The 57,671-nt window shown below is 40.7% G+C and carries 45 protein-coding genes (1 of these 45 running past the window's edge); 21 read left to right on the top strand and 24 right to left on the bottom strand.

The features are described 5' to 3' along the window. Both HDC92_RS05200 and HDC92_RS05195 read left to right on the top strand, forming a co-directional pair. Positions 1 to 1,111, top strand: partial view of a S9 family peptidase gene (locus tag HDC92_RS05200; RefSeq protein ID WP_183872792.1) — the 3' portion only. The gene continues 1,067 nt to the left of window position 1, outside the view; the window shows 1,111 of its 2,178 coding nt (coding positions 1,068-2,178); its start codon lies off the left edge, out of view; it ends in the stop codon at positions 1,109 to 1,111. 37 nt (positions 1,112 to 1,148) lie between these two features. Further along, positions 1,149 to 2,018 carry an aldose 1-epimerase family protein gene (locus HDC92_RS05195; protein WP_183872790.1) on the top strand — a complete coding sequence of 290 codons (870 nt, stop codon included), beginning with the start codon at positions 1,149 to 1,151 and terminating at the stop codon, positions 2,016 to 2,018. Here the strand turns inward: HDC92_RS05195 and HDC92_RS05190 are convergent. From HDC92_RS05190 to HDC92_RS05180, 3 genes are all read right to left on the bottom strand, one after another. Beyond that, positions 2,015 to 3,211 carry a GAF domain-containing sensor histidine kinase gene (locus HDC92_RS05190; protein WP_183872788.1) on the bottom strand — a complete coding sequence of 399 codons (1,197 nt, stop codon included), beginning with the start codon at positions 3,209 to 3,211 and terminating at the stop codon, positions 2,015 to 2,017. The two genes, HDC92_RS05195 and HDC92_RS05190, sit on opposite strands and share 4 nt — an antisense overlap. An 80-nt stretch (positions 3,212 to 3,291) precedes the next feature. Beyond that, positions 3,292 to 4,074 carry a DUF4249 domain-containing protein gene (locus HDC92_RS05185; protein WP_015808368.1) on the bottom strand — a complete coding sequence of 261 codons (783 nt, stop codon included), beginning with the start codon at positions 4,072 to 4,074 and terminating at the stop codon, positions 3,292 to 3,294. A 4-nt stretch (positions 4,075 to 4,078) separates the two neighbouring features. After that, the gene (locus HDC92_RS05180; protein ID WP_183872786.1) at positions 4,079 to 6,406 is read right to left on the bottom strand and encodes a TonB-dependent receptor; all 2,328 of its coding nucleotides are present in this window, start codon (positions 6,404 to 6,406) and stop codon (positions 4,079 to 4,081) included. 277 nt (positions 6,407 to 6,683) lie between these two features. Between HDC92_RS05180 and HDC92_RS05175 the strand changes: the two genes are divergently transcribed. Further along, on the top strand, positions 6,684 to 7,148 hold the full coding sequence (locus tag HDC92_RS05175) for an Lrp/AsnC family transcriptional regulator (RefSeq protein WP_015808370.1): 465 nt from the start codon (positions 6,684 to 6,686) through the stop codon (positions 7,146 to 7,148). A gap of 21 nt (positions 7,149 to 7,169) precedes the next feature. Here HDC92_RS05175 and HDC92_RS05170 read toward each other — a convergent pair whose 3' ends face one another. The 6 genes from HDC92_RS05170 to HDC92_RS05145 all read right to left on the bottom strand — a co-directional run bounded on the left by HDC92_RS05170 (position 7,170) and on the right by HDC92_RS05145 (position 19,068). Continuing rightward, the gene (locus HDC92_RS05170; protein WP_183872784.1) at positions 7,170 to 10,334 is read right to left on the bottom strand and encodes a glycosyl hydrolase; all 3,165 of its coding nucleotides are present in this window, start codon (positions 10,332 to 10,334) and stop codon (positions 7,170 to 7,172) included. A gap of 42 nt (positions 10,335 to 10,376) precedes the next feature. Then, a complete protein-coding gene (locus tag HDC92_RS05165; protein ID WP_221270922.1) occupies positions 10,377 to 11,318 on the bottom strand; it encodes a glycoside hydrolase family 43 protein in 942 nt (313 codons plus the stop codon). Between the two features lie 269 nt (positions 11,319 to 11,587). Further along, positions 11,588 to 12,715 (bottom strand): DUF4998 domain-containing protein, encoded by a 1,128-nt coding sequence (locus HDC92_RS05160; protein ID WP_183872782.1) that lies wholly within the window; start codon positions 12,713 to 12,715, stop codon positions 11,588 to 11,590. Positions 12,716 to 12,743: 28 nt separating this feature from the next. Next, a complete protein-coding gene (locus HDC92_RS05155; protein WP_255484454.1) occupies positions 12,744 to 13,940 on the bottom strand; it encodes a DUF5000 domain-containing lipoprotein in 1,197 nt (398 codons plus the stop codon). 43 nt (positions 13,941 to 13,983) lie between these two features. After that, positions 13,984 to 15,873 carry a RagB/SusD family nutrient uptake outer membrane protein gene (locus HDC92_RS05150; RefSeq protein ID WP_183872778.1) on the bottom strand — a complete coding sequence of 630 codons (1,890 nt, stop codon included), beginning with the start codon at positions 15,871 to 15,873 and terminating at the stop codon, positions 13,984 to 13,986. Between the two features lie 6 nt (positions 15,874 to 15,879). After that, on the bottom strand, positions 15,880 to 19,068 hold the full coding sequence (locus tag HDC92_RS05145; RefSeq protein WP_183872776.1) for a SusC/RagA family TonB-linked outer membrane protein: 3,189 nt from the start codon (positions 19,066 to 19,068) through the stop codon (positions 15,880 to 15,882). A gap of 430 nt (positions 19,069 to 19,498) precedes the next feature. On the opposite strand from HDC92_RS05145, the gene HDC92_RS05140 reads away from it, so the two are divergent. Genes HDC92_RS05140 through pdeM form a run of 4 tightly spaced genes read left to right on the top strand, consistent with a single transcriptional unit; the run spans position 19,499 to position 25,269 of the window. Next, positions 19,499 to 20,497: a ligase-associated DNA damage response exonuclease gene (locus HDC92_RS05140; protein ID WP_183872774.1), complete on the top strand. Its 999-nt coding sequence runs from the start codon at positions 19,499 to 19,501 to the stop codon at positions 20,495 to 20,497. Then, positions 20,481 to 22,088: an ATP-dependent DNA ligase gene (locus HDC92_RS05135; RefSeq protein WP_183872772.1), complete on the top strand. Its 1,608-nt coding sequence runs from the start codon at positions 20,481 to 20,483 to the stop codon at positions 22,086 to 22,088. The genes HDC92_RS05140 and HDC92_RS05135 overlap by 17 nt, the downstream gene beginning before the upstream one ends. A 33-nt stretch (positions 22,089 to 22,121) precedes the next feature. Continuing rightward, positions 22,122 to 24,644 carry a ligase-associated DNA damage response DEXH box helicase gene (locus HDC92_RS05130; protein ID WP_183872770.1) on the top strand — a complete coding sequence of 841 codons (2,523 nt, stop codon included), beginning with the start codon at positions 22,122 to 22,124 and terminating at the stop codon, positions 24,642 to 24,644. Beyond that, positions 24,634 to 25,269 (top strand): ligase-associated DNA damage response endonuclease PdeM, encoded by a 636-nt coding sequence (gene pdeM / locus HDC92_RS05125; protein ID WP_015808380.1) that lies wholly within the window; start codon positions 24,634 to 24,636, stop codon positions 25,267 to 25,269. Before HDC92_RS05130 ends, pdeM begins: the two co-directional genes overlap by 11 nt. Positions 25,270 to 25,271: 2 nt before the next feature. Here pdeM and HDC92_RS05120 read toward each other — a convergent pair whose 3' ends face one another. Genes HDC92_RS05120 through HDC92_RS05105 form a run of 4 tightly spaced genes read right to left on the bottom strand, consistent with a single transcriptional unit; the run spans position 25,272 to position 28,585 of the window. Beyond that, the gene (locus HDC92_RS05120; protein ID WP_183872768.1) at positions 25,272 to 25,883 is read right to left on the bottom strand and encodes a hypothetical protein; all 612 of its coding nucleotides are present in this window, start codon (positions 25,881 to 25,883) and stop codon (positions 25,272 to 25,274) included. A gap of 19 nt (positions 25,884 to 25,902) precedes the next feature. Continuing rightward, positions 25,903 to 27,171 carry an adenosylmethionine--8-amino-7-oxononanoate transaminase gene (gene bioA / locus HDC92_RS05115; protein ID WP_183872766.1) on the bottom strand — a complete coding sequence of 423 codons (1,269 nt, stop codon included), beginning with the start codon at positions 27,169 to 27,171 and terminating at the stop codon, positions 25,903 to 25,905. Continuing rightward, the gene (locus HDC92_RS05110) at positions 27,168 to 27,608 is read right to left on the bottom strand and encodes an NUDIX domain-containing protein (protein WP_183872764.1); all 441 of its coding nucleotides are present in this window, start codon (positions 27,606 to 27,608) and stop codon (positions 27,168 to 27,170) included. The genes bioA and HDC92_RS05110 overlap by 4 nt, the downstream gene beginning before the upstream one ends. Next, a complete protein-coding gene (locus HDC92_RS05105; RefSeq protein ID WP_036674598.1) occupies positions 27,608 to 28,585 on the bottom strand; it encodes a cation diffusion facilitator family transporter in 978 nt (325 codons plus the stop codon). Before HDC92_RS05105 ends, HDC92_RS05110 begins: the two co-directional genes overlap by 1 nt. Before the next feature lie 134 nt (positions 28,586 to 28,719). Between HDC92_RS05105 and HDC92_RS05100 the strand changes: the two genes are divergently transcribed. Next, positions 28,720 to 29,913 (top strand): pyridoxal phosphate-dependent aminotransferase, encoded by a 1,194-nt coding sequence (locus HDC92_RS05100; protein ID WP_183872762.1) that lies wholly within the window; start codon positions 28,720 to 28,722, stop codon positions 29,911 to 29,913. Positions 29,914 to 30,162: 249 nt separating this feature from the next. On the opposite strand, the gene HDC92_RS05095 is transcribed toward HDC92_RS05100, so the two are convergent. After that, a complete protein-coding gene (locus tag HDC92_RS05095) occupies positions 30,163 to 31,404 on the bottom strand; it encodes an ABC transporter permease (RefSeq protein WP_015808386.1) in 1,242 nt (413 codons plus the stop codon). Positions 31,405 to 31,494: 90 nt separating this feature from the next. Then, positions 31,495 to 32,193 (bottom strand): hypothetical protein, encoded by a 699-nt coding sequence (locus HDC92_RS05090; RefSeq protein WP_183872760.1) that lies wholly within the window; start codon positions 32,191 to 32,193, stop codon positions 31,495 to 31,497. 183 nt (positions 32,194 to 32,376) lie between these two features. On the opposite strand from HDC92_RS05090, the gene queA reads away from it, so the two are divergent. Next, positions 32,377 to 33,426 (top strand): tRNA preQ1(34) S-adenosylmethionine ribosyltransferase-isomerase QueA, encoded by a 1,050-nt coding sequence (gene queA, locus HDC92_RS05085; protein WP_015808388.1) that lies wholly within the window; start codon positions 32,377 to 32,379, stop codon positions 33,424 to 33,426. Positions 33,427 to 33,516: 90 nt separating this feature from the next. Continuing rightward, positions 33,517 to 34,194 (top strand): 2-C-methyl-D-erythritol 4-phosphate cytidylyltransferase, encoded by a 678-nt coding sequence (locus tag HDC92_RS05080; protein WP_183872758.1) that lies wholly within the window; start codon positions 33,517 to 33,519, stop codon positions 34,192 to 34,194. Between the two features lie 47 nt (positions 34,195 to 34,241). On the opposite strand, the gene HDC92_RS05075 is transcribed toward HDC92_RS05080, so the two are convergent. The 6 genes from HDC92_RS05075 to HDC92_RS05050 form a co-directional block, all read right to left on the bottom strand. After that, a complete protein-coding gene (locus tag HDC92_RS05075; protein WP_015808390.1) occupies positions 34,242 to 34,403 on the bottom strand; it encodes a lmo0937 family membrane protein in 162 nt (53 codons plus the stop codon). Positions 34,404 to 34,563: 160 nt separating this feature from the next. Then, complete coding sequence (locus HDC92_RS05070; RefSeq protein WP_008240955.1) at positions 34,564 to 34,785, bottom strand: DUF2795 domain-containing protein; 222 nt, start codon at positions 34,783 to 34,785, stop codon at positions 34,564 to 34,566. Between the two features lie 157 nt (positions 34,786 to 34,942). After that, positions 34,943 to 35,491 carry a cob(I)yrinic acid a,c-diamide adenosyltransferase gene (locus HDC92_RS05065; protein WP_183872756.1) on the bottom strand — a complete coding sequence of 183 codons (549 nt, stop codon included), beginning with the start codon at positions 35,489 to 35,491 and terminating at the stop codon, positions 34,943 to 34,945. A 17-nt stretch (positions 35,492 to 35,508) separates the two neighbouring features. Beyond that, positions 35,509 to 36,291 carry an ABC transporter ATP-binding protein gene (locus tag HDC92_RS05060; RefSeq protein WP_015808392.1) on the bottom strand — a complete coding sequence of 261 codons (783 nt, stop codon included), beginning with the start codon at positions 36,289 to 36,291 and terminating at the stop codon, positions 35,509 to 35,511. A 49-nt stretch (positions 36,292 to 36,340) separates the two neighbouring features. Further along, the gene (gene gatC / locus HDC92_RS05055) at positions 36,341 to 36,631 is read right to left on the bottom strand and encodes an Asp-tRNA(Asn)/Glu-tRNA(Gln) amidotransferase subunit GatC (RefSeq protein WP_183872754.1); all 291 of its coding nucleotides are present in this window, start codon (positions 36,629 to 36,631) and stop codon (positions 36,341 to 36,343) included. After that, positions 36,628 to 37,368: a lysophospholipid acyltransferase family protein gene (locus HDC92_RS05050; RefSeq protein WP_317618084.1), complete on the bottom strand. Its 741-nt coding sequence runs from the start codon at positions 37,366 to 37,368 to the stop codon at positions 36,628 to 36,630. Before HDC92_RS05050 ends, gatC begins: the two co-directional genes overlap by 4 nt. Positions 37,369 to 37,499: 131 nt before the next feature. Here HDC92_RS05050 and trpS point away from each other — a divergent pair, with 131 nt between their 5' ends. The 11 genes from trpS (at position 37,500) to HDC92_RS04995 (ending at position 53,567) form a co-directional block, all read left to right on the top strand. Next, entirely contained in the window at positions 37,500 to 38,498 is a 999-nt protein-coding gene (trpS, locus tag HDC92_RS05045; protein WP_015808395.1) for a tryptophan--tRNA ligase, read from the top strand. Positions 38,499 to 38,545: 47 nt separating this feature from the next. Beyond that, positions 38,546 to 39,160: a deoxynucleoside kinase gene (locus HDC92_RS05040; RefSeq protein ID WP_015808396.1), complete on the top strand. Its 615-nt coding sequence runs from the start codon at positions 38,546 to 38,548 to the stop codon at positions 39,158 to 39,160. A gap of 1 nt (position 39,161) precedes the next feature. Beyond that, the gene (gene kdsB, locus HDC92_RS05035) at positions 39,162 to 39,890 is read left to right on the top strand and encodes a 3-deoxy-manno-octulosonate cytidylyltransferase (protein ID WP_183872752.1); all 729 of its coding nucleotides are present in this window, start codon (positions 39,162 to 39,164) and stop codon (positions 39,888 to 39,890) included. A gap of 28 nt (positions 39,891 to 39,918) precedes the next feature. Next, positions 39,919 to 40,458, top strand: a complete 540-nt coding sequence (locus HDC92_RS05030; RefSeq protein ID WP_183872750.1) for a hypothetical protein — start codon at positions 39,919 to 39,921, stop codon at positions 40,456 to 40,458. Between the two features lie 546 nt (positions 40,459 to 41,004). Further along, positions 41,005 to 43,785 (top strand): outer membrane beta-barrel protein, encoded by a 2,781-nt coding sequence (locus HDC92_RS05025; protein WP_183872748.1) that lies wholly within the window; start codon positions 41,005 to 41,007, stop codon positions 43,783 to 43,785. A gap of 3 nt (positions 43,786 to 43,788) precedes the next feature. Next, on the top strand, positions 43,789 to 44,553 hold the full coding sequence (locus HDC92_RS05020) for a GLPGLI family protein (RefSeq protein ID WP_183872746.1): 765 nt from the start codon (positions 43,789 to 43,791) through the stop codon (positions 44,551 to 44,553). Positions 44,554 to 44,709: 156 nt separating this feature from the next. Beyond that, positions 44,710 to 46,326: a CTP synthase gene (locus tag HDC92_RS05015; RefSeq protein ID WP_015808401.1), complete on the top strand. Its 1,617-nt coding sequence runs from the start codon at positions 44,710 to 44,712 to the stop codon at positions 46,324 to 46,326. 20 nt (positions 46,327 to 46,346) lie between these two features. Beyond that, the gene (gene yidC / locus HDC92_RS05010; protein WP_183872744.1) at positions 46,347 to 48,149 is read left to right on the top strand and encodes a membrane protein insertase YidC; all 1,803 of its coding nucleotides are present in this window, start codon (positions 46,347 to 46,349) and stop codon (positions 48,147 to 48,149) included. Between the two features lie 157 nt (positions 48,150 to 48,306). Continuing rightward, positions 48,307 to 51,102 (top strand): alpha/beta hydrolase family protein, encoded by a 2,796-nt coding sequence (locus HDC92_RS05005; protein WP_183872742.1) that lies wholly within the window; start codon positions 48,307 to 48,309, stop codon positions 51,100 to 51,102. Beyond that, a complete protein-coding gene (locus HDC92_RS05000) occupies positions 51,089 to 52,267 on the top strand; it encodes a M14 family zinc carboxypeptidase (protein ID WP_183872740.1) in 1,179 nt (392 codons plus the stop codon). The genes HDC92_RS05005 and HDC92_RS05000 overlap by 14 nt, the downstream gene beginning before the upstream one ends. Positions 52,268 to 52,295: 28 nt before the next feature. Further along, complete coding sequence (locus HDC92_RS04995; protein WP_183872738.1) at positions 52,296 to 53,567, top strand: nucleoside recognition domain-containing protein; 1,272 nt, start codon at positions 52,296 to 52,298, stop codon at positions 53,565 to 53,567. A gap of 68 nt (positions 53,568 to 53,635) precedes the next feature. Here the strand turns inward: HDC92_RS04995 and HDC92_RS04990 are convergent, their stop codons facing one another. From HDC92_RS04990 to HDC92_RS04980, 3 genes are all read right to left on the bottom strand, one after another. After that, the gene (locus tag HDC92_RS04990) at positions 53,636 to 54,463 is read right to left on the bottom strand and encodes an energy transducer TonB (RefSeq protein WP_015808406.1); all 828 of its coding nucleotides are present in this window, start codon (positions 54,461 to 54,463) and stop codon (positions 53,636 to 53,638) included. 86 nt (positions 54,464 to 54,549) lie between these two features. Then, the gene (locus HDC92_RS04985; RefSeq protein ID WP_183872736.1) at positions 54,550 to 55,545 is read right to left on the bottom strand and encodes a type IX secretion system membrane protein PorP/SprF; all 996 of its coding nucleotides are present in this window, start codon (positions 55,543 to 55,545) and stop codon (positions 54,550 to 54,552) included. 14 nt (positions 55,546 to 55,559) lie between these two features. After that, on the bottom strand, positions 55,560 to 57,671 hold a 2,112-nt coding region (locus tag HDC92_RS04980), incomplete at its 5' end, for a gliding motility-associated C-terminal domain-containing protein (RefSeq protein WP_183872734.1).

Here is a 57,671-nt window from a genome sequence, read left to right as displayed (position 1 = left end):
AGGTGATTTCGATGTTATTGAAAAATCATTGGTTGACGAGAAAAACAACTCCCTTTATTATATGGCATCTCCGGGTAATGCCACACAAAAATACCTGTACAAAACAAAATTAAGCGGTGGGTCAAAGCCGGAAATGGTCACCCCTTCTATCCTGCCGGGCACCCATAATTACGACATCTCTCCAAATGGCATTTATGCCCGTCATACCTATACCACTGCCTCAGTGCCCTTAATTACCGAATGGATGAAGCTGACTACCTTAAATCCACTAACCATGGATGGCAGTATCACCAATCAGTTAGGCCGAATAAGACCACCTAAAAATAAGGTAGAATTTTTTAAGGTAACTACCGAAGACGGGATAGAACTGGATGGCTGGATGAAAAAACCTGATAATTTTGATCAGACCAAAAAATATCCTGTTGTATTTTATGTATATGGCGAACCGGCCTCACAAACAGTTAAAGATGAGTTTGGTACAGGCATTAACCGGCTATATGCAGGTGATATGCCAAAAGACGGCTATATCTATATCTCCGTAGAAAACAGGGGTGCACCAGCACCCAAAGGACGTGAATGGCGTAAAAGCATTTACAAAAACATTGGTGTGCTGAACATCCGTGATCAGGCAATGGCTGCTAAAAAGATTTTACAATGGCCATTTGTTGATAAAGACCGCGTGGCGGTTTGGGGCTGGAGCGGTGGTGGTTCATCTACCCTAAACCTGATGTTCCAATATCCTGAAATTTATAAAACAGGCATAGCTATTGCCGCAGTGGCCAACCAGCTCACTTACGATAACATTTATCAGGAACGTTATATGGGTTCTCCTTTAAAAACAAAAGAGGCATACATTAAAGGTTCACCGGTTACTTATGCCAAAAACCTTCAGGGAAACCTGCTGTACATCCATGGTACAGGTGATGACAATGTCCACTATCAGAATGCAGAAATGCTGATCAATGAACTGATCAGAAACAAAAAAGTGTTTCAACTGATGTCGTACCCCAACCGCACACACAGCATTAACGAGGGCGAAAACACCTCAGCGCACCTTGCATTAACCTATACAGAGTTTTTAAGGCGTAACTGTCCTCCCGGAGGGAGATAATCAAATAGGAACCTTATTTTTTTTATTTTTACCCAGTATGATTTTTCTTGAAAACGAACAAATTTGCACTTCAATTGCAAGTAAGGGTGCCGAATTACAAAGCTTAAAAAGCAAAAAAAACAATGTAAATTACCTTTGGAATGGTAATCCTGAATACTGGGGTAAGTTCAGTCCGGTGCTGTTCCCAATTGTAGGAGGATTAAAGAACAATACTTATTACTTTGAGGGTAAGGAATATCAGTTGCCCAGACATGGTTTTGCCAGGGACAAAGATTTCCAGGTAAAGCAGCTAAGTGCTACAGAAGCCTTGCTTACACTTTCTGATGATGAAGAAAGCCTGAAGGTTTATCCTTTCAGATTTGTGCTACAGCTGCGTTATCAACTTTCAGACAGGGCAATTTCCTGTACTTATGAGGTGTTAAACCCCGATAATGAAAAGTCAATGTTGTTTTCCATTGGCGGCCATCCGGCATTTGCAACATCAACGGAAGGCGGTTTAAAGTATACCGACTACTTTTTGCAGTTTAACAAGGATACCGAACTGGTGTACCATAAAGTTAAACAGGACCTGATTGACAGTGAAACTGCGGTTATTGAATTAAAAGAAGGAAAACTGCCATTAAATCATGCGCTTTTTTACGACGATGCGCTGGTACTTAAAACTTTAAAAAGCGACTGCATTACCCTGCACAACCATAAAAACAAAAACGGGATCCATTTCAGGTTCAAAAATTTTCCTTTCTTCGGGATTTGGGCAGCAAAAAATGCCGATTTTGTTTGCCTGGAGCCCTGGTGTGGCCTGGCGGATGGCACAGCTCATAACCAGCACATTGAACATAAAGAAGGCATAGTTACTTTAGGCCCAAACGAAACTTTTGTCCGTAAATGGGAAGTAGAATGTTTTTAATTTGTGCGCAAAGGGAGTTCAACGCTAAATTTAGCACCTGAACCCTTTCCTGCACTTTCGGCAAAGATCCGGCCACCATGGGCTTCAACCAGGGTTTTAACGATAGAAAGTCCAAGACCGGTAGAATGCTCACCGGCTGTAGGTCTCGCACTTAAGCGGGTAAAACGCTGGAACAATTGTTTTTTATCTTCAGCAGTTAAGCCCTGCCCCTCATCTTCAACTTCTATCAGTACATGATTGGGGAATGTTTTTACACGGACATAAATGTTGGTATTGAGTGGTGAATACTTGATGGCATTGTTGACCAGGTTATCTATCACTTCGTTCAGTTTCCCCTCATCACCATTCGCCATTACATCCATCTCCGAACTGAAATGTATGGTCTGGCCTTTTCTTTCTGCCAAAGGCAGGTTCATGGACACTACATTGCTGACCAGAAAGGAAACATTGAGTTTCATCATCAGCAAATGGACCTGATCAGATTCCATACTGCCCGATTGCAACAGTTCATCTATGATGCGGACCATATTTAAACTTGCAACTTTAATCTGATCGCACATGGTATCTACCATCTCCGGATTATTTTTCTTCATTTTGATCAGATCTGCACGAACCGGAATGGTGGTTAAGGGATTTTTAAGATCGTGTGCCGTTGTATTTAATATTTGTTGCTGTCTTGCAGCCGATAGCTTAGAAGTTAACCTGAGCTCAATATTGTGCATCACAATGTCCCTGATGTCCCTTAAAATTTCCGAATCCTCCCTGCTCATTTTTCTGGGTTCTTTACTGATCACACAGAAAGCACCAAGGTTATAGCCGTCCCTGGTTTTAAGTGGGTAGGCCGCATAGAACCTTAATCCAAAAGTCCCCGTTACCAGGCGGTGCCCCATAGTCCTTGGGTCAGCAGCTGCATTTTCGACCAGATAAAGATCCTCCGCCAATACAGCAGAATCACACAAGCCCTCTTCACGGTCTATTTGCCGGGTTTCCAGACCATACTTTGATTTAAACCAAATTCTCTCTTTGTCTACCAGTAATATAATGGCTATGGGTACTTTAAGCAGGTTTGCCGCCAGTCGGGTCAATTTATCAAATGGTACCTCCGGAGGCGTATCCAGCAGATCGTAATTGTACAGTGTTTTAATCCTTTCGTCTTCAACCGAAACCAGATCCTGAGCTGTATGCGTAACCATTATGATTAACTTTAAGAGATTAATTAATAGAGATTTTATAAAGTTAACATAGTTCTAGCGGAAAACAAAGTATAATGACTTTACTTGATTACCGCCGTTCTTTTGCTGGAAGTATAGGCATTAAAAACGCCCAAGGCACCATTATTAAAATTAGAAACCGGATTTGCAGGTGATACAGGTGGCCCGCCATTACCTGCATTTTGTCCCAGACTGTAAAAATACCGGTATACATTCCGGTCTATGCATTGAAATTCGACATGTAGGCTATCGCCCGAAACCAGATCATCCAGTTTATAGAAAATAACATCTGAAACACTGTTACCATTGTTAAAACGATCCTCACTTACCATGTCGTCCTCTACCTTACCCTTTACCTTCAAAATATAACGGTACTGGTTCTGTACCTCTACCGGGTCCTGATAATTTACAGCCACATAAGTATTTATTTTACCAAAAAAATTAAACTGCCTGAAACTCAATGAATCCAGCATTACCTTTCCGGGCATAGTAGATGCGGCACTGTAGATTTTACCATCTATAGTTACATCCAAAGCATACCTGACGCCAGTTACCCCTCTGAATTTGGCACTTTGATATATACCTGGTGCTATTTCATTGTAATTGATGGTGCTGCCATTTGGCCGGGTAAGCACTACCTTTGCACCTGTTACTCCGTTAAACTTATTGGGTTCGGTAAAATTATAGGTTTTAGACACCTTTATAACCTGATTTTCATTTTGGTCGCTTAGCCCCCCATCAATAACCACAACAGGTTCAGCATTATCCAGTTTCAGGTCAATCACCTTTTCACAACTGCTGAACAGCATTGCTGCTAAAATCACCTTTATTTTAAAATTGTTCATTCGGCTAAAATTTAAAGTTCCAGGTTACAGAAGGGATAATACCAAATAAGGTTGTCCGTACAGCCTGTGTTTTGGTTGCATCATCCGGATCATCCTTAAAATCTATAGAAAATGCATTTTGACGGTTATATAAATTATAGATTCCGAAAGACCAGCTGGACTGCAGCTTTCTGCCCGGTTTCCCTTCGAGTGTGGCCGATACATCTAAACGATGGTATGCCGGTGTGCGGTAACTGTTCTTTTCAGTATAATAAAAAACGGTGCGCCCGTTGATCTGGTATTTGCCACTTGGAAAGGTGACGGCATTACCGGTATTATACACAAAGACAGAGGAGAAAGTCCAGCGTGTACTCGCTTTATAAATACCTACAAGCGACAGGTCATGCGTTCTGTCCTGTTTTGCATAAAACCATTTGCCATTGTTAATGGCATCAAATTGTCGCTCCGTACGCGACCAGGTATAACCTATCCATCCGTTAAACCGGCCAAACCTTTTCTTAAAAAACAGCTCCAATCCGTAAGCCCGGCCATCACCGTACAACAAATCGGCTTCTACATTTGCATTGCCACGCAAATCTGTACCACTCCGGTATTCGATCTGGTTTTGCATCCACTTATAATAAACTTCTGCAGAAAACTCGTAATTATCGTCGTTAAAATTACGGAAATAGCCCCCTGCGATCTGATCAGCAATTTCTGGTTTTACATTATTGCTGTTCATGATGTACAGATCTGTAGGAGAAGTAGAAGTTGAATTGGACATCAGGTGCACATTCTGGACATTGCGCGTATAGGCAGCTTTTAAGGAACTTGAATTGCTGAGCTGATAACTGGCCGAAACCCTGGGTTCCAGATTAAAATAGCTTTTCACAAACTCGCCTGCGTGATACGTAGTGGTACCGGTGGTATTACCCTCGGCATCATAAGTTTTGATGTTGCCAGGCCCCATTAAAGAAAAACTGCTTAAACGTAGTCCATAAACCAGGTTCATTTTAGGGCTTACCGTCCATTCGTCCGATATATAGGTAGCAAGTTCCAGGCCTTTGCGGTCTTCATACCTGGTTTCATTTACACTTGAAGTTGCTGTAGCAGTTAGTTTGCCAGGGGCAATGGTATGGTGAATGGCATTTAAACCAAACTTCAGATTATGGCTATTGCTAAGGCTGTATTCAAAATCCTGCTTTAAATTAAAGTCTTTAATAGAAGAATTTACCTCAAAGTTATTTTCTTCCATAAAGTTCTGGATCACATAATTGTAATTGCTGTAAATAAGAGAAGTGTTAGAAAACAACCTGTTGCTGTACAGATGGTTCCACCTTAGGGTAACAGTGGCATTGCCCCAGTTAAAACCAAAGGTATCAGCTATACCCAGTTTATCGCGGCCAAAATACCCTGATAGATATAGGGTGTTCTTTTCATCAAGCTGATAATTGGCCTTTGCATTCAGGTCGTAAAAAAAGAGGATATTGCTGTTTATATTGCTATCTGGCGATAAGGACAGAAGGGCATCCATGTAAGTTCTGCGGGCGCTTACCATAAATGAACCTTTATCTTTTACAATGGGCCCTTCAACTTTTAAACGGGATGAAATGAGACCTATCCCACCTTCGGCAGTATAGGTTTTACGGTTTCCATCGTTCATTTTAATATCCAATACCGAGGCCAGTCGCCCTCCATATTGTGCAGGCATCCCTCCCTTATAAACGCTTACATCTTTTATCGCGTCGGAATTAAAGGTTGAGAAGAAACCCAGTAAATGCGAGGCATTGTAAACAGGTGCTTCATCTAAAAGAATCAGGTTCTGATCGGTAGCCCCGCCCCGCACATAAAAACCACTATTCCCCTCGCCCGCCGATTTGATGCCGGGCAGCAGCTGTATCGTTTTAAGGATATCACGCTCGCCCAGCAATACGGGCACGTTGTTGATTTCGCGGACGTCTATCTTTTGCAGGCCCATTTGCGGACTGCTTACATTTTCGTTTCTTTTTGTAGCCGATATGATTACTTCATTGAGCTGATTGTCTTCTTCCATTGCAAAATTAAGCCTGGTATCTTTCGCAATGCTGATGTTTTGTCTGATGGTTTTATAGCCAATAAAACTGACAGCAATTTCATAATTACCTTCGGCAGTATTCAGCGAATAGAAGCCATAAGCATTGGTTAAAGTACCAGCCTGTGTATTGCCTGCAAGCTTAACACTTGCCCCAATCAATGTTTCGCCTGTTTTGGCATCCGTTACATTTCCATTAACCGTTTTTTTATTTTGTGCAGATACAAACTGGAATTGAGCTATCAAAAAGAGAATCAGTACAATTCTATTGGTATATGGCATAGTTTCCTGGTGAATTGTAAAAATAGAAAAATTCCAGAAACTTGAACAAAATGAATCCCTGTTGCAACATCTTTTTTTATTAAAATCGATCAGACAAGAAACAAAACCCAGCTTATGAAAAATTCAGGCATCAGCAATGTCCTCTCTCCATCAGCCGGCACATTCAATTCCATAAAATATTTAGTTTTTTTGGTTTTCATCATGTTTTTATTCAGATTTGAATTCGTTTAACAGAAATAATTGATATTTTTTTATTTAGATTTTAAAAATCCAATATATGTCTACAGGTCTGGATCAAACTGATATCAGGATATTGCAAATTTTGCAAAAAGATGCTGCACTCAGTAACGAAGCAATTGCTGCCAAGGTGAACAAATCTATTGCAACAATCCACGCAAGGGTAAAGCGGTTAAAAGAAAATGGATACATCAAACGAATTGTTGCGATCCTTGATAACCGCAAAATAGACAGGAGCCAGATTGCCTTTTCACAAGTTTATCTGAAATCTCATACCAAAGAAAGCTTAAAGGAATTTAAGGATGAAGTTGCAAAGTTTGATGAAGTGATGGAGTGCTTTCAAATGACCGGAACTTTCGATTTTATTCTCCGGATTGCTACACGAAATATGGATCATTACAATTTGTTTTACAATGAGAAACTGGCAACTTTATCTAGTATAAGCACCATACAGACTTCATTTGTAATGTCAGAAATCAAAAGCGACACGGCATATTCACTATAATTGTATAAACTTTATAGAACTTTATCGGGGGATGATCTCATGAATATCAAAATCTTCTTCCAAACCATAACCATAAGTCTGATAATCATTTCCTGAAGGGTATGTTTTAACATTATACCATTTGCCGGGATCTACCAAACCAGGTAAGGGTTTATTGTGATGTGGGCCCAGTAAATTCTTAAGACTTCCAATCACCTCTATTTCAACATGGTTAAGGCCTTTTTTAAGATAAGGGGTAATATTAAGTTCATCAGGTTCCGAACTGATAATTCCTGCAAGCACATGGTTAACTTTTACTGCAGCCACTGTGCCTTTCCACTTTTTCAGTTTAACGGCATATTCCTTGCCCATGGTCTGAACCTGAAACTCCTTTACATAGCTGATACCCTGTCCATATAACGGCAGCCCCTGTTTATTCCAGGGTCCAAATGTAAGCGGTGCGGCTGCAGTTATTTCCCAGCCCTTTACTGCCGGAACAAGGTTAAAGTCGCCCAATATATATATAGGTTCTATTTCTGCATAAACACGCATTGGCGAAACAGCCAGTGAAATACTGTTTTTACCCGGCTTAAGGTAATTGCCAATTTCAAAAACCCCAAAAGAACGGTCAAGCCACCATTTACCTTTCAAAGCCTTTACCTTTGTTCCGTTTACAGACACACTGTTCCACAAGCGTGGTTGTTCTACTACTGCACGAAAATTTTTCAGGTTAACATTTTGGGCTATTTCAAAACGGTAGGTCGCCATATATCCGGTACCTACCGAAAAAGTGTCGCGGGCAACAATCCGACCTTTGAACTGGGTACGGTTATTCCATGGATTGCCTACACCATCTTTAAATCCAAAATGTTTAAAAGCTGTATTAGAAGCGATGCCAACATGCAAGTCCCGATAAGCGGTATCGGGCTTTTTGAGTTCCAGGTCACAAAAGTCAATCATTAGCGTATTTTCTGCGGGGCGAAGTACTTTTGACTGGCTTGTTTTTACAAGTGTTTCAGCCCGATTTAAAGCAGGTGCTTTGAAACCCGTTTGTTTCTTATCGGCCACAAAAAACATCATGCTTCCCGCTGCTGGAATATCAAATTTAAAACTAAGCTTACCGGAGCTTTCTTTTTCCGGATAATCATAAATCCCCCCGCTTAACAGGTCCATCATCAATGCGTCTTTACCATTAACCGTAACCATACCTTTTGAAGCGGCCTCCATACTCGCATTTGAAAGGAAAATCAATTGCCCGTCAGCCAATTGCCTGCGTTGGTAATACAAGTTACCACCTATCCTATTATTGCTGACAGCCGATATCCGGATGTCTGTAGGCAGCAAATGATTTTGGATGATCTGTTGTTCAGCGGCACCAACAGCCAGCAAAACATTGCTTTTAGCAGCTGTAAAAAAATCCAGTGCGTCATTGGCATCCCCATCTAAACAGCTAAGCTTTTCAAATAAGATCACTTTGCCGCCCTGACGGGCATATTCTTTCAATAAATTAAATGTAGGGCGGTCAATATTGTCCATACCAGGTGGAATGACAACGGTACTGTAAGCACGCTGGCCGATAACGAATTTTCCGCTTTCAATCTTTCCCTGATCTTTGATAATGTTCTCGCAACCCAGGTCATATTCAACATGCGCCCTTTGCAGGGTAGTTACAAAATCATTAAAATTCTTCCCGATTTCAAAAAACCGTTTGTTCTCTTTACCTCTGAAATAATACATCCATGCAGAAGTAGTGGGTTCCAAAACCAGTACATCATTTTTTTGCTGGCCCGTTGACAGGCAGAGCGACAACCGCGAAAAATATTGGTTCAGCGTTTTATAGAAAGGCCACCAGGGCTCATGATAAGAAAAACTCGGCGGATAATCGTATTTTCTTGCTCCGGTAATACTCATGAACGAGAGGTGTTGGTTCATAAAATTCACGCCAAGCACAAACTCCCAGTCACCCAGCCGCTTCATGTCCTTAAAAGTCAGCTCCCAGCCGCCACCACCATAGGTTTCGGAAAGCGTTCTTTTTTTTCCAAGTTGATTGGCTACACTACCCAGTTCTTTAACCGCCCTGATGTTTCCAAACTGTACGGGTTTATCTTCATTGTACTGGTTAAACAGCATGTCAATTCCAGGCATCTGGTGCCAGGCGTACATGGCCATATTGTCGGGCCCGTGGTAAGGGCTTGGCCAGCCGTGTTCCCAGTAATGCCCTGTCCAGATCAGGTTGTGCTGCTCGGTATAATTAAACATAGGTTTAGACCATCTGTCGATAAACAGTTGCAACAGCGTTTGGTAATAGTTGTGTCTTACTTTTTTCCAGTTACCGGTTTCCTCAAATAGCGATGGCAGCTGAAGACGCAGGTCATAACCCCATTTTTCCTTGAAATGCGCAAACAGGTCGGGTGTCCAGCGTACACAATCCTTACCCTCATTGATAATGGTTGGTTCATCAGAAAAGATACCCGGAACAGTTTTGCCAAATTCATGGCCTGCAACTTTTTCATATCCTTTAAAGGTAATGTCCATAAACTTTTGTGTAACGCCTTTGGCCATCAGGTCTACGTAAGAAGAGCCAATAGGTCCTGCCACCGTTCCACGGTTAGACTTTTGATAATTCACTTTTTTGAAAATCCGGTATTTCCCTGCTTTACCCTTCTCTGCGGCCAGGCTTAAACTTATGTCCGTAAACTGTCCCTTGTCTTCTCTAAGGACTATTAAAACCTCTTCCAGATTATCCGGAATAGCTGTTACTTCACTCATATATAGCATTTGGCCCTGATTGTACGATTCCGGCATCTGGTCGGGCACCAAACCACCCCCAAACCCGGTAGGATAAGAATTTTCATCATAAATCCAGACCTTCAGACCCAATTGTTTTCCCTTTTGCTGGGCATATTCAAATAAACTGAACCATTCATCAGATAAATATTCAGTGATCAGTCCGGGCCGGGCGTGGACGATTACTCCTCCGAAATCATTTTTCTTATAGTCCAGCATCATAGAATCTATCATTTCCCGGCTTACCTTAGTGTTCCAAACCCAGAATGGGGTGGTGCCATATTCATTACCAGGATTTTTGAAAGCTTTTTTCAATACCTCAAAACCATCAGCCTTTAATTTCCTGCCCCCCAGTTGAAAACCAAGTATAAGGAACAGGGCGCTAATGAAAACAATTGCTGTTAAAGTTTTAAATTTCATTTGTGTCTATGTTTAAACTGGTCTTTATACAGTGCCGGAGAACTATTGCTGAGTTAAAAAACGGAATGTCCCCTTATAGGTGTACAATTTTTCCGTTTTGTGCTTTCCTTCCAAAAATTTCATCAAAATTATAGCTGTTCTTCTTTTTCCGTTGGGCTTATTATTGGATTCGTGAGTATGGAAAACATAATTAAACTTTCCTTTCTCATCTTCAAAAAAATCTCCATGGCCAGAGCCATTCTCATTGGTTTGAAGCTTGCTTAAAATGGGGTTTCCTTTATATTTAACCCAAGGCCCATAAGGACTGTCGCTGGTTGCATAACCAACAGCATAATCGGGGTTACGAAAATCATTTGCTGAATAAAACATATAATAAACATTCCCCCTTTTTAAAACAGACGGCCCCTCGGTTACAGTCCAGCTTGCTCCACTTGTATTTTCCCAATTCTCGCTGGCATGTATGCATTCTGTGCTTGTCTCTTCCTTAATAGATAAGAGATCGCTATTCATTTCAGTAACATAAATGCGGTTGCCCTTGTCGAGCCGAACATGATACAAATAAATTTTACCAGAGTCAAAAAATATAAAAGGATCGATAATTCTGACAGGAGCGTCAATTGCTTTCTTCACTTTTTGAGTGAAGGGGCCCTTTGGTCCGTCGCTTTCGGCAATAGCAATTCGTTCATCGGCAACATAAGCCAGGTAAAATTTGTCTTGATACTTAAAAATTTGTGGTGCCCAGAAGCCAGATGTGCCAAACACATCTTCTTTTTTTAGCACTGTCCCCCCATCTTTCCAACTTTTCTTATCTTTTGAAATGTATACCTTAAACCCTTTTTGCGCCTCGTTATCTGCAGTTCCATACAGGTAGTAAGTATGTTCATGGTAGAAAATAGTTGGATCTGCAACGGTAATTACCCTTCTTTCCTGAGCAATCCCACTTGCAGACAACAGTGTGCAAATCAGCAATAAACATATTAACACGTAGCTCTTTTTTAACATATTACTCTTACCTGTGGTTAAAGCTCAGTCTGCAGACCAGCTTAAGTTCAAATATCGGGTATATTATTAAGAATTATCGAAAAGACTATAGGGAATTCTTACACAGTAATGGTATAATAAATTCAAGGTTTGTTGAAGGCTTGGTTGGGGTTTGTTGGGCTAAGGGGTACTTTAGCCCAACAAACCCCAACCCAAGCCTCACTGAGCACTCTTTCAGCCCAGCACATTGTCACCTTTCGGGTACCAGTACTTTATTCATATCCGAAAACGGTAAACTCTGCCAAACTGGTATGTACCGCGCCTCCTGCTGTTGCATAAATCCTGAAATAGCGCATTTTTGGTATGCTCTTAAGCGCAAAGCTTTGGGCCTGGTCTTTCTGCACCAGGGTATACGATTCATAATCCGTCCAGGTTGTACCGTTCAGGCTTCCCTGCAGGATAAATGTGGTAAAGCTATTGGTTACTCCTGTAGCACCTGCCCTGCACACCAGCTCAACCCTGGTGATGTTGTAGTTTTTTTTCAGGTCAACCATCAGCCAATGCGGAAAAGTGGGAACGGGTGCCGGTGTATGGTGGGTATGCCAGAAGGTATTCAGATCATCATCAAAGGCATATCCCGGAGGGCCGCCGCCATTAGCGAGCTGAGATGTGGCCGCAAAAGAATCGGCCGTAACCACAAGTCCTGCTTTCGGTATTTTAAAAGCAACAATCTGCGTGGTATAACCTGTATAAAAAGGATCTATACTGGCACCCGGACGGTATTCAGTTCTGTACCTGTAAGTGGTACCTGGCTTATAATCTGAAATTACTGAAGACAGTTCATCTACACTGAAACGCTTAACGGCTGTTACATTGGCTGTATTGGTATACTCTACCTCGGTTACATAAGCCCCGCCGCTTTTGTTGGCATTGCTCCAGTTAATGGTTAGTACCGGACCCGAATTTTCACTCTGAACCACCGGTCGGGTAACCAAAAAAGACTGATATTTGTCGCCAAAGCTTTCGGCCAACAACTCTACAGGTACAGATTTGTTGCCTTTATTGTCATAAGTTCGCGCCACAAAAGTATAGGGCTTTTCTTCCAGGTTACCGATGATGACACTAATGGTATCCCCTGTTGCCGGAATGGGCACATTCACCGAATCTTTATAATTGTTCCAGAAAATCCTGGCCAGGTTTACATTGGGATCTGCACCTCTTAACCAGGAAATTTTAATTCTTTGACGGCCAGACTGGATTACAGGACTGGTTACCCGGCCTGCATAAGTGAGCCCACCCGGAACGATGAAATCTTTATAAACCTCGTCCATCTTTTTGCAACTACCTAGCACACAAACAGCAAGGGCAAGCATTACGGTATAACGATATATTTTCTTCATTACTTTATATTTATGTTTATGATGAACATTAAGGTTGTATCTCGCCAAATAAGGTAAGTTCGGCGATAACGATCTGTCCGGTACTGCTATAGGTTTCTATGGTTTTCCAGCGCAGGTAACGTACAGCGGGCGGTGTTTCTTCAAACATAAAGTCCTCACCCAGAAAGTTACCATAGTTTTTATCCTCAGCTGTAGCCGGTGTTCCCAACGGCAATCCTGAAGGTCTAAAAGATTCAAATGCGCCCAATAACACCCAGCCGTCAAAGCTACCGTCCTGACTTGGTGTATTTGAACCCCACAGTTCAAACTTCTTTACAGCCGAACCTGTATATAAATGTGAAGTAGGTGCCTGATGTTCCTTAAACCTGCTGAGCAGTACCTTCTTGCCCAAGTCTATACTAAACCAGGAAGGTAGCGGGGAACCATTTGGCGAAGCAAAGCTATCGCCGGTTAGCACCGCCCATTTGCCATCCCATATTTTGGACACACTGTAACCGGAGTTTACCGGTTGCCAGGAGTCTAATTTCATTTGCATAGACACCCAGCCTGTTTTTGGTATTTGTGTTTCATATTTAGGGCTCAGCATTTTTGTCAGGGTATCCGATTTGTTGTTCCAGCGATCACGCAGATATACAGCAAATTTCTTCTCCTCGCTTTTCATTCCCCTGGCCGAGAATTTTCCTTTTACTGCAGCGGTATAATAGGTACTTACCGGGGCCCAGGTATTTTGTCCGGTCGTATCTACCATTACTTCTATAGCCAGATTGGCTTTTGTCAGGTTATCAAAACTTACCGTTACACCGCCAAAAGTAGAAACCAGGTCCAGCGTTGAAAATACAGACTGTACGGGCGGGGTTTGAGGTATAACTTTGACCAGTACAGGTGCCGATTCTTTTTCATTTTTCCCAACACTATATACTTTTACTTCATGTTCCCTGGTATCACCGAAACCAACCAAAGCTAGTGTATCTGCATATATAGACGATTTTGCTTCCCTGAAAACACCGGACTGTATTTCATATACTGCCTTTACATACGCCAGATTAGCATCCTGGGGAATCTTATAGGAAAGCTTTGCCCCTCCAGGCTGGGCCTTTACCGTAACATTACTGATTTGAGCAGGCGCAGGTGCATTGGGGTCTATATGGTCTTCTCTTTCCTCTTTTGCACAGCCGTACAATAAAGAGGCAATTAAAACTGATGTGATAAAATATAGTTTCTTCATCTTTATTTTGTTTATAAAATGATGGTTATACATAGAATAACTTTTACCAGCCTAAATTCTGGACGATGTTTCTGTTGGCAGTAATGTTGGCTTCACTAATTGGCCAGAAATAATCCTTTGAACCGAATGTCTGGTTAAACAGGATCACCGGTCTGTAATATCCGGCCGATGTTTCCTGCCCCAGGTCCCAGGTGGTAATCGGTTGGTTCAGCTCTTTAGCTGCCTCTTTCCAGCGGCGCAAATCCCAAAGCCTTTGAGACTCAAATACAAACTCTATTTTCCTTTCCTGATGAATGATTTCTCGCATGCCGTCTTTATTGGTATATTTTGAAGGATTACTGGAAAAATTGGTCCATGATGATTCGACACTGTTCAAACCTGCACGCGCACGGATCAGGTTAATGTATTTGTACACTTCGGCATCAGGTGCTGCCAACGATTCGTTCAAAGCTTCTGAATACAGCAAGTATAGATCGGACAAACGGATTACCGGCCATGGAAATGGATTTGTAGAATAGGATGCGGCGACCATCACATTTTGGAAATGCACATATTTTTTTACGTAATATCCTGTTACCGTACCATAATTAGGTTTACCTACTCCGTTTCTTTGCTTAAATTTAGCCTGCAGATAAAACAGGTCCTGGCTGTCGTCATATTTTCCCTGACCATACCAAATACCCCCATCAAAGCCCAGATCGGCATAAAACCTTGGCTCCCTGTCAAAATTCAGTTTTGCCGTCTCAAAGTCTTTTTTGATGTACAGCTTTTCGCTTTCAACCGCAGTACGTAAACCATACCTGCCATTGTAATCCCATGTTTTATCTTCGGTAATCGGCACCCCATTTTTGGTATAAAACTGCTCTACAATTTTTAAAGGCGGAGAAAATTCACCACGGATAGCAGAATTGTCCAACAATACCGGATCCCACCAGGTGGCAGCCAGAACCTGCAATGTTGCATTGGCCACCAGGGTTTGCGTATTTGCCCAGATGATCTCACTGTTCCATTTCTCGGCAAAACTGTTCCTGATGTTCATTTGCGTTTTAATGGTACTGGTAAGGTTAAACTGTTGAAAATCTGGATTATAGACATACAACTTCATTCCTACTGAATGGCACAGTTCTATGGCCTTTTTACAGGCCACCGCTGCAGTGTCCCATTTGGCTTTTGAATAGGTAGGGTTAAAGAGCTGGGTACCATCAGGGTTTTTAAGGGTCGACTGGTCAGTATTTCCGTTAAAAAGCGGACTTGCAGCTGTTACCAGCATCTTGGCTTTAAGCGCCAGTGCAATCGGCTGGGTAATCCGTCCGGCCTCGGTGGTAGGATTCAGTACAATTGGCGGAAGTGAGGGACTGGCTTCATCAAGCAGTTGCTTGATATAGCTGAAGCAGGAATCAACCGGATCTCTTGTAACTCTGGTTACATCTGCTTCTGCATCAATAGACAAATTGGTTTTTATCAATGGGATTGGCCCATACATGCGTACCAGATAAAAATGGTAATAGGCTTTTAAAAATTTCACCTCTGCAATCCAGCGTGCCCTTTCTTCTTCATTCAGGTCTGGTACTTTTCCTACATTTTCAAGAAAAATATTACAGTCGCGCAATGCACGGTAAAGATTGGTCCACCTGTCGCCATAGGGGCTGATCGTTTTTTGAAAGCCTCTGGCGATAAAAAAGTAAGCACCTTTGGTAGGAACATCCCATATCTCATCACCGGAAAGAATCCCCGGATCATCGGTAAGGTCGCCTTCTTTAGGCATATAAGAATAACAGGTAAACAAGAATTTTTGCGCCTGACTGCGCATGGTAAAGGCATTTTCTATGGTAGCCACATTATCAGGAACAACATCCAGGTACTTTTTACAGGAACTTAGCGTTGCTAAAACAAGGATAACAAGCAGGCCTTTGGTTATATATTTTTTCATCATGACTTATTAATTGAAAGTAATGTTTACACCCAGGTTAAATACTTTTTGCAGCGGGTAGCCCAAACCGTTTCCACCCATTTCTATATCCCATAACTTAAACTTACTGAAGGTTAACAGGTTGGTCGCGCTGGCATATACCCTGAAAGTACTGGCTCGCACCCTTTTTTGCCAGCTTTTAGGTAAGGTATACCCTACTTCCACTGTTTTCAGGCGCAGAAAGGAACCATCGCGCATAAACCAGGTATTGGTTTGTGCATTGTTCTGATTGACCTCCGGACTTAACCTTGGCCATAAAGCGTATACATTGCGGTTGTCTTCAGACCAGTGGCTATCGGCATAAGCCTTTAACAACTGGTTGTTGAGCACCTTGCCGGCAAGTGTGCCATTGTCAATTTCCGTTTGTGTCCTGTAATTGGCAAATGGCGCAGTTGCCTCTGCATCTATCCAGAAAGATTCGTTGGCCAGCCCCTGGAAAAATCCACTGAAGTCGAAATTTTTAATGCCCATAGAAAAACCAAAACCATAAATGATCTGAGGAACTGTAGGGTTACCAATCGGCACTTTATCTGCATCAGTGATCTGACCATCACGGTTCACATCGGTATACTTGATGTCTCCGCCCCCATACTCCCCAAAGTTTTGTTTAGGTGAGTTCAATGCTTCGGCATCATCAACAAATAAACGTTCAGCAATATAACCGTAGGTTTGGTTCAGCGGATAACCTACATGGCTGCGATAAAATTCATTGTACTGGGGTTCTTCATAAACCAGGTATTTACTGCTGGCATAAGTAAAGTTCCCTCTTGCCGATAACCATATCCCATTGCTTAAATTCTCGGTATAATCAACAGATATATCCGTTCCCTTGCCACTGGCCTTACCCACATTGGCCCTTACCGGGGCCGATAGGCCCACAGTTATCGGAACTGACCGGGTCATCAGAATATTGTCACGCATTTCAGTATAATACTCTGCCTGTATGTTTACTTTGTTAAATAAACCGATCTCGAGCGCAAAGTTCTTCTTGGTTGCGGTTTCCCAGCTGATGTCGGCATTGGAATATCTGGATACCGAAACACCGTTTAAAGAAAACATTGGGCCCTGTCCGTTACCAAAAACAGCAGCCCTTGCAGCGGTATTCATATTTACATTAGAGAGGTAAAAAAAACGGTCTTTTTTATCGCCGATGGCATCATTACCAATTAAACCGTAAGTTGCCCTTAACTTTAAATTGCTGAATATAGGTTTAAGCTCTTTAAAGAATTTTTCATTGGAAATGTTCCAGGCTACCCCTCCTGCCGGAAAAAAGCCGAAACGTTTGGACTCATGGAAACGTTCGGATCCATTGTAACCAAAGTTAAATTCGGCAAAATACCGGTTGTCATAAGAATAAGTTGCCCTTCCAGACAGCCCCAGGTTCCTGAAAGGCAGTGATTCCTGCAGATCTCCGGCATTGGCCACCCTGTTTTCCATCATCCGGTACACCAATAAACCATTTAAACCATGCTTATCAAAGTTACGGCTGTAATTGAACATAGATTCCAGATAAAAAGAGGTTTCTACCTGTTTTTCACCTTCACTATAGCCCAGGTATTCTGTACCGGTCTCTTCATTTAAATTGGTTATTGCGTAGGTATTGTTCAGCTGGTCGTAACCTCCAAGCGTGTATAAATAAGGATTATACGATCTGCTCACATCAAAATAGGAAGTCCTGTTGGTATTTAACATGGTACGGAAAGAAAGGCCCGGGGTAAGTGCGGCGAGATCCTGCTTTACTTCAAGTTGCGCCAGCATGAGCGACCGGGAATAATCTTTATAGCCCTTAGTCATATCGGCATATGGGTTCAGGTAATTTCCTGCACCAAAATTCCCGTACATGATGTGTTTTACAAATTTATGCTGCTCATCAATAGGAAAATAAGCGGGGAACAAAGTTGGATTGGAACGCATCACTTTTCTGTACATGCCCGAACCGCCATCAATTGGCCCCGTATAATCGTCAAAGTTTCCACTTAAACGCACAATCATTTCAGTTGATTTGGTTACGTCGATGGTCACATTTGAACGCAGCGTATAACTTTTAAGGTCTATGTTGTTGTTGTAATTGTTGCGGTTGTCTACATTCAGCATTCCGTTGTCCTTATTATAGGCACCCGAAACAAAGTATTTGGCCACACCACCGCCACCACTAATGCTCAGATTGGCACGTTGTGTGATGGCATTGTCTTTAAACATCATTTTCTTCCAGTCGTTGGCCGGGTATACTAGCGGGTTTTTACCATCAATGGTGTTGGCAATCTTTTCTTCCGAGTACAACAGGGTTCCGAGTGGGTTACGGGTTAAAATGGCTTCATTAGAAAGTTGCATATAAGTGATCGGATCAGCCAGTTCCAGGTCTTTAGTTGCACTGGAAACAGAATTTTCCAGACGCAGGGCCAGTTTTGCTTTGCCGACCGCCCCCTGTTTGGTGGTAACCAGGATAATCCCGTTAGCCCCCCTTGCGCCATATACAGCAGTAGAAGTAGCGTCTTTTAAGATGGAAAAGCTGGCAATATCATCCGGCTGAAGCCTGGCCAGGTCTGTCGAGGTCAGCTCCATCCCATCTATCAGGATCAGCGGTTTGGTATTGCTGCCAAAAGTGGTAATGCCCCTGACAAAGAAATCTGCATTATCCTGTCCGGGTTCCCCACTCCGCTGGTAAGCAATGATCCCCGCCGCGCGGCCCGCCAGTGCAGTAGTCAGGTTGCTGGAAGGAACCTTCAGATCTTTTGCACTGATGGAAGTAACCGAACCCACCATATCTGTTTTTTTCTGGGTCCCAAAAGCCACCACTACTACCTCATCCAATGCATTTTGTGAAGGCTTAAGGGTAACATTGATCACCGTTTTTCCACTTACCGGGATTTCCTGTGTGGCATAGCCCACCATAGAGAATACCAGACTGGCGCCCTCATCAGGTACGTTTAAAATATACCTTCCGTTCCCATCTGTAGTAGTACCATTTGTACTTCCCTTAATTTTAACCGATACACCTGGCATTACACCAACAGAATCGCGCACGGTTCCGGTAATATCCTTTCTTGAAAGAATTGGAACTGGTTTATTCTTTTTAAAAACAGCCGCATTACCGGGTTTTATTTTACTGTAGGCCGGACTTATACAGGACATATAAGCAAAGGCAAACATTTGTAACATTATGAAAGTTAGTATTTGTTTTCTCATATAATTTTGAAATTGTGTATGAACACATTGGACTATTTAGGATGGCCGGACCTTTAATAAGGAGGGATAATATCCCAGTTCAAAGGTTTTAATTCATGATTTAAAGGCGATTATATATTAAAAACATTTAAAGGGGGGCGTACCGCCTATGGCGATACAACGTGGTGTAAAGATTTTTTGTCATGGTTTTTTTATTTGGTTAATCTAAATTATTAAGTATAAGATTAACAACTGTTATGCACTGTCCTGCAAAAGCGAAAGTATTTTAAATACTTTAAAAGAATATTAAATAATTATTAAGCTTAATACAACATTAAATAAAGGTTATTTAAACAAAATATAATATCAAAAAAGTCTGTTGTCAGGAAAAAAAACTTATCCAATATATATTTGTTGATAAAAAATGGGACTGATCAGCTTTACGAATAAAGGAGTTTACTGCAAACAGGGTGATTTTTATATCGATCCATGGCGTCCGGTTAACCTTGCGGTTACTACTCATGGCCATTCAGACCACGTAAAATGGGGTAGCAACGCTTATTTATGTCACGAGCTGACAAGCCCTATCCTGAAACAGAGGCTTGGCGAGCTAAACATAGAAACACTTCCTTATGGTAAAGAAATCAGCATCAACGGGGTTAAAATAAGCCTCTTTCCGGCAGGCCATGTAATTGGCTCGGCCCAGGTCAGGCTCGAATATAAAGGGGAGGTATGCGTGGTATCCGGCGATTATAAGGTAACTGATGATGGCATCAGTACTGCTTTCGAACCTGTTAAATGTAACACCTTTGTATCTGAAAGCACATTTGGGCTTCCCATATATAAATGGCAGCCGCAGCAGCTGATACTGGATCAGATCAGGGAATGGATATCCGGCAATCAGGATAAACAGAAAACCAGCGTACTGGTTGCTTACAGCTTAGGCAAGGCGCAACGGCTCGTAGCCGGACTTGCAGGCTATCGCCCTGTGTATGTCCACAACTCCATTGCCAATTTAAATGATGCTTTTAAAACAGCCGGGGTAAATTTGCCGGAAACAATAAGGATCACCGCTGAAACCAGCAAAGAGGAACTCCAAAAAGGAATAGTGATTGTGCCTCCTGCACTTGCAGAAGGGCGCTGGATAAAAACCTTAAGCAACGCAGCTACGGGGGTATGCTCGGGCTGGATGCAGGTAAGGGCGGGCAGAAGATGGAGAAGTGCCGATGCCGGTTTTGCCTTAAGTGATCATGCCGACTGGCCTGGCTTATTATCGGCCATTAAGGCAACTGAAGCAGAAAAAGTGTTTGTAACGCATGGCTACAGTGCTACGTTCGCAAAGTACCTTAATGAAATTGGCATTGAAGCGGAAGAAGTAAAAACCCAATACGGTAACGAAGATGACGATGAAACGTTTCACTAAACTCATACAACAGCTGGAAATGAGCAATAAGACCAACGACAAAATTGCCGCGCTGGTTGACTATTTTAATGAAGCTGATGAACTGGATAAACCTTATGTAATTGCCATGTTTACCGGAAAAAGACCTAAAAGACCGGTAAGCACCGCCTTGATCAGGCAATGGGCCACAGCATTGAGCGGAATTCCGGAATGGCTTTTTTCAGAGTGTTACCACAATGTGGGCGACCTGAGTGAGACCATTGCCCTGGTGCTCCCGCCTGCATCGGAACTTAGCACAAGGAAACTCCATGAATGGATCAATGAGCTGGCTTTACTGAACGGCAAAGATGATGATGATAAAAAAACTTTCATTTTAAAAGCCTGGGATAGCCTGGAAACACATGAACGTTTCATTTTTAACAAACTGATATCTGGCAATTTCAGAATAGGTATATCCGGCAAAATGCTGGTCAATGCACTGGCCAGACAAACCGGTACAGAAAGCAGTAAAATCATGCACAGCATTATGGGCAAATGGGAACCCTCGCAGATCAGTTACCAGGACCTGATGGCAGGGGCTCATGTGAATACCGACAGCTCCTGGCCCTACCCTTTTTGCCTGGCATATGTGCTTGAAGCGGAACCAGGTGCACTGGGCGAACCTTTGGAATGGCAGGCAGAATGGAAATGGGATGGCATACGCGGACAAATTGTAAAACGCAATGGCGAGCTTTTTATCTGGTCGCGGGGCGAGGAGCTGGTAACTGAGCAATTCCCGGAGCTGCACTTTTTAAAAGATGAGCTGGAGGATGGAACAGTACTGGATGGAGAAATACTTTCTGTAAAAGATGGAAAAGTACAGGCATTTAGCTTGCTGCAACAAAGGCTAAACAGAAAAACCATCAGTAAGGCCCAGCTAAGCGACGCCCCGATAGGATTCTTTACATACGACCTTTTGGAGCATAAGGGAAGAGATTTAAGATCAGATGCCTTAAGTCTGCGCCGGGAACTGCTGACAAAAACTATTGAAGATCTGCTCACTAAACATGTAGTGCTCCTGTCGCCGGTTATTGAATTTAAAAGCTGGGCGCAACTGGCAAAACTCAGAACCATATCGAGGGATATCAACAGTGAAGGCATCATGTTAAAAAAAATGGATTCCTTATACCACAGTGGCAGGAAGCGCGGCGACTGGTGGAAATGGAAAATAAACCCTTATACAGTGGATACTGTAATGATCTACGCCCAGAAAGGCAGTGGCCGCAGGGCCAGCTTTTTTACCGATTATACTTTTGCTGTCCGCGATGGGGAAAAACTGGTTACGGTAGCAAAAGCTTATTCCGGATTAACAGACAAAGAAATTAAAGAAGTAAACGCTTTTGTTGTAAAAAATGCAATTGAAAAATTTGGCCCGGTAAGAACTGTAAGACCGGAACTGGTATTTGAAATTGCATTTGAAGGAATAGCAGAAAGCAAAAGGCACAAAGCAGGTCTGGCCCTAAGGTTTCCGCGTATTGCCCGATGGAGAAAGGACAAGAAAGCAGATGAGATCAATACCCTTGATGATTTAAAGCAATTGCTTCAGGCTACATTATTGCCTGCCAAAGCTTAAATTTACAGTGCAGAACCCTGCTTATTTTGAAAGATGAAACTGGAAACAAGTAAAGGATACAAACAGGTAATTAAATGGCTGAAAAGCAACAGGAAAAAGCCCTTTAAATTCCAGACAGATGCCTGGCAATATTATGCCGAGGGGTACAGCGGCCTGGTAAATGCACCTACCGGATTTGGTAAAACCTTTTCTATTTTTCTAGCAGCTGTAATTGATGAGCTGAATACCCGGGCCGGTCTGGAAAAACGGCAGGCTAAAAAGAAAGCAATGGTAAAACGGACTTCCGGATTAAAATTAATGTGGATTACCCCACTCCGTTCATTGGCAAAAGACCTGGCCCGTGCCATGCGTGAGGTTTGCATGGAACTGGAATTGGACTGGCATATTGGCGTACGCAACGGCGATACCCCGCAAAATGAAAAACTGAAACAAAAAAAAGCAATGCCAGAGGTATTGATCATTACCCCGGAAAGCATCCATTTATTGCTTGCCCAGAAAAATACGCATAGCTATTTTGACCAGCTGCAATGTATTGTGGCCGATGAATGGCACGAGCTTTTGGGCAGCAAACGCGGGGTAATGACCGAACTGGGCATATCCAGGATCAAAGGCCTGCTGAAAGAAAGGCATCCGGAAAGGTTGCTCCGGATATGGGGCATATCGGCCACTATCGGTAATATGGAACAGGCCATGGAAGTGCTGGTACCTTATCCCGATGTACCGAAGACCATTGTTAAGGCCGACCTTGAAAAGAAAATTGACATCCGTTCTATTTTACCGGACCATATTGATCTATTGCCATGGGCCGGACACCTTGGACATAAACTGGCAGAGAAACTGTTGCCCGTAATTTACAAAAGTAAAACCACACTGATATTTACCAATACCCGGGGCCAGGCTGAACTCTGGTACCAGACCTTGCTGGCCCTGGATGAAAACCTGGCAGGCCTGCTGGCCATCCATCATGGTTCTATCGACTACGAGCTAAGGAACTGGATTGAAGACGCACTCCATTCAGGCTCCCTGAAAGCAGTGATCAGCACTTCATCCTTAGATCTGGGTGTAGATTTTAAGCCTGTAGATACGGTGGTACAGATCGGCTCGCCCAAAGGGGTAGCCCGTTTTTTACAGCGGGCCGGGCGCAGCGGACACTCACCTTACGAAACATCGACCATTTATTTTTTACCCACACATGCCCTGGAACTGGTAGAAGCAGCCGCCATTAAAGAGGCTGCAAAAACGCAGGATATAGAAAGCCGTGAACCTGTCGTCATGGCTTTTGACACGCTGATCCAGTACCTGGTTACACTTGCCGTTGGCGATGGCTTTGATGAAGCCAGGCTTTTTTTTGAAGTGAAAGAAACTTATGCTTTTAGTGAATTGCTGCCGCAGGAATGGAGCTGGATCATGCAGTTTATTACTACCGGAGGTGACAGTTTAACCGCTTACAATGAATTTAGTAAGGTGAGCCTGGTTGATGGACTTTGGAAAGTAGAAAGCAGGCAGACAGCCATGCGCCATCGCCTGCACATCGGCACTATAGTGAGCGATCCGATGTTGAAAGTTAAATTCATTACGGGTGGATATATCGGCATGATCGAAGAATCGTTTATTGCAAGGATGAAACCTGGTAGCAGTTTTACACTGGCCGGAAGGGTACTTGAATTTATTATGGTCAAAGAGATGACAGTTGTGGTACGCAAAAGTAAAGTGAAAAGGGCCATTACCCCCAGCTGGATGGGTGGCCGCATCTCATTAACCGCCAACCTGGGTGCCATATTGCGAAAAAAATACAATGAAACGCTTTACAAAACACATCAGGATATAGAACTGGACTTCATTTTTCCTTTATTTCAAAAACAGGAAAAAGTATCTCATGTACCCAGGGACGATGAATTCCTGATAGAACTGATTGCCACAAAAGATGGACATCACCTGTTTGCTTATCCTTTTGAAGGCCGGCAGGTACATGAAATCATGGCGGCACTGATTGCTTACCGTCTGGGCAAAACCACCCCTATTTCTTTTTCTATAGCCATGAATGATTATGGTTTTGAGCTGTTGAGTGAACAACCCATCCCTCTGGAAGAAAACGACATTAAAAACTTGTTCAGTCCGAAAAACCTGGCGGAAGATATTGTGGCCAGCATCAATGCCACAGAAATGGCAAGACGCAAATTCAGGGACATCGCCTGCATTTCAGGGCTGGTATTTCAAGGTTTCCCTGGAAAGTACATTGCAAATAAACATTTACAATCTTCGGCAGCCTTGTTTTTTAATGTATTTAGCGATTACGACCATCACAATTTGCTACTGCGACAGGCCTATGATGAAGCTTTTTATCAGCAAATTGAAGAACCCAGACTGGCCGCTGCTTTACAGCGCATACAAAACAGTAAACTTATCGTAACCAAACCGGAAAGTTATACGCCGTTATGTTTTCCAATTAAAGTAGACAGTTTAAGGGACAGCATGAGTTCTGAAGAATTAAGTCAGCGCATTCAAAGGATGACCACAGAAACAGAGAAAAAAAATAAAAAAAGACATGAACATTAATTGCCGGGGGCAAAATTTAATATTGCATAAGGAAAGGGCCATATATTGGGAAGCACAACAAATATTGATTGTAAGTGACCTCCATATTGGCAAATCTGCACATTTCAGAAAACATGGCATTCAGGTACCGGCAACAGTGGGCCTGACAGATCTGCACCGGCTGAACAATTTAATGACCATATTTTCACCAAAAACACTGCTGGTTACGGGTGATATGTTCCACAATAACATCAACAGTGATGCCAATGCTTTCATGCAATGGAGAACTAGTTATCCGGACTTAAAAGTGATACTGGTTAAAGGCAACCACGACAATTTAAAGAATGAAGATTATGAGGCTTTGGGCATAGAAGTACACCATAAAGAATTTTTACAATATCCGTTCAGGTTTATACACGATAAGCCTGTAACTTATGATGCGTATTATAATATTTCGGGCCATATCCACCCCGGGGTGATCTTATATGGTAAGGCCCGGCAAAGATTAAAATTTCCCTGTTTTTATTTTGGCTTACATTGTGCAGTTTTACCAGCATTCAGCGTTTTCACCGGTTTAAAGCTTTTAACAGCAGCTGAAGGCGACAGGTTTTACGCCATAACACCGGAAAAAGTAATTGAAATTTAAAGTTAATTGCGCAATTGCTCGCCCAGATTACTGATCCAGCTGTCAAACATCTCCTGTTCTATCTCAATCACCAGTTCGGCATGTTTTTGCCAGTCTGGAGAAAATGTTTTTAGCTGGTTGAGCATTTCTTCAAGGTGCCCTTCTTCTTCCAGGATGATCGATTTAACATTTACTTTGCTTTTGGCATTTGTTAAAACCTGCTGATATACCGGATACAGTTCATCGGCACGTACTTCTATGGCATAAGTAACAAAGAGGTAGGCAGCAAATTTCAATTCGTGGCCGCTCAAATTAAAATGCTGTTTCAGATAACGGCAAACCGCAACATCCAATGCATTTAAATAAAACTTGGTATGATTTGGTGTGAGCAGCTCCTCATTGGTATAGGTTTTACAAAGGTTACCATCGAGCTTCTCCAATTGTTTTTTCAGGTAATAAGCATGGCGGTGCTCTTCTGCGGCATGCTTAAGGATGATCAGGTTTACCTGCTCTTTATGCTCGGAAGCGGAGATCTTTTTTGCACCTGCATTTTCCATATATGACAAGGTATTTAACCATTTTGCATGCAGTAAATTGTCATTAACTATACTTTCCAGGATCGGCTTAATGTTCATTGATCTCTTATTTAGGCTTTTATATTTCTTCTAAGGCTGTCAGAATATTTTGGTAAATATACGCCAGATCTTCATCACTGATTACATAAGGTGGCAAAATATATAATATATTGCCCAGGGGACGCAATATGATACCACGTTCCAGAAAATACAGGTAAAGCCGGTCGCGCAAGCCGTTCAGATAAGAAGTATCACCTTCCGTTTGCCATTCCATGACCAGTATAGTACCATTTTGCCTGACATTTTTAAGCTTGGGATGCCCGATAATGCTTTCAGAAAATATCTGGTGCCTGCTTTCTATTCTTTTAATGTTTTGCAGGGTTTCAGGCTGCAATAATATATCCAGACTAGCCAAAGCGGCTGCACAGGCAACAGGATTGGCTGTAAACGAATGTCCGTGGTACAAGGTTTTAAGTTTGTCATCACTTAAAAAAGCATTAAAAATTTTGCTGTTGCAGGTGGTAACACCCAAAGGCATAGTACCTCCGGTGAGCCCTTTGGAAAGGCAAAATATATCTGGTTCTGTTTGCAATGCTTCAGTAGAAAAATACTTTCCTGTACGGCCAAAACCTGTCATCACCTCATCTGCAATGGTCAATATACCATGTTTCTGACAGGTTTCAATTAACTGATCAAGATATATCGCTTCATACATGAGCATGCCGCCGGCACCAAGCACCATAGGTTCGAAAATAAAACAGGCCACTTCATTGGAAAGGTAATTGATCTTGGATTTGAGCTGCTCTATATTTTGTGCATTAGGCAGGTCAACAAACTCTACATCAAAAAGCAGCGGATTAAAGGGCTCTGTAAAAATACTGCGGCCGCTTACAGACATCGCCCCGAAGGTATCACCATGATAAGCGTCTTTAAAGGCAATGATTTTGGTACGCGGTTGTTTTGTGGTATTTACCCAATATTGCAGACACATTTTTAAGGCTACTTCTACTGCTGTAGATCCGTTATCGCTATAAAACACTTTTTCCTGTACGCCAGGCAGCAAGGGCAACAACCGCTCGGCCAGCCGAACTGCCGGTTCATGTGTAAAACCCGCAAAAATAACATGCTCCAGTGTATTCAACTGTTCAGCTACTTTTGCTGCAATATGCGGATGTGCGTGACCATGGATATTTACCCACCAGCTGGAAACTGCATCAATATATTTCTTGCCTTTTTCGTCAAAAAGGTACACCCCTTCGCCCCTAACTATCGGAACATGTGGTAAATGGTTTTTCATTTGGGTGTAAGGATGCCAGATCACCTGTGCATCGCGGTTTACCAAACTCATAGCGTGTATTGTTTCAATAATATTTCCACCACAGTTTTATCCGTTTTAAAGGTTACGTCATCAGGTTTAAGTTTATCCAGGTCAATCCATCTGAACGATTGCAAAGCGCCATCCTCAAAATCAAAAACCTTTGTTTTGAAGTTGAGCATTAGGGGCTCAACCGACCTTACAAGGTAATATATACTCAGTATCTGGCTATCATTAAAAGACGACTGTTCATAAAAATCAGTAGTATACAAATGACCCAGCACTTCAATTTCTGCATTACATTCTTCCATAAATTCCCGTTTTAATGCATCTATAAGACCTTCGCCAAGTTCGAGCCCGCCACCGGGAAATTTACTGAAAATCCGGCCACCAGATTGCTCATCACTAACCAATACCTGATTGTTGTGGTTTATCAATAAACCGTATACCCTAACGTTAAAATAGCTCATTACTGGTCAAAATGTTTTTGGTTCTTGGTTGCGTTTTCAACTGTCCACTTAATCTCGCCCCTGAAAGGCTCCTGCCTTACCGGACATTCTTTCATTTTACAATAATTACAACAGGCAGGCAAACAAGGGTCGGCATGGATAAACAATTCCGTCTTTCTATCGGCATTTCCATTGATCATTTTATCTATTTCCGAGATCTCCTGGTGTACCTGGTTCAGGTCAAAATAATAAGGCAGGGTAATGTGGCAATCGATGTGCAGGTCTGCCCCATATTGCTGTGCCCTTAAATTGTGTACATCTATCCAGGGCTCTTTCCTGTTTTTTTGCAGGATGTTGATGATGGTCTCTACCAGGTCGATATTGCTCTCATCCATTAATCCACCTACCGATCTTCTGGTAAGCTTGTAGCCATTGTAAATGATATATAATCCCAGCAACATAGAGATGACACTGTCCATCCAGTAAATTGCAGTAAGCTTGATCAGTACAATTCCTATAACCAGGCCTGCACTGGTAATGGCATCAGTTAAGAGGTGCTTTCCATCTGCTTCGAGGGTAATGGATTTATGCTTTTTACCGGTATTGATCAGATAATACCCTATGAAAAGATTAACCAGTCCTGTGGCCCCGATAATACTGGCACCTTCAAAAAGCTGTGTAATGGGTTTGGGATATATCAGGTCGTAGCCCGACTTAAAGACGATAATAATGCCCGCAATGGCAATGAGTGTACCTTCTATAAAAGCAGAGAAAAACTCTACTTTTCCATGCCCGTAAGGATGATTTTCATCTTTAGGTAAAGTAGCCAGGTAAATACTGTAAAATGCAAAGCTGCTGGCCAGTACATTTACAATACTTTCTGCGGCATCGGTAAGTATGGCATTGGAATGCGTAATAAAATAGGCGACAAATTTTGCCAGCATCAGCACAATGCTAATGCACAATGCAATTAATATGGCTTTTTTCTGAGGTTGCAAATTGCTGAGTTTAGCATCCAAAAATACTGTTTAACTGTCAATTTATATAAAAAGTATTTTTTTTAGTTTATAATGCCGTGAGGTTCATATATTTGCTTTCGCACAAAATTTAATTTGCCTTCGCATTAATTACTATGACATTTTTATCCAAAAGAATCAACAACCTATCTGAGTCACAAACCATTAAAATGGCCAAGTTAGGAAGAGAACTGTCCGCAAAAGGGATAGACGTTATTAACCTCAGTTTTGGGGAGCCAGACTTTTTTACTCCTGATTTTGTGAAAGAGGGCGCTAAGAAGGCTATTGATGACAATTTTTCTTATTACAGTCCGGTTTCAGGTTATCCTGAACTAAGGAAGGCGATTGCAGAAAAACTATTGAGAGAAAATGGTTTAACCTACAGTTTTGATCAGATTGTAGTTTCAACCGGGGCCAAACAATCCTTGGCCAATGCCGTAATGTGCCTGGTTGATCCGGGAGATGAAGTAATTGTACCTACTCCTTACTGGGTTTCTTATTCGGAAATGATTAAACTGGCCGAAGGAGAAACCGTTTTTATCAATGCAACTGTTGAAAACAACTTTAAAATAACAGGCGCACAGCTGGAAGCAGCCATTACGCATAAGACCAAATTGTTTATGTTCTCTTCGCCATGCAATCCAACGGGATCTGTGTACAGCAAAGAAGAACTGGCCGATCTGGTAGCTGTATTTGAAAAACATCCAAATATTTATATCATTTCTGATGAGATCTATGAGCACATCAACTTTGTAGGCAAACATGCTTCCATTGCAGAATTTGATTCGATAAAAGACCGTGTGATCCTGATCAACGGGTTCTCTAAATCGTATGCAATGACTGGCTGGAGATCTGGTTACATGGCAGCAAATAAGGAAATTGCCAATGCGTGCGATAAATTACAGGGCCAGATCACTTCGGGCACCTGCTCAATTGCCCAGCGAGCTTCGTTAACTGCTTATCAGGGCGGTCTGGACTCAGTAAACCAAATGGTAGGAGAATTTAAAAAACGCAGAGATATTGTTTATGCTTTATTAAAAGAAATCCCGGGTATTAAAGTAAACCTGCCTGATGGAGCATTCTATTTCTTCCCTGAAGTAAAGGCCTTTTTCGGCAAAAAGAATGGCGACACAGTAATCAATTCAGCTGAAGACCTGAGCCTATATTTATTAAATGAAGCGCATGTATCAACTGTTACCGGCGAAGCTTTTGGCAATGAAGATTGTATCCGTCTTTCTTACGCCGCAGCTGAAGATAAGCTAAGAGATGCCGTATCCAGAATAAAAGCCGCTTTAGCTAAGCTGAGCTAGTTAGTACCCGGATATTAGTATTTAGTACTTAGCTATTAAGCTCAAAACATAACAAATGCCTGTTCCCTTATTTGGAACAGGCATTTTGTTTAATATTTACCCAACCTAAAAATAGCGAGTTTATGCAGATCCGACATCTAAAAAAGAGAGGTATGCTGTGAGAAAGCATAGGAAATTTTGCGCTTCTTCAGCGCAAAAGATTCCCGCTTTCGAATAGTCCTATCTCTTTTTTAACCAAAGGGATTCATATTAGGAGCGGATCGCTTCGACAGGATCTAACCTTGATGCCGAATACGCAGGCCAAAACCCTGATATTGTACCGATTAAAAATGATACTCCTATTCCCAGCACAATATTCTTCATGAACAATACCATTTCAAATCCAAGTGCGGCCGAGATCAGTGTACATATATAAACCAGTAACAAGCCCAATAAACCGCCCAGTAAACATAGTGCAATTGCCTCAAACAAAAACTGTAACAGAATAAAATAATTTTTGGCGCCCAGTGATTTCTGTATACCTATAATATTGGTGCGTTCCTTTACTGAAACAAACATGATGTTGGCTATGCCAAACCCGCCAACGAGGATAGAAAAACCACCAATTACCCAACCTGCAATATCCACTATCCCAAACATCACATCCAGCTGATCGGAAGCAATTGTACTTTTATTTAAAGCAAAATCATCATCTGCTCCTGGCCTGATCTTATGTATCGCGCGCATAGCGCCCTGTATTTCACTTTCTATTTCTTCAAGTGCGATATGCTCTTTTCCCCTTACGGTAATCGTAGGGTCATAACGTCCGCTTTCCACATCAAATAAGCCTTTTGCAAAGTTGAGCGGAATCAGGATATTTTTATCCTGGGACATACCGAGCATATCCTCCCCCTCTTTTCTGAAGACACCAACTACAGTTAAACGGCGCCCCATTACCACAATCTTTTTTCCTACAGCAGGTTCACCATTAAATAAACCATCAGCGATGTCGGCTCCAAGAATGATGACCGGTGAGCCCGATTTCCCTTCATTCTCTGTAAAATACCTACCCTCCTGAAAATCGATGGTCCATGTTTTATTAAAGTCCTGGGAGGCTGCTTTCAAACCTGCTCCTTCAACAGAATTGCTACGGTACTTGACAGTTCTGCTATCGGCATAAATTTCATAGGAAACACCTTCAGCGTGCTCCAGACGTTCCTTTAATGCACTATAATCCCTTAAGGAAGGTTCCGGACGATTTACATATTTCCACCAGGGATAATCTCCAAATCCGCCCCAGGGCCATTTCTGAACAAAAATTGTTTTTGAGCCCAGTTTGTCAATGCTTTCCTGAAGCTTACTTCTAAAGGTATCGGCAGCAGAAAATACAAATATGATGGCAAAAATGCCAATGGTGATTCCCAATAAGGAAAGCATTGTCCGCAGTTTGTTTTGGCGCAGTGCATCAGCTGCGAACCGAAAACTTTCGCCTATTAGTCTGAAAATGATCATAACGTTTAGACCAAAGCTACCAAAAAAGGTTACAGTGTATGCGTTATAATTCTAAAAAAACATTATGCCTGCGTTATTGATAAAAACATTTTAGGGTTTGGTCATGCTCACACTTAAAATTGAGGGTAGTTTTAAGACCAGTTTATCAAACAGTGTTTTATTTACCGTGTTGCTAACCAAAATGGTGTTGTTAGGTGTAGTACGCGTTGTTTGTCCGAAATCACTCGCAGTGAGTCCCTTTACCAGGCCGTTAAGCTCCAGTGTAACTTTTGCGATGTACTTTCCCTGTGAAACCTCTATCCGGGGTGCTTCCAGCTTGATAAGCTGAGAAACATTTAGTTTCACTATCACTGGTATTTTTGTTCCTGAAGCTTCTATATAAGTTCCGCTAAGCAGTAAAGGAGGATTACTCAGGGATTCATTTATATTGATCTTAAACTCATTTTTCTCGTAAACTCCTGATGACAAGAAAACCGTTCCGGCCAGGGAATCGGGATTCAGTGCATTTACTGTATAAAGGTTTTTTGATTCAAGTGATATGGCGTTTCCGGCATGCGTAGCACTGAATTCGATCTTTGCAATATTAACACTTGCGCTGGTCCAGTTGATACTTCCGTTTGTTCCTGCAGGAACGATGTTGCCGCTCGTACCTGAATTGGAACTTAAAGTAGCATTCAGGTTAATCGCATTAAAGCTGTAGCTCAGCTGAGTGTCTGTAGTATCAGTACTTTTGGTACAGCCCATTAAAAGTGTAAACAGACAAAGGATTGAAAAGTATATTTTTTTCATGATGAAACTAGTTTAACTTTAATAAAAGATTTATATCAAAATAAATATAATTAAAACTATAATGAAATTCTGTAGGAAATCTGAAGTTTAAAAAAATTAGTTTACCAGAAAGCAGCAAAAGAAATATATACTAATAAAGATTATATTTCGTAAATTTGCGCCCTTAAATATCACATCAAACATATGAAGTTATCTCAATTTAAGTTTAATTTACCTGAATCGCTGGTTGCCAACAACCCTTCTGAACAAAGAGACGAAGCCCGTTTAATGGTTTTACACAAGGATAGCGGAAAAATTGAACATAAAATATTTAAAGATGTTTTAGACTATTTCGATGACCAGGATGTTATGATCCTGAACAACACTAAAGTTTTCCCTGCCCGTTTATACGGCAATAAGGAAAAGACGGGTGCAACAATTGAGGTCTTCCTGTTAAGGGAGCTGAACAAAGAACTTCGTTTATGGGATGTTTTAGTTGATCCTGCACGTAAAATCCGCGTTGGAAATAAACTATATTTTGGTGATGATGACCTGCTGGTTGCTGAAGTGGTTGACAATACCACCTCTCGCGGACGTACCATCCGTTTCTTATTTGATGGTACTGACGAAGAATTCAGAAAAAATATTGAGATATTGGGCGAAACACCACTGCCAAAATATATCAAACGTAAAGCTACTGCACAGGATAAAGAACGTTACCAAACTATTTTCGCAAAACATGAAGGCGCTGTAGCAGCCCCTACTGCCGGTTTACACTTTAGCAGGGAACTGATGAAACGCCTGGAGCTGAAAGGGATTAACTTTGCGGAGGTGACACTACACGTTGGTTTAGGTACTTTCAGATCTGTAGAAGTTGAAGACCTGACCAAGCATAAGATGGATTCTGAACAATTTATTATTGAGCAGAAAGATGCAGACATTGTTAATAAAGCAATTGAACGTAAAAAAAGGATATGTGCCGTAGGTACTACTTCAATGCGTGCCATAGAATCAGCTGTTTCTTCGGGCAGGACCCTTAAGGCTGCTAACGACTGGACCAGCAAGTTTATCTTCCCTCCTTATGATTTCAGCATTGCAAATTCTATGATTACGAATTTCCACACACCTGAATCTACTTTGCTGATGATGGTGAGTGCATTTGGTGGCTATGATTACGTTAGACATGCTTACGAGGTGGCTTTGAAAGAAAAATACCGTTTCTATAGCTATGGTGATGCGATGTTGATCATCTGATAAAAAATTAACCAATAAATTGTAAATAGCAATAGGAGATTTGAAACCAATCGGTTTAAATCTCCTATTTTTGTTTAAAAGCTGCCCAATATGAAGTATTATGCAATTATAGTAGCCGGAGGTTCAGGGAACAGGATGCAAAGTACTGTTGCCAAACAATTTTTATTGCTGGATGGTAAACCGGTGCTCATGCATACACTCACAGCTTTTGATCAATGTAAATACAGACCCGAAATATTACTGGTACTGAACATACATCAGCACAGCTATTGGGAAGAACTTTGTCTGAAGTATAATTTTGATATCCCGCACAAGGTAGTAAGTGGTGGTGAGCAACGCTTCCACTCTGTAAAAAACGGGTTAAAAATTATCAAAGGAAATGGAACAGTGGCCGTCCATGATGCTGCCAGACCCTTGGTTTCGGCTGCGCTGATTAACAGGTCATATGACGTTGCCGAAGAAAAAGGTAATTGTGTAGCAGGCATAAAACCAACAGATTCGGTTAGAAAGATTCTGGAAGAAGGAAATGAATCATTAAACAGAAATGAGCTGGCATTGATACAAACACCACAAACATTTCAGGTGAGTATGCTTAGAAAGGCTTATCAGGTTCCATTTAGAAATGATTTTACTGACGATGCTTCTGTAGTTGAGTTTGCTGGTTTTAAAATAAACCTGATTGATGGTGAGCGCGAGAACATAAAGATTACCTATCCGGAAGATCTGGAAATCGCAACGATCTTTATAAAGAAAAGGGAACTTAGTTAGGTTTACCTTTGCCATGCCAAACCAGGCCGACATGGCAAAGGATAAGATTATGCAGCCCTGTTAATGACTTTAAGCAGAATTGCTATGATTGCGATAACCAGTAAAATGTGAATCAGCCCGCCTACATTTGGCCCAAAGCCATTAAAGAAGAAGCCAATAATCCATAGTATAACCAAGACTACAGCAACAAGATAAAGTAAATTTCCCATAACGTTCAATTTTTAAGTATGTGTTTTAAGTTTAAATCATAGATTGTTAAAGAATCTATGACATTACATTAACAATAATCAAACCGAAAAGTTCTGAAAAAAAGAAAGGCCCCGGAAATATGGGGCCTCTTAAAAATCTATTATGGCTTTTTATTAAACCCTAATACTCATCTTCATTAAAGAAGAAATCATCCTTAGTGGGATAATCAGGCCAAATTTCTTCTATGGTTTCATATGGTTCACCATCATCTTCCAAAGCTTGTAAATTTTCTATCACCTCTACCGGTGCGCCTGATCGTATACCATAATCAATCAATTCATCTTTTGTTGCAGGCCATGGGGCGTCTTCCAGGTGCGATGCGAGTTCTAATGTCCAATACATATTTCTTACTATTAGGTTATTCAAATTTATTTCGCAAAAGTATATTAAAAAACACGAGCAAAACAAAATTTTTTTCAACTATTTCCATTCTATAACTTTGTTTGTCAGTTATATTTGGTTTATAAAAACTACCACTTCAACTGGCTGTACATCCCGATCATAATCGCGGAATCCAGATATTTTCCTCTGTTTTAGCATCTGAACTCAGTTTTCGTGCCAAAACAAATAAATAATCACTTAAACGGTTCAAATAAATAGTCATTTTTTCGTCAACAAAGCTATCTGACGCCAGATGAACGGTTAACCGTTCGGCCCTGCGGCATATACAACGGGCAATATGGCAATAGGAAACCACCGTATTTCCGCCGGGAAGGACAAAATGTTTCAGTTCGGGCAATACCTCGTTCATATCGTCCATTTCTTTTTCAAGCAAACTGATGTCGCTTTCATGAAGATCGGGGATTTTCATTCTTGATTTTTCAGGATCCGCAGCTAAAGAAGCACCAACGGTAAACAGACGGTCCTGTATCTCCTTTAACACCTTTTGGTAATGGACATCTATTTCCTGACACATGATGAGACCGATATAGGAGTTCAATTCATCTACAGTGCCATAACACTCTATCCTCAAATGGAATTTAGGCACCCTGGTCCCCCCAATCAAAGATGTCAACCCTTTATCACCTGTTTTGGTGTATATTTTCATCTATCTATATGCTTTTTTCAATTTATCTTTTCAAAGTCATCACCTTTTTCCTTTAATCCGGATAGACGTGGAGAAACCGTTTTGACATCTGTATTTTGATAATCCTTCTCGATCAGTCCGTCCCGCATCCTTACAATACGGTGTGCATGCTGGGCTATGTCCTCTTCATGCGTTACAAGAATAATGGTATTTCCTTTGCTGTGGATCTCTTCCAGCAGTCCCATAATCTCGATGGAGGTTTTAGTGTCCAGGTTTCCGGTAGGCTCATCGGCCAGAATAATGGAGGGGTTATTGATGAGTGCCCTGGCAACAGCTACCCGCTGACGCTGCCCGCCCGATAACTCATTGGGCTTGTGGGTTACGCGGTTACCCAACCCTACGTTCTCCAATGCTTTATATGCACGTGCTTCACGTTCTTTTTTATTGGCACCAGCATAGATCAGCGGCAGGGCGACATTATCCAGCGAGGTGGAACGGGGCAGCAGGTTAAAGGTTTGAAATACAAAACCGATCTCCTTATTTCGTACCTCGGCCAGCTCATTGTCTGACATGTGGCTTACATTGGTACCGTTTAATACATAATGTCCCTTGCTGGGTGTATCCAAACAGCCTAAAATATTCATGAGGGTAGATTTCCCTGAACCAGAAGGCCCCATCAATGCGACAAACTCTCCTTTATGAATATCCAGTGTGACCGATTTCAATGCATGGATCACTTCAGAACCGATGACATATTTACGACCAATATCTTTAATGTTGATTAACGCTTTATCAATCTTTACTGTCGACGCTTTCTCCATTTTTTTTTGTTTTTAGACAACGCCTATCGGGCCAATGTTACAAATACCTTTATTTTTCTATAATCTTTGGCACCAGAAAAAAGCTTTCGTTGTGGCGGGCAGCATTTTTTAGTCCGTCGGCCACACTGATCTCCTGTTTTACCTTGTCCTCACGCCAAACATTTTCTTCCACATTCATATATACCAATGGCTCAACACCCTGGGTATCCAACTCGTTCAGTTTCTCCATAAAAGTAAGGATCTTGTTCATATCGGGGATCAGGGCTTCAATTTCTTCCTCCTTTACAGCAATTCGGGCCAGATCTGCCACTTTGTATATGGTTTGCTTATCTATAATCATTTATCAACAAGTTTACTGTTTATCAGCTCAAAAATACGGTCTTTTAGTTCATCTGAATCATTTATTGTCAAATTAGTAGTTAAAACCGGCTTATGTACGTAAATAATGCATATTCCTGGTGTAGAACCATATTTTGCCCCATCGTCCCACATTCTTTTCCAGATATTGGTTAAACTGACCGCAACAATAGGAATTTTCTTTTCTATGGCCAATCTGAAAGGGCCGTTTTTAAAGGGCATCAATTTTGGCGGATAATGTCCATCATCTATTTTCCCTTCCGGAAAAATGATCAGGCTCATCCCCTGTTCAAGGTTTTCGCCTGCCCGTTTAAAGGCCCTGAAAGCAGATATTTTACTTTCACGGTTTACAGGAATATCAATCGTCTTAAAAAATATCTTCAGTACAGGATTTTTAAGCAGCTCATCCTTTCCCATAAAATGAAACCGTCCCCTTGCCAGGGTACATAAGATCATGATGTCGAGATTGGAAGTATGATTTGAACAATAAATATAAGGCTGATGATCAGAAAGAGGTTCTTCGAAGGTAAAACGAAATATGGCTCCTATAAAAAAACTGCACAACCTGCTGTTCAGTTTACGCATCTGGTTCAGTAAACCGTAGGTTCCAGGATTTTGGGCAGCAAGGTAATAGAAGGGATAAAAAAGCAAGGAGAACAACAGTATAATAAAGATGGAATAGATTCTGTGTGCTTGCTTAAAGATACTGACCATGGACATTCAAAAAATTAAAATGGACAAACAAATATTAGGGTTTTTTATTAATTTCGGCCTCCTGAATCTTTTATAGATCCCGCTTTGACTGGCTGAATCTATAAAATTTTTCTCGAGATCATATAAGATATATACTAATGAAAGAAACGGTAGTTAGCGGGATCCGTCCGACAGGACAGTTACACCTTGGAAATTATTTTGGTGCAGTAACCAATTTTGTAAAAATGCAGTATGATTATAACTGTTATTTTTTTATTGCTGACCTCCATTCTTTAACCACCCATCCTACACCTCAGGACCTGCATGGCTATGTGAGACATGTGCTGGTAGAATATCTGGCCTGTGGAATAGATCCTGAAGAAACGACCATCTACATTCAGTCTGATGTTCCTGAAGTTGCTGAATTGTATCTGTACCTGAATATGAATGCCTATATGGGCGAACTGGAAAGAAGTACTTCTTTTAAAGATAAAGTAAGATCACAGCCCGATAACGTAAATGCAGGTTTGCTAACCTACCCTACCTTAATGGCAGCTGATATTTTGATCCATAAGGCTACCAAGGTACCTGTTGGAAAAGATCAGGAACAACATCTTGAGTTTACACGCACCTTTGGAAACCGTTTCAACAGGTTATACAATGCTGATTATTTCCCCGAGGCTTTTGCTTTCAACTACGCAGAGAACCTGGTTAAAATACCAGGTTTAGATGGCAATGGTAAAATGAGTAAATCCAGTGGGGACGGCAATTGTATTTATTTGGCGGACAGCCCTGAAATCATCCGCAAAAAAGTATTGCGCGCAGTAACAGACAGCGGACCAACTGAAGAAAACCAGGCCAAGCCGGAAGCTATCCAGAACTTATTTGACCTGATGAAAATTGTTTCAGCAGCGGATACATTGGCACATTTCGATGACATGTACAACAAAATGGCAATAAGGTATGGTGATTTCAAAAAACAACTGGCCGAAGACATGATTATTTTTAACACCCCTATCCGTGAACGCATAGAGGAAATCTCTAAAGACAGCTCTTATCTGCGTCAGGTAGCCAAACATGGGGCTTTAAAAGCCAGAGAGAGCGCACAACGGACAATAAAGGAAGTCAGAGAACTCATCGGTTTCAAATCATTTTAATAATAAAGAATAAAAATTACTACCTTTCTGATCTACAAGAATAAAATATGCACATAGCAATAGTTGGAAATATTGGCGCGGGGAAAACTACCCTGACCGGGTTACTTGCAAAAAATTATGGTTGGGAAGCCTTATATGAAGCTGTAGATAACAATCCTTACCTGGAGGATTTTTACAGTGACATGAAACGATGGAGCTTTAACCTGCAGATTTATTTCCTGAACAGCCGTTTTCAGCAAATTGTAGACATTCAGAACTTTAACAGGAATGTGATTCAGGACAGGACCATTTATGAGGATGCGCATATCTTTGCCGATAACCTTCATGAAATGGGACTGATGACCACCAGAGATCATCAAAACTATAAAGCTATATTTGAAAATATCACTTCATTTATTAAACCACCCGATTTGCTGGTATACCTGCGTGCTTCTGTGCCTACGCTGGTAAACAACATACAACGCAGGGGAAGGGAATACGAAACCAGCATCCGGATTGATTATTTATCCAAACTAAACGAAAAATATGAAGCCTGGATAAAGAATTATAGTTTGGGCAAACTGCTGATACTGGATAAGGATAAATTAGATTTCAGCAATAACCCTGAAGATCTGGGCACTATTATACAGGCAATAGAAGCAGAAATTAACGGCTTATTTTAGTATGAAAGTACTTGGCATTATACCGGCACGTTATGCCTCTACCCGTTTTCCTGGTAAGCCTTTAATAGAAATTCAGGGCAAAAGCATGATCCAAAGGGTTTATGAACAAGCTTTAAAAGCCGTAAGTTTAACCAAGGTAGTGGTGGCTACCGATGACGAACGCATTGCAGAGGCCGTAAATAACTTTGGTGCTGAATTTGTAATGACCAGAGATGATCATCAGAGTGGTACAGACCGTTGTGCAGAAGTATCACAGCACTTTCCTGATTTTGATATTGTAATCAATATACAGGGAGATGAACCTTTCATCAATCCCAAACAAATAGACCTGCTGGTATCCTGTTTTGAGCATGGCAATGTAAAACTGGCAACATTGATTAAAGAAATCCATACGGAAGAGGAACTACTTAACACCAATATTCCAAAGGTTGTGATCAACAGCAGACAGGAAGCTATATATTTTAGCAGACATACCATTCCTTACATCAGAAATGCTGAAAAAAACAAATGGCTTGATGTGCATCAGTTTTATAAACACATTGGAATTTACGGTTATACCACCCCTACCTTGCTTGAAATCACCAGGCTTCAACCTTCTTCACTTGAAATGGCTGAAAGCCTGGAACAATTGAGATGGGTAGAAAACGGTTATACCATCCAGACCAGGATAACAGCCATAGAAACAATTGCAATAGATACCCCTGAAGACCTGGATAAAATTGTGGGATAACAACCCTAATTATTTATTATATTAGGCTATGCATAAGAAAAATTATTTAATCCTGATTTTATTTGCCTTAGGATTGCTAATAGCCTGCAATTCCTCTGACCATCAAAACTTCTCTAAAACGGCTGATCAGGTTGTATTGAAACCTTTTAGCGATAGTCTGAAAGTAGATACGTTTAAAGTATCCCTGGTGGGAGATGTATTAAAGGATATTACCATTCAGTTTACCATTACATCACATGGCGGACAACTTATTTACAAGAAGGATTTTAAGGCAACAGACCTGATTGAAAATTATAAATCCAGTGTAGACCTGAAAAAAGAGCGTACCCAGCTGGCCTTTATAAAGGATGAGTATAAACTGTTCTTTGAGGATGAGAACTTTCTGGAACCTGCGGTTACAGAAAATGAAAATCCTGACAAAAATACACCAGATATAAATTTTTATAACGAATTGAAACAATCTGCTTTAAACGGTTTCAAATATCGTTCGGGTAAAGAGACCAGTGTTTACATTGCCTGGTCTGAAAAGGAAAAAAAAGTTAAACCCTATTACAGCTGCTGTAAATAGTCCGTTTTAATTTTATTGCTAAAAAACCGCTTTTATATAAGACAGAAGCATGTCTAAATTCAAAAAAACGATACTTTCTGAACCTCATCAAAAAAAAATAAAAATAATATTATGATTGTTATAAATTTTATATTATGTTTATATAATCAAACAGCAAGTAAGAAGTTTGATTTTTTTAAAACCAGCATATTCTAACCAAATATACTTTTACAAAAGAGCCCGATTTTTTTCGGGCTTTTTTTATAATCCGCTCTTAAGACACCTGTGATTTGTTCGGTTGTTGCTATGTAAAAACAGGTGTTTTATAGGTGTTTTCTACCTGTTTCATACCTGTCTCGTACCTGTATACACCTATAAAACCGGGTTTAAACGCGGTTTTTACGGACAACATCCATCTTTCCTGATGCCACCATTTGAATCGATGAAACTGTGGTTGTACGGTCGGGTTTATGGCTTATAAAAACGAAGATAATTTGGAAAAATTAATGCGGACAGGAAAATAGTTCTTAGATTTAAGAACTCGACACGGTGGTTACACGGTAATTTATGCTGAAGAAGATTTTAAGTTTTATTCTTTTAACAATTTCTGTTTTTACCGTTTCGGCACAAAAAGCAAGTATAAAAGGTTTTGTTGCAGATACCCTGGAAAAAAAGAAACTGGAATACAGTTCAATTTTACTTATCCGATCATCAGATTCTATATTGGTAAAAACAACAAGATCGGATAAAAACGGAAAATTTGAGCTCAAAAACCTGTCAAAAGGCGATTACAAAATATTGATATCATATCCTAAAATGGCAGATTACATTCGAAATCTGAGATTATCGGACACTTCAAATATAGATTTAGGAAACATCAATATGGAATTGAAATCCAAGGTTTTAAATGAAGTAGTGATACAGGCCACAAAAAACGCAGTACGAATGAAGGGCGATACCCTTGTTTTTCAGGCCGATAGTTTTGCTGTCAGGACCAATGCGAATGTGCAGGAACTTTTAAAAAGATTGCCCGGAATAGATGTAGATAAAAACGGGGTGATCAAAGCCCAGGGAAAAATGGTAAAAACAGTATTGGTTGATGGGGACGAGTTTTTTGGAGACGATCCCTTACTAGCTACTAAATATCTGAAAGCCAATGCAGTTGACGAAATACAGGTGTATGATAAAAAAAGTAAAAATTCTGATCTGACGGGCATAGATGACGGCATAAAAAACAAAACCATCAATATTAAGTTAAAAGAAAATGCAAAAAACGGTTACCTCTCTACGATCGACCTGAACAGCAATATGGAAAACCTTGGCGATTACGGAGGTATGATGGGAATATTTAAAAATAAACTGAAGGCCGCTATTTACGGCAATTATTCCAGTCTGAACAATGAATCCAGGATTAACAATTCGATGCGTAAGTTAAAAGGTGAAGAATATGACCTGATAGAGGTAGGCGATGATGGCAGTTCAATCATGTATGTTTCCGGTGGTGACGATGATGATGATTACATTTCCGCATCAGGCGGACTACCCAACAATTTAAGTTTGGGCGCTTATTATGCAGATAAGTTTAGCGATAACAAAATGGGCATTAAACTTAATTTCAAAAGTTTTGACAACAACAATGTTAACCACACCACTACAAATGCCCAGGAATTGCTCCCTAATGAAACAAAATTTTTTAGTGCCGGCAAAACCGACAACAATTCCAGTATAGCGGGCGAATCTTTAAAAGGCACTTATAACTACACCCTTGATCCACAGTCTAATTTAAAAATATCATTTGGATTAAGTAAAAACAGGAACGAGAGCAATTCTGTAAGTGCAAATGAAACACGTACAGGTAATGGTTTTTTCATCAGTAAGAACAATCAGGAAAATGCCGGACATGGCAATAGCGAAATCTTCAATGGAAATATAAACTGGTCAAAGCGGTTCAATAAAAAAGGAAGGACACTTTCCATAGACCTGCAGCCCCAAAGCCAGACCAGCAAGAGTACGGAGAATAGCTCTAACCTGACCAATTACTTTGACAGTAACGGAAACCTGGACAGAGTTGAGGACACAGATCTTAGAAAAAAGAATAGCGGCAACCAAAATTCTATAGGTACCAGGATCAATTATACTGACCGCATTTCTAAAAGGTGGACACTTGAGGCAGGTTATAGTTTTAAAACCATTTCATCGGGAAGTAACCGTATGGTTTTTGATAATATTGGGGACAATGCCAAAAAGATCGACTCTTTAAGTAATAACTTTAAGTTTATAAACTTCTCCAACGTTGGGAAAATGATTTTACAGTATAGTTATGACAATTTCTCTATATCAAGCGGGCTGGAAGCTACCCAAACCAATTTTGAGCTGAAGGATGTAGATAAACAGACAGATTTCCAAAGAAGCTACCTTAACCTTTCGCCCAGAACCAATATATATTACAAAGTTAATGCAGGCACTACCCTTGCCATTAATTACAATGGTTATATGCAGCAACCAAGTATAGACCAGTTGCAGCCAGTCAGGCAAATCAATAATCCCTTGTATCAGGTAATTGGAAATTCAGCATTAAGACCGTCCTTTACCAATAGTTTCGGACTTTCCTACAATAGCTTTCAGTTTAAATCGGATCAGTATATATCGGCTTACTTCAACTATGGTTTTACCAATAATGCTATAGTAAGCACAGAACTGGTTGATGAATTTAACAAAAGGATTTCAAGCTTTATTAACGTTGGCGGCAACAATTCCATCAGTGGTAATTTAAGTTACTCAAAAGGCTTCTCCAAATCGCACCTGCGTTTTGGGGTAGACCTGGGGATCAACAGGTCGAATACCCTTGCCATTATAAATGCGACCCAGAACAAAACCGCAAGTACACAATATAACTTAAGGGGTTCATTGAATTATTATACACAAAAAATAGAATTCAGCTATATCCCTTCAGCCTCTTTAATGACAGGAAAATCATCAATCGGAGAAATCAACGATGGCAGAAGCGTTACCCACAACCATGAAATTTCCGGAACCGTTCAATTGCCCTTTAAAACCGAATTCAACACCTCTTTTTCTTTATCCTTCCGTCCTGCAAATGCCGCATTTGGTCAGGATATCAATACAGCTATATGGAACAGCTATCTATCGACCAAAGTACTTAAAAGTGAAGCATTGGAGATCAAGCTTTCTGTAACAGACATTCTTAACCAAAAGATAGGATACAATAGATTTGTAGGTGGAAACGTTACAAGTGAAGATACCTTTAGCTATATACCCCGTTATGTACTGATCGGACTAAACTGGAATTTAAGTGGTAATTTCATAAAAAAGACTACTGAAAAATAACAAATGAAATTCAAAGTACTAGCCTTTCTGCTCCTATGTTTTCCCTTCCTGTCGCTTAAGGCACAGGGAACATTTATACCGTATGGCAAAATTACATTTGAAAAAAAATTCAATGTCATCAGAAGTCTGGATAATGCTTCAATACCTGATGAAGCTAAAGCAAAAATGCAGAAGTACATCACCAACGAATGGGAATTTATTTTTGACCAGAACAGATCTTTGTTTAAACCTGTCAAAAAAGAAAAGGAAGACGAAAACCAAAGCTTCTTCCCTTTTGCCCTGGGCAGGCAGACCAGCGAAATTTATACCGATTATAGTAAAAAACAAAGGGTATTAAAACGCAATATTATGGGTGATGACTATTTACTTACAGATACCATCCCCAATCTTGACTGGAAAATTATGCATGATGTAAGAAATATTGCAGGGTATGAATGCAGAAAAGCGATTGGTATTATTTATGATAGTGTATATGTAGTGGCCTTTTATACGGATGAAATTTTACTGCGTGGTGGTCCGGAAGGATTTACCGGCTTACCGGGTATGATTTTAGGTCTGGCTATACCCCGTTACAATACCACCTGGTTTGCCACAAAGGTAGAAGGCTTTACCAATCACCAGGCGGAAATCATACCGGCATCAAAGGGAAAAAAAATAGAAACAGAGAAAGATTTAAAAAAACTGATCGAATTATTTACCCGTTACGAGCCCGACAAAAAGGGAAAAGCAGAAGAAGCAAAAAAAAGGCTATATGGTTTTACGCTCTAACATTTTCTCCGATAAGATTTTAACGGTTTTTTTTATCACCAACGAATATTTGTAAAAAGAGCCTCCCTGCTTCAGTTTTATTTGCTAACTTTGTATCCCGTACAAAAACAATAAGACAGCAATTTAATTACTGCTTTATTTCAGAAAATCACAAACATGACTAAGTATATTTTTGTTACGGGCGGTGTTACTTCCTCATTGGGCAAGGGCATCATCTCCGCTTCATTAGCCAAATTATTGCAAGCACGTGGCTATAGTGTTACCATCCAAAAGTTTGACCCTTATATCAATATTGATCCGGGAACCTTAAATCCTTATGAGCATGGAGAATGCTATGTTACCGAAGATGGTGCAGAAACAGATCTTGACCTTGGTCATTACGAACGTTTTTTAAACGTTGCTACTTCGCAGGCCAATAACGTTACCACTGGCCGGATTTATCAAAATGTAATCAATAAAGAGAGACAAGGAGAATATCTGGGTAAAACAGTACAGGTAGTACCACACATTACCGACGAGATTAAAAGGAATATGCGTTTGCTGGGAGAAACCGGCGAATATGATATTGTAATCACTGAACTGGGAGGTACAGTTGGTGATATTGAATCTCTGCCGTTTATTGAAGCGGTACGTCAGTTTAAATGGGAAGAAGGTGCACACAATGCGATTGTAATCCACTTAACACTAATTCCATATCTTGCTGCTGCCGGAGAATTAAAGACCAAACCTACGCAACACTCTGTAAAAGCATTACTGGAATATGGTATCCAGCCAGATATCCTGGTTTGTCGTTCAGAACGTTCCATATCTCTGGATATCCGCAAAAAAATTGCCTTATTCTGCAATGTAAACGTAAATGCGGTAATCGAATCACTGGATGCCTCTACAATATATGATGTTCCTTTACTGATGATGAAAGAACAGCTGGATAAAACAGTATTGAGCAAACTTAAACTTGCACAAAAAAATGAGCCGGACATGGAGAGATGGAAAGAATTCCTTGGCCGCTTAAAAAACCCGACCTCAGAAGTAAAAATTGGTTTGGTTGGTAAATATGTAGAATTGCCCGATGCTTATAAATCTATAATTGAATCTTTTATTCATGCAGGTTCTAAAAATGAATGTAAGGTTAAAGTAGAATACATCCATTCAGAAAGTATTTATCCAGACAATGCAAAAGAACGTCTGGCACATCTGGATGGCGTACTTGTAGCACCTGGTTTTGGTAGCAGGGGTATTGAAGGAAAAATTGATACCATTAAATATGTTAGAGAAAATAATGTTCCTTTCTTTGGAATCTGTTTAGGTATGCAATGTGCGGTAATTGAATTTGGCAGGAACGTACTGGGATTAAATGGCGCAAACACTACCGAAATTGATGAAGAAACAATTCATCCCGTCATCAATATGATGGAAGATCAGAAAAACATTACGGCCAAAGGGGGCACCATGCGTTTAGGGGCTTATCCATGTGACCTCAAAAAAGGCACAAAAGCTTATTCGGCTTATGGAAAAACACATATTACAGAGCGTCACAGACACCGTTATGAATTTAACAGTGCTTATTTAAACCAATTCGAAGAAGCCGGCATGATCGCTTCGGGCGTAAATCCTGAAAGTAATCTGGTTGAAATTGTAGAGCTAAAAAACCATCCTTTCTTTGTAGGTGGGCAGTTTCATCCCGAATTAAAATCAACAGTTGCTAATCCTCACCCACTTTTTGTTAAATTTGTCGCCGCTGCGATGGAGTTTGCGAAGAAAAAAACAAAATAATACGCGTTTAATTAACAATAATGGATAGAAATACGTTTACAGGATTGTTCCTGATCATGATCGTTTTGGCAGGTTCTTTTTATTTTTTTAAGCCAAGCGAGGCTGAAATAAAAAAAGAACGGGAAAGAATCGCTGTTGATTCGGCTAAAAAAGCCGGGGTTGTCAACACTCCCGCGCCTGTAGCAGCTGTTGCAGCAACACCTGTTGTGGATTCAGCAGCATTAAAAGGCCCTTTTGGTGCAAACATTAGCGGTACAGTACAGACCAGTGTACTTGAAAATGAAAATTTAAAACTAGTACTTAGCAATAAGGGCGGTAAAATTTTATCCGTTGAGGTGAAGGGAGAAAAAACCTATAATGGAAAACCTGTCATTTTATTTGATGGAGATCAGAATAAATTTGGTTTAAACCTAAACATAGGCGGTAAAATTGTTAGCACGAATGACCTTTACTTTACGGCAACACCTGGTAAAGGTGTCGTTACCATGCGTGCCAATTATTCGGCTGATCAATACATTGAATATATTTATGATCTAAAACCGAAAAGCAGTCAGGTTGGTTTTAACATTAATTTAAATGGATTAAACCAGGTTATTCAAAACAATACCATCGCTTTGAACTGGGAAGCTACCCTGCTTGAACAGGAAAAATCCGGAAAAAAAGAGCGGGAGCACTCTGCACCCTACTATAAATATGCAGACAAAAACCCGGACCACCTGAGTATAGCCAAGGATGAGAAAGAGGAACTTGCAGCAGGGAAAATTGAATGGATATCTTTCAAACAACAGTTTTTCTCGGCAGCCTTAATACCTAAAGATGGATTTGAAAAGGGAAATCTTGAGGTTAAAGTAAGTACCGAGCCTGGAAAAATTAAATGGTATGGTGCCAATATGGTACTGCCTTTTAACCAGCTTGCAGCGCAAAGCTATGCCATGGTCTTCTATTTCGGCACCAATAAATTCGATACCCTGAAGGCGCAGGGTTATGAACTGGAAAAACAGGTAGATATGGGCTACTGGCCACTTAAATACATCAACAGGTTCATTGTATTACCGGTATTTAAGTTCTTGGAAAGCTTTAACTGGAACTATGGCGTAATCATTTTGCTTTTAACCATTGCGCTAAAAGTAGCCATGTCTCCGCTCACTTATAAATCATACCTTTCCATGGCTAAGATGAGGATATTGAAGCCGGAAATGGATGTGATCAAGGCTAAAGTTGGTGATGACAATCCTACGCTTTTACAACAGGAATATTTAAAGCTTTATAAACAGGTAGGTGTAAACCCGCTTGGAGGTTGTTTGCCTATGCTGCTGCAACTGCCCTTTGTAATGGCCTTCTTCTTCTTCTTCCCTAATTTATTTGAGTTAAGGGGGGAAACTTTCTTATGGATGAAAGATCTTTCTACTTATGATGATTTTATCAAATTCGGCTTTACCATTCCTTTTATTGGTGATCACCTGAGTTTGATGTGTGTACTGATGACGATCTCTACGTTGATCTATACCTATTTCAACAACCAGATCTCGGGAGCTACAGGACAAATGAAATATATTGGGTACATCATGCCAATTATCTTTTTAGGTGTACTGAACAGTTACCCGTCAGGATTAAACTATTATTATTTCCTGGCCAACATGCTCACTTTTGCCCAGCAGTTCCTGATCAAATCTATGGTTGATGATGAAAAGATCCATAGAACATTACAGGAAAATAAAGCAAAACCAGTAGAAAAGAAAAAGAAATCTGGGTTCAGTGCCAAGTTGGAAGACTATATGCGCCAGCAACAGCAAACAGCTGCTCAACAAAAAAAGAACAAGTAAAAGTTACTTTTTGATAAAAGAAGCCATATCATTTAAATGATATGGCTTCTTTTGTTTGGCATCTGCTATTGTAAAAATTGGCATACAATAGCTGTTTGTGATTTTTTTTTGTGATTTTTAGCCCGCAGGGCCCAAAACCAACCTACATCTTAATTTTATGTACAGATTTTTAAGCATTACGCTCCTTCTATTTTCAAGTTTAACTTACGCTCAAAAAAAACCAATAAACCATACTGTTTACGATAACTGGGAGTCGGTTGGCGCAAAACAATTATCCAATAATGGGATATGGGCTGCTTATTCGGTGCTAAAGCAGGAAGGAGATGGTACTTTGTACCTCAACAATCTTTTGTCAAATACCAGACTAAATGTATCAAGGGGTACGAACCTACAATTTAGCACCGATTCTAAATATGCGGCCTTAGTGGTTAAGCCCATGTTTAAAGATGTTCGTGAAAGCAAGATAAAAAAGAAAAAACCAGATGAGCTGACCAAAGATTCCCTTTGCCTGGTTAACCTGACCAATCAGGCTATCGACAAAGTGCCAAGGGTCAAATCTTATAAAATGCCTGAGAAAGGCGCTTCATTGGTTGCATATTTACTTGAAAAACCTATAGACACTTCAAAAAAAGCAAAACCAGATGCACCAGAAAGCAAGACCAAACAGGAAGGTACTGATCTGGTACTAAAAAACTTACCTACGGGCACAACCCGTACTTTTAAGTATGTAAGTGATTACAGCTTTAATAAGACTGGTAAACAACTGGTTTTTGCCTGTACAGGTTCAAAGAAAGATAAATTGGCCGAGGAAGGCGTATTCCTCTTAAATACAGAAAAAGGCAGTGTAAAAACCCTTGTAAAAGGTAAAGGAAACTTTAAAAATTTCATCTTTAATGAAGAAGGTGAATACCTTGTATTTTTAGGTGAGAGAAGTCCTGAAAAAAAGGAGATCAAAGATTTTAACATCTACTATAATTCTCCCAGTCTTGATACAGCACAGATTCTGGTAGATAACGAAGTTACTGGAATGCCTGCTAAATGGGCTGTTAGCGGCGATGGAAAACTGGGTTTCAGTAAAGATGGCAATAAGCTGTACTTTGGTATTGCTCCGGTTAAAAAACCAAAAGATACTACCCTGGTTGATTTTGAAAATGCTAAACTGGATATATGGGGCTATAAAGACGATTATTTGCAACCTATGCAGTTAAAAAACATGGAAAATGAGCTCAAAAGATCCTATTTAACTGTCATGGAAATATTCAACAGCAATCCAAAGATTGTTCCATTAGCGGATATTAAACTTCCTGAAGTTATGCCGGTAGCTGAAGGCAATGCCAATTTTGCATTGGCCTTTACAGATTACGGCAATAGGATCCAGTCGCAATGGACTGGCAGTTCTATAAGAGATTATTATTTAGTAGATACCAAAACAGGAAGTAGAAAAAAAATTATTTCAGACCTTTCGGGATATGCTATTGCGTCTCCGGCAGGAAAATATGTTCTTTATTTTGACAAAAAAACAGCCAACTGGTACACTTATAATGTACTTACTGCAAAAATCACCCATTTAAATAATGGGCTAAATATCAAATTTGTTAATGAGGAAAATGATGTTCCGGAAGACCCTTCACCTTATGGTCTGGCTGCCTGGACCGCAGAGGATAAGGCAGTTCTGATCTATGATCGTTACGATATATGGGAATTTTCGCCGGAAGGAAAAAATGAGCCTAAAAATATCACCAATGGATTTGGGCGGCAAAACAAGATCACCTTCCGTTATGAAAAACTGGACTCCGAAAGCAGGTTTTTAAATAAAAAAGAAACCATCTGGTTGAATGCCTTTAACAATACCACTAAAGAAAGTGGCTTTTATAAAAAAGAAATTGACAATGCTAAAAATCCGGAGCTGGTGGTGATGGAAAAAATGAGATATTCAGGTATGGTTAAAGCCAAAGATGCAGAACGCTTCATTTTTGACAAAGGTAGTTTCAGCAATTCACCAAATGTTTATGTGTCGGCCGACATGAAAAACCAGCTAAAACTGAGCAATACCAACCCCCAGCAACAGGATTATAACTGGGGTACCGCAGAACTGGTAAAATGGACTACACCTAAGGGTTTTAATGCAGAGGGCATATTATATAAGCCGGAAAACTTTGATCCGACAAAGAAATACCCGATGATTGCATATTTCTATGAAAAACTTTCTGATGGTTTATATACTTACCAGTCACCGGCACCTACCCCATCCAGGTTAAATATTACTTATTTTGTGAGTAATGGCTACCTGGTATTTACGCCGGATATCAGTTATGAAAAAGGCTACCCTGGTCGTTCTGCTGAAGAGTTTATCAATTCAGGAGTTGAAGCGTTAAAGAAAAACAGTTGGGTAGACGGGACAAAAATAGGCATACAAGGGCAAAGCTGGGGTGGCTACCAGGTAGCCCATCTGATTACCAGAACCAATATGTATGCTGCTGCATGGGCTGGTGCACCGGTAGTAAATATGACTTCAGCTTACGGCGGTATGCGTTGGGAAAGCGGTATGAACCGACAGTTCCAGTACGAAAAAACCCAGAGCCGTATTGGAGCTACTTTATGGGAAAAACCAGAACTGTACATCGAAAACTCGCCATTATTTAAATTGCCCAATGTAACTACACCGGTTGTAATCATGTCCAATGATGCCGATGGAGCAGTGCCATGGTACCAGGGAATTGAAATGTTTACGGGTTTGCGCAGATTGGGCAAACCAGCATGGCTGCTAAACTACAATAACGAAGCACACAATTTAATGCAGCGTCAAAATAGAAAAGACATACAAATTCGTGAGCAGCAATTCTTCGATCATTACTTAAAAGGTGCAAAAGCACCTGTTTGGATGGTAAATGGAATACCTGCAACCGAAAAAGGCAAAACATGGGGATTTGAACTTACAGATGAAAAACCTTAATACAGAAAACATCATAAAGGACTATGCTACTTTTGCTGAACCTGCTATCCGAAACCGCTTTATTAAGCACAAGGATGTTTTAAAACTGATAAAGCAGTTACCAGCTGATTTTAAGGTTACAACAGCTGGCTATTCTGTTGAACAGAGAGTATTGAACCTGATAGAATGGGGCAACGGACCAGTTAAGGTATTTTTATGGAGCCAGATGCATGGTGACGAAGCCACAGGTACCATGGCCTTGTCTGACCTGGTCAGTTACCTGCAGCAGGATGAAAATACTGAATTGGTAAATCAGGTAAAAAGTGTCTGCACACTATACATTCTTCCTCTGGTAAACCCTGACGGAGCGGAAAGGTTTACCAGGCGCAACGCGCAGCAAATAGATATCAATAGAGATTTTCTTAAAACTGTTTCTCCGGAGGCTAAAATACTTAAAGAATTGCAGGCAGCTATAAGGCCCGATTTTGGGTTTAACCTGCACGACCAGCTCACCTTATGGAGTGTAAACGGCAGCAAAAAACCAGCTACCTTATCATTTTTAGCGCCTGCTTTTGACGAGCAACTTTCCAACAGTCCGAACCGTGAAAGGGCAATGCGGGTTATAGCCGACATGTTTACAGCTGTAACTCCTTTCCTTCCGGGACATATCGGTTTATTTGACGATGAACACGAACCAAGGGCATTTGGTGATAATTTCCAGCTCAGGGGTACCTCCACCATTTTAATTGAAGCTGGAGGCCTGGTAAACGATGATGAAAAACAGGAAATCAGAAAGTACTATTTTTTAGCTATCCTGGCAGCCCTGCATTCCATAAGTACCAAAACTTACCAGCAACAGCAACTGGCAAATTATTTTGACATTGCTAAAAACAACAAGCAGATTTTTCATATCCTGATCCATCAGATTAGGTTAAACGGTATTGAAGTAAGCATAGGCATAAATTATGAAGAGAAACCCATGGCTAAGGCCGGGGCTACTTTTAAGAATTATACCATTCAGGACATTGGGGACATGGATAATTTATCGGCTTACCATATCTATCAGGGAGCCGATTTGCAGGTTAATGGAGAGGTTTTACTTTATGAAAATGCGGATTTTCAACTTTTATCAAAAGGAGAAATAATATTATCTTTTAAAAACGGGATATTAGAATCAAAACTTTAAATTTAAGGCCTAAACTAAATCGTTTTTAATGGCATTAAGCAGAATCTGGTCGGCCTTTATCATTGTTGCAATTGTAGTAGCAAGTGTAAAGTGCTTCTTTTTTGGACAAAGTGATATTTTTAACTGGATGGTTATCGGCAAAGCCGATGATGCCGCCAATCCTTTGAAGTTAGATGGCATTATACAGACCTGTTGGGTAGCCGTTGAACTTTGCCTCAAACTCATTGGGATTCTGGCCTTGTTTATGGGGCTGATGAGCATTGCCGAAAGAGCCGGTGGGATCCGTTTATTGTCGAGGATTGTAGGACCTTTCTTCTCCAAACTTTTTCCTGATATCCCCAAAGGCCACCCTTCAATGGGGCACATGATCATGAATTTTTCGGCCAATTTACTGGGTCTGGACAATGCGGCAACGCCCTTTGGTTTAAAAGCTATGGAAAGTTTACAGGAACTTAATCCGAGTAAAGATGTAGCCTCAAATTCGCAGATCATGTTTTTGTGCCTCCATGCAGCAGGGCTTAACCTTATACCGGTTAGTGTAATTGCGATTCGTGCTTCGCAAAATGCATCAAATCCTACAGATATATTTATTCCCTGTTTAATAGTAACTTTTGTAGGAACAATAGCTGCCATGCTTATTGTTTCTTTTAAACAAAAGATCAATATCCTGCAACCGGTAATCATCCTGTGGGTACTTAGTATCTCTTTAGTAATTGCTTTACTGGTACTTTATATTGTTTCACTGAATGCTGAGGGTATAAAATCTTTTTCCGGCATATTAAGTAATGGTTTAATACTACTTGTATTTTTACTGATTATACTTGGAGGGCTTTATAAGAAAATAGATGTTTTTGATGCATTCATAGATGGTGCAAAAAACGGGTTTGATACGGCTATTAAAATTGTTCCTTACCTGGTTGGAATGCTTGTTGCCATTTCTCTTCTTCGTACCAGTGGTACTTTTGATGTGGTGATCAGCACAATAAAAAGTGCTTTTGCTTTTTTAGGTGCCGACACCAGATTTGTTGAAGGACTGCCAACTGCATTGATCCGTCCATTAAGTGGCGGCGCAGCGAGGGGAATGATGGTAAGTACCATGGAAACTTATGGTCCTGATTCATTTGCCAGCAGGCTGTCCGGAATATTCCAGGGAGCTTCAGATACTACCTTTTACATAATAGCTGTTTATTTTGGCTCTGTAAGTATTAAAAATACACGATATGCCATCGGTGCTATGCTTTTAGCAGATCTGGTGGGTGTTTGTACAGCAATAGGGATGGCTTATTTATTTTTTGGCTAATAATAAAGGGAGCTGGTTTATGCAGCTCCCTTATTTGATTATCAGGTCTTTTCAGTATTCATATACTATTATTGAGCCAATGAAAAGCTAATAGGAATGTTATATTTCACACGTACAGCTCTACCATTTTGAATTCCAGGCATCCATTTAGGGCTGGCTTTTAACACCCTAACAGCTTCTTCGTCTGTACCATAACCCAGTTTTCGCTCCACTTTAATATCGGTAAGTGCCCCACTTTTCTCTATAATAAAAGACAGGAATACTTTGCCTTGCAGATTGATTTCCTGGGCAGCAGCAGGGTATCTGATAGATTTCGAAAGGTAAGCATAGAACTTTTCCATTCCACCAGGAAAAACAGGCTGTACCTCTAGTGCATTAAATACATCATATACTGTATTGTCCTCTGTTGCCACGGCTCCTTTGGGTCCTTTCCCGGTTGGCCCTTCTATAACTATTACACCGTCTGGTTCACCAATAACATTTTTCGGTCCTGGAGTGGCTTCTTTTAAATCACTGATCTGAACAGGGTCTACATCTTTTACCAGGTCGTCCTGAATAACTTTAGGCGGAAGAAACTTAACCTGGTCCTGCTTTGCCGGAGGCGGCTCAATTGCTGCTGGTGGTAGTGTTTCAGGATCAATAGCTGGTGGTGGTTGAACTATAACCTCCGTTTTTCTTTCCGGCAACACCTCGATCGTTTCATTCCCTTTGATCAACTTAATGATCTTAGGAGATAAGAAAAACAGGACAAACAGTGATCCTGCGATAAAAAGCGCTTTAGCCGTATCTGATGAACTTTGTCTCCTGAGCGCATAGGCTCCGTAGCTTTTGTTTTTCTGATCAAATACTACGTCCAGCCATTCATTGCCAAATAAATCGATTTTAGAACCTAACATTGCTTTAGAATTTAGAAGTTAATACCATACATTTAAAATATGGATGCTAAACTCCAGTACATTCCATAAGGAATAAAATAATAAAATTAAAATACCCTTGGACAAATAAACGATCTGGGTACACGGCCAAAAGTTAGGCCTAATGTCAGTTCATGGGAACCATTCTGATTGCTACCAAGTTTGCTGGTTACATAATCATAAGAATAACCCATGCGAAAGCGTTCGGTAACAAATACCTGTATAATACCTGATATAGAATTCTGTTTACTCAGGTTAAGGTCCTGATATTGTTTTTTCCATAAGCCAAACCCAGTTCTGTATGAACCGCCCAACCACAACTTATCGTTAAATATGGCCATAACATTTAAATCTGCACTTGTAGGGCCCCTAAAATCTTCTTTGATCATCAGACTTGGGCGTACCCTTACATCAGGAGAAATATTGGCCAGGGCACCTGCAATGAAATAGGCATGTCTACTGCGTGCAATATTAAAAGAGCCAGAAGGTACGGTATTGTTAACTTTAGAACCTGAAAAAGCATCCATCAAAGAAAGACCGAGATACCAGAAATCAGAATTATAATATACACCAAAACGTACATCTGGCACTATACGGTTATCGCTTCCATCTGCCAGTGCCTGATCACCCTGTTCCGAAGTCCTGATCATCTGACCTTTCAGACTGTATTGTGCTACGCCTAAGCCTATTCCAAAACTCAATCTTTGTGTATCATCAGCGTTAAGCTGCAGTCTGTAAGCATAATTTGCAGTTGCCGAAGTTGTAAATTGAGGTCCAATTTTATCAGAAGTAATTTGAAAGCCCAGGCCCATTTTCCTGTCGCGCGGATCTACAATGCCATCAATAGAAATTGTTCCGGTTTGGGGGGCACCCTCTACCCCAACCCATTGCGATCGTAGCGCCAGCTGGGCAAACCATTCTTCTTTATACCCTGCATAAGCCGGGTTTACACTTAAACTATTGAATACATATTGAGAGAACTGGATGTTCTGCTGCGCAATGCTCCGTCCCGCAAACATGCAGAGCAGATATCCAACAACAACCAAACATTTTACAGCTTTCATTTTATCAAATTATTTTATCTCTTTATCAATACCCAGCTCCGTTTCGACTCTTCTTTATTTCCTGTTCTTAGTTTTAATACGTAGAAATAAGTACCATCATTCAAACCGTTACCATCCCATTCGTTTTTATAATTGTTATTTTTATATACCTCATCGCCCCAACGGTTATAAACAAAAAGGCTTACCCCATCATAGTTTTCGAGGCCTGTAATCAGGAAGGTATCGTTCTTACCATCGCCATTAGGTGTAAATGTATTTGGGATATCCAGATCTGGAGGAGCAACATTAATGGTTACAATGGCAACATTAGATGATAAGCCGTTTGCATCATCAACTTTATAGGTAAACTTCTCTATCCCAAAAAAACCTTTGTTTGGTTTATAAACAACCTTTCCATCTTTATTTACCAATAGTTTACCATTTACAGGCTGGCTTTTTACTTCCAGGGTGGCAGCATTTAAAGGAAACAGGGCTGGCCGGTCGTTGTTTATTACTGGTACAGCTACTTCCTCTTCTGCCTTGGTTTTGGCATAATCATCTATCGCTATAGGGTATCGTGTTATGTCGATCACTGTAGGCTCATCGTTATTTTCAGCGGTGCCCGATACATCAGTAACCTTAACATTTGTTTTTGTAAATCCTGCAACTGTTGCTGTATTACTTACAGTACCAGCAATCTTTTCCTCATTGGTAATGGTATATACTGCAATACCAGTGGTTGAAGCGCCCGGAGCAAGAATTGTTTGCTTTAATGCAATAAGTTGAGGGATTTTTGGATCTCTTACAACCAGGTTATTTAAAGTTACATTTCCATTGTTCGTAATATTGAAGGTATAGGTCATGGTTTTAAAATCACGGTTCATAGCACCGGTTTTAACCAGTGTTATTGAAGGGTTGGTATGAATGTCTACCTCTGCAATGGCCGATTTGGATTGAGGATAAGCTTGTGAACTAACTGTTGCCGTATTGATGATTTTTCCGGTATTTCCGGTTGGTATACCGTTAAGATCAAGATCATTCTGAGTAACAGTATATGTTCCTCTGTAAGTCCATGTCTCATCTTTTTCTAATATCGCATTTCCGTTATCGCCTGTTGGCTGGCTGAGCATACCTCCAAGCAACGGATCATTAACCTTTACATTGTTGTGGTTTGCATCTCCGGTATTTTTTATGGTTATGGTATAATTAATTTTATCTCCAACTGTAGCGACTACATTTTTATCTGCGGTTTTACTGATTGAAATATCTATACATGCAGGGACACGAACAGTGATTTTAAAGGGTTGCCCGGCGCAACCACCTGTTTCGGCTATAGGTGTTACTATATAAACAACAGTTTGTTCTGTGGTTGAAGTATTGATCAGTGTTGCATTAAGTATTTTTCCGGAACCATTTATAGCACCTAAAACAGTTGAATTTACAGTCCAGGTAAAGGATGCTGCAACCCCATTTCCACCTTTTAAAGTATTGTTTACATTTTTTGTTTGCAGGTTATAACTAAATGAGGATTGGGAACAGCTTAATGAATTGATGTTGTCATCAAATCCCTTAGGCACACGATTCACAGTTACTTTTGTTAAAGCCGATAGGTTACTGGCACACCCGGTGCTGTTGGTAACTTTCACAGTGTAATCCCCTATCTGATTTACATCCAGGGTTTTTCCGGTTGCGCCTGGCATCAACACTCCATTTTTATACCATTGATTTCCATTTGCTGATGAAGAGGTTAAGGTAACTATGCCCCCTTCGCAAAAAGTTGTGGCACCAGCTGGTGAAATATCGGGTATCTCAGGATAAGGACTTACAGTTACCGGAATGGCCTGGGAAGGAAGGCTACTACATCCGTTTGCATTGGTAACGATCGTAAAATATGATCCTGTTGCTGTTGCGATATAGGTTTTATTTACTGCCCCTGAGATTAGATTGCCGTCTTTATACCACTGGTTACCCGTTGAAGCACTGGAAGTTAATTTCACAGAGCCTCCAATACAGAAAATGGTATTACTTTCTGCAATTACCGTTGGTTGTAAAGGCAATGGGTTTACTGTAACCGGAACTGCTGCTGAAGCCGGGCTTGAACAGGAATTGCCATCGGTAACTACAACCGTATAATTGCCAGTTACTGT

It is taken from the genome of Pedobacter sp. AK017 (assembly GCF_014200825.1).
GTDB classification, from domain to species: Bacteria; Bacteroidota; Bacteroidia; order Sphingobacteriales; family Sphingobacteriaceae; genus Pedobacter; species Pedobacter heparinus.
The sequence above is the reverse complement of the archived record's forward strand: the minus strand, read 5'-3'. Positions and strand labels throughout refer to the sequence as shown.

Coding starts and splice junctions, on each gene's coding strand:
- bioA (WP_183872766.1), bottom strand. CDS start 27,171: ATGAGTTTGGTAAACCGCGATGCACAGGTGATCTGGCATCCTTACACC.
- HDC92_RS05150 (WP_183872778.1), bottom strand. CDS start 15,873: ATGATGAAAAAATATATAACCAAAGGCCTGCTTGTTATCCTTGTTTTA.
- HDC92_RS05185 (WP_015808368.1), bottom strand. CDS start 4,074: ATGAACAATTTTAAAATAAAGGTGATTTTAGCAGCAATGCTGTTCAGC.
- HDC92_RS05075 (WP_015808390.1), bottom strand. CDS start 34,403: ATGGGAAATTTACTTTATCTTGTTGCTGTAGTCTTGGTTATACTATGG.
- HDC92_RS05015 (WP_015808401.1), top strand. CDS start 44,710: ATGACTAAGTATATTTTTGTTACGGGCGGTGTTACTTCCTCATTGGGC.
- HDC92_RS05135 (WP_183872772.1), top strand. CDS start 20,481: ATGAAACGTTTCACTAAACTCATACAACAGCTGGAAATGAGCAATAAG.
- HDC92_RS05060 (WP_015808392.1), bottom strand. CDS start 36,291: ATGGAGAAAGCGTCGACAGTAAAGATTGATAAAGCGTTAATCAACATT.
- HDC92_RS05145 (WP_183872776.1), bottom strand. CDS start 19,068: ATGTTACAAATGTTTGCCTTTGCTTATATGTCCTGTATAAGTCCGGCC.
- HDC92_RS05030 (WP_183872750.1), top strand. CDS start 39,919: ATGCATAAGAAAAATTATTTAATCCTGATTTTATTTGCCTTAGGATTG.
- HDC92_RS05195 (WP_183872790.1), top strand. CDS start 1,149: ATGATTTTTCTTGAAAACGAACAAATTTGCACTTCAATTGCAAGTAAG.
- HDC92_RS05040 (WP_015808396.1), top strand. CDS start 38,546: ATGCACATAGCAATAGTTGGAAATATTGGCGCGGGGAAAACTACCCTG.
- HDC92_RS05000 (WP_183872740.1), top strand. CDS start 51,089: ATGAAAAACCTTAATACAGAAAACATCATAAAGGACTATGCTACTTTT.
- HDC92_RS04985 (WP_183872736.1), bottom strand. CDS start 55,545: ATGAAAGCTGTAAAATGTTTGGTTGTTGTTGGATATCTGCTCTGCATG.
- HDC92_RS05130 (WP_183872770.1), top strand. CDS start 22,122: ATGAAACTGGAAACAAGTAAAGGATACAAACAGGTAATTAAATGGCTG.
- HDC92_RS05025 (WP_183872748.1), top strand. CDS start 41,005: ATGCTGAAGAAGATTTTAAGTTTTATTCTTTTAACAATTTCTGTTTTT.
- HDC92_RS05190 (WP_183872788.1), bottom strand. CDS start 3,211: ATGGTTACGCATACAGCTCAGGATCTGGTTTCGGTTGAAGACGAAAGG.
- trpS (WP_015808395.1), top strand. CDS start 37,500: ATGAAAGAAACGGTAGTTAGCGGGATCCGTCCGACAGGACAGTTACAC.
- HDC92_RS05070 (WP_008240955.1), bottom strand. CDS start 34,785: ATGTATTGGACATTAGAACTCGCATCGCACCTGGAAGACGCCCCATGG.
- gatC (WP_183872754.1), bottom strand. CDS start 36,631: ATGATTATAGATAAGCAAACCATATACAAAGTGGCAGATCTGGCCCGA.
- HDC92_RS04990 (WP_015808406.1), bottom strand. CDS start 54,463: ATGTTAGGTTCTAAAATCGATTTATTTGGCAATGAATGGCTGGACGTA.
- HDC92_RS05050 (WP_317618084.1), bottom strand. CDS start 37,368: ATGTCCATGGTCAGTATCTTTAAGCAAGCACACAGAATCTATTCCATC.
- HDC92_RS05170 (WP_183872784.1), bottom strand. CDS start 10,334: ATGAAATTTAAAACTTTAACAGCAATTGTTTTCATTAGCGCCCTGTTC.
- HDC92_RS05020 (WP_183872746.1), top strand. CDS start 43,789: ATGAAATTCAAAGTACTAGCCTTTCTGCTCCTATGTTTTCCCTTCCTG.
- HDC92_RS05155 (WP_255484454.1), bottom strand. CDS start 13,940: ATGAAGAAACTATATTTTATCACATCAGTTTTAATTGCCTCTTTATTG.
- HDC92_RS05100 (WP_183872762.1), top strand. CDS start 28,720: ATGACATTTTTATCCAAAAGAATCAACAACCTATCTGAGTCACAAACC.
- HDC92_RS05005 (WP_183872742.1), top strand. CDS start 48,307: ATGTACAGATTTTTAAGCATTACGCTCCTTCTATTTTCAAGTTTAACT.
- kdsB (WP_183872752.1), top strand. CDS start 39,162: ATGAAAGTACTTGGCATTATACCGGCACGTTATGCCTCTACCCGTTTT.
- HDC92_RS05175 (WP_015808370.1), top strand. CDS start 6,684: ATGTCTACAGGTCTGGATCAAACTGATATCAGGATATTGCAAATTTTG.
- yidC (WP_183872744.1), top strand. CDS start 46,347: ATGGATAGAAATACGTTTACAGGATTGTTCCTGATCATGATCGTTTTG.
- HDC92_RS05065 (WP_183872756.1), bottom strand. CDS start 35,491: ATGAAAATATACACCAAAACAGGTGATAAAGGGTTGACATCTTTGATT.
- HDC92_RS05120 (WP_183872768.1), bottom strand. CDS start 25,883: ATGAACATTAAGCCGATCCTGGAAAGTATAGTTAATGACAATTTACTG.
- HDC92_RS05080 (WP_183872758.1), top strand. CDS start 33,517: ATGAAGTATTATGCAATTATAGTAGCCGGAGGTTCAGGGAACAGGATG.
- HDC92_RS05110 (WP_183872764.1), bottom strand. CDS start 27,608: ATGAGCTATTTTAACGTTAGGGTATACGGTTTATTGATAAACCACAAC.
- HDC92_RS05140 (WP_183872774.1), top strand. CDS start 19,499: ATGGGACTGATCAGCTTTACGAATAAAGGAGTTTACTGCAAACAGGGT.
- HDC92_RS05180 (WP_183872786.1), bottom strand. CDS start 6,406: ATGCCATATACCAATAGAATTGTACTGATTCTCTTTTTGATAGCTCAA.
- HDC92_RS04995 (WP_183872738.1), top strand. CDS start 52,296: ATGGCATTAAGCAGAATCTGGTCGGCCTTTATCATTGTTGCAATTGTA.
- queA (WP_015808388.1), top strand. CDS start 32,377: ATGAAGTTATCTCAATTTAAGTTTAATTTACCTGAATCGCTGGTTGCC.
- HDC92_RS05090 (WP_183872760.1), bottom strand. CDS start 32,193: ATGAAAAAAATATACTTTTCAATCCTTTGTCTGTTTACACTTTTAATG.
- HDC92_RS05160 (WP_183872782.1), bottom strand. CDS start 12,715: ATGAAGAAAATATATCGTTATACCGTAATGCTTGCCCTTGCTGTTTGT.
- HDC92_RS05095 (WP_015808386.1), bottom strand. CDS start 31,404: ATGATCATTTTCAGACTAATAGGCGAAAGTTTTCGGTTCGCAGCTGAT.
- pdeM (WP_015808380.1), top strand. CDS start 24,634: ATGAACATTAATTGCCGGGGGCAAAATTTAATATTGCATAAGGAAAGG.